59 protein-coding genes, 2 tRNA genes, 1 rRNA gene, 1 other RNA gene and 1 riboswitch (1 of these 64 running past the window's edge) are annotated in these 57671 nt (G+C 51.2%); of the genes, 44 read left to right on the top strand and 19 right to left on the bottom strand.

Translation table 11 applies throughout. The annotated features are described in order from the left end of the window. Positions 1 to 178: 178 nt before the first annotated feature. From rrf to CFI03_RS25180, 17 genes are all read left to right on the top strand, one after another. A 5S ribosomal RNA gene (gene rrf / locus CFI03_RS25100) occupies positions 179 to 295 on the top strand. 126 nt (positions 296 to 421) lie between these two features. Then, positions 422 to 1603 (top strand): GNAT family N-acetyltransferase, encoded by a 1182-nt coding sequence (locus tag CFI03_RS25105; RefSeq protein WP_248760606.1) that lies wholly within the window; start codon positions 422 to 424, stop codon positions 1601 to 1603. Between the two features lie 166 nt (positions 1604 to 1769). Further along, a complete protein-coding gene (gene guaB, locus CFI03_RS25110; protein ID WP_127497762.1) occupies positions 1770 to 3227 on the top strand; it encodes an IMP dehydrogenase in 1458 nt (485 codons plus the stop codon). A 285-nt stretch (positions 3228 to 3512) separates the two neighbouring features. Then, positions 3513 to 4799, top strand: a complete 1287-nt coding sequence (locus CFI03_RS25115; protein ID WP_248760607.1) for a D-alanyl-D-alanine carboxypeptidase family protein — start codon at positions 3513 to 3515, stop codon at positions 4797 to 4799. A gap of 177 nt (positions 4800 to 4976) precedes the next feature. Next, positions 4977 to 5858 carry a pyridoxal 5'-phosphate synthase lyase subunit PdxS gene (gene pdxS, locus CFI03_RS25120; protein ID WP_127497766.1) on the top strand — a complete coding sequence of 294 codons (882 nt, stop codon included), beginning with the start codon at positions 4977 to 4979 and terminating at the stop codon, positions 5856 to 5858. A 38-nt stretch (positions 5859 to 5896) separates the two neighbouring features. Next, positions 5897 to 6484, top strand: a complete 588-nt coding sequence (gene pdxT / locus CFI03_RS25125; RefSeq protein ID WP_201008890.1) for a pyridoxal 5'-phosphate synthase glutaminase subunit PdxT — start codon at positions 5897 to 5899, stop codon at positions 6482 to 6484. Between the two features lie 36 nt (positions 6485 to 6520). Beyond that, complete coding sequence (serS, locus tag CFI03_RS25130) at positions 6521 to 7804, top strand: serine--tRNA ligase (protein WP_127497770.1); 1284 nt, start codon at positions 6521 to 6523, stop codon at positions 7802 to 7804. 79 nt (positions 7805 to 7883) lie between these two features. Beyond that, a tRNA-Ser gene (locus tag CFI03_RS25135) sits at positions 7884 to 7972 on the top strand. 257 nt (positions 7973 to 8229) lie between these two features. Beyond that, entirely contained in the window at positions 8230 to 8574 is a 345-nt protein-coding gene (locus CFI03_RS25140; protein ID WP_127497772.1) for a hypothetical protein, read from the top strand. Positions 8575 to 8586: 12 nt separating this feature from the next. Next, positions 8587 to 8763: a hypothetical protein gene (locus CFI03_RS25145; protein ID WP_012772097.1), complete on the top strand. Its 177-nt coding sequence runs from the start codon at positions 8587 to 8589 to the stop codon at positions 8761 to 8763. 23 nt (positions 8764 to 8786) lie between these two features. Further along, positions 8787 to 8939, top strand: a complete 153-nt coding sequence (locus CFI03_RS25150) for a small acid-soluble spore protein P (protein ID WP_127497774.1) — start codon at positions 8787 to 8789, stop codon at positions 8937 to 8939. A 129-nt stretch (positions 8940 to 9068) separates the two neighbouring features. Beyond that, positions 9069 to 10127: a hypothetical protein gene (locus tag CFI03_RS25155; protein WP_248760608.1), complete on the top strand. Its 1059-nt coding sequence runs from the start codon at positions 9069 to 9071 to the stop codon at positions 10125 to 10127. A 23-nt stretch (positions 10128 to 10150) separates the two neighbouring features. Further along, on the top strand, positions 10151 to 10876 hold the full coding sequence (locus CFI03_RS25160; protein ID WP_248760609.1) for a DsbA family oxidoreductase: 726 nt from the start codon (positions 10151 to 10153) through the stop codon (positions 10874 to 10876). A gap of 42 nt (positions 10877 to 10918) precedes the next feature. Then, a complete protein-coding gene (locus CFI03_RS25165) occupies positions 10919 to 11344 on the top strand; it encodes a NucA/NucB deoxyribonuclease domain-containing protein (RefSeq protein WP_248760610.1) in 426 nt (141 codons plus the stop codon). Between the two features lie 235 nt (positions 11345 to 11579). Next, positions 11580 to 12347 carry a glycosyltransferase family 2 protein gene (locus CFI03_RS25170; protein WP_248760612.1) on the top strand — a complete coding sequence of 256 codons (768 nt, stop codon included), beginning with the start codon at positions 11580 to 11582 and terminating at the stop codon, positions 12345 to 12347. A gap of 103 nt (positions 12348 to 12450) precedes the next feature. Then, the gene (locus CFI03_RS25175; RefSeq protein ID WP_248760615.1) at positions 12451 to 13233 is read left to right on the top strand and encodes a methionine ABC transporter ATP-binding protein; all 783 of its coding nucleotides are present in this window, start codon (positions 12451 to 12453) and stop codon (positions 13231 to 13233) included. After that, entirely contained in the window at positions 13226 to 13888 is a 663-nt protein-coding gene (locus CFI03_RS25180) for a methionine ABC transporter permease (protein ID WP_248760617.1), read from the top strand. Before CFI03_RS25175 ends, CFI03_RS25180 begins: the two co-directional genes overlap by 8 nt. On the opposite strand, the gene CFI03_RS25185 is transcribed toward CFI03_RS25180, so the two are convergent. The 3 genes from CFI03_RS25185 to CFI03_RS25195 all read right to left on the bottom strand — a co-directional run bounded on the left by CFI03_RS25185 (position 13889) and on the right by CFI03_RS25195 (position 15317). Next, positions 13889 to 14407 carry a DinB family protein gene (locus CFI03_RS25185; RefSeq protein WP_248760619.1) on the bottom strand — a complete coding sequence of 173 codons (519 nt, stop codon included), beginning with the start codon at positions 14405 to 14407 and terminating at the stop codon, positions 13889 to 13891. 374 nt (positions 14408 to 14781) lie between these two features. After that, positions 14782 to 15048, bottom strand: a complete 267-nt coding sequence (locus CFI03_RS25190) for a hypothetical protein (protein ID WP_248760622.1) — start codon at positions 15046 to 15048, stop codon at positions 14782 to 14784. 107 nt (positions 15049 to 15155) lie between these two features. Beyond that, positions 15156 to 15317: a hypothetical protein gene (locus CFI03_RS25195; RefSeq protein WP_349292497.1), complete on the bottom strand. Its 162-nt coding sequence runs from the start codon at positions 15315 to 15317 to the stop codon at positions 15156 to 15158. 89 nt (positions 15318 to 15406) lie between these two features. Here CFI03_RS25195 and CFI03_RS25200 point away from each other — a divergent pair, with 89 nt between their 5' ends. Continuing rightward, a complete protein-coding gene (locus CFI03_RS25200) occupies positions 15407 to 16132 on the top strand; it encodes an MBL fold metallo-hydrolase (RefSeq protein ID WP_248760624.1) in 726 nt (241 codons plus the stop codon). A 117-nt stretch (positions 16133 to 16249) separates the two neighbouring features. Here the strand turns inward: CFI03_RS25200 and CFI03_RS25205 are convergent. Beyond that, positions 16250 to 16327 (bottom strand) — tRNA-Arg (locus CFI03_RS25205). Between the two features lie 283 nt (positions 16328 to 16610). Between CFI03_RS25205 and CFI03_RS25210 the strand changes: the two genes are divergently transcribed. After that, complete coding sequence (locus CFI03_RS25210) at positions 16611 to 16802, top strand: aspartyl-phosphate phosphatase Spo0E family protein (RefSeq protein WP_091190862.1); 192 nt, start codon at positions 16611 to 16613, stop codon at positions 16800 to 16802. 2 nt (positions 16803 to 16804) lie between these two features. Here CFI03_RS25210 and tadA read toward each other — a convergent pair whose 3' ends face one another. Next, complete coding sequence (gene tadA, locus CFI03_RS25215) at positions 16805 to 17275, bottom strand: tRNA adenosine(34) deaminase TadA (protein ID WP_127497795.1); 471 nt, start codon at positions 17273 to 17275, stop codon at positions 16805 to 16807. Positions 17276 to 17488: 213 nt separating this feature from the next. Between tadA and CFI03_RS25220 the strand changes: the two genes are divergently transcribed. From CFI03_RS25220 to rluF, 3 genes are read left to right on the top strand one after another with little or no spacing between them, the layout of a single operon-like run. Continuing rightward, positions 17489 to 19363, top strand: coding sequence for an ATP-binding protein (locus CFI03_RS25220; protein ID WP_201008898.1), 1875 nt, complete (start codon positions 17489 to 17491; stop codon positions 19361 to 19363). A 17-nt stretch (positions 19364 to 19380) separates the two neighbouring features. Continuing rightward, entirely contained in the window at positions 19381 to 20127 is a 747-nt protein-coding gene (locus tag CFI03_RS25225) for an NAD-dependent epimerase/dehydratase family protein (RefSeq protein WP_248760625.1), read from the top strand. A gap of 6 nt (positions 20128 to 20133) precedes the next feature. Next, positions 20134 to 20835, top strand: a complete 702-nt coding sequence (gene rluF / locus CFI03_RS25230) for a 23S rRNA pseudouridine(2604) synthase RluF (protein ID WP_127497801.1) — start codon at positions 20134 to 20136, stop codon at positions 20833 to 20835. Between the two features lie 64 nt (positions 20836 to 20899). Here rluF and motB read toward each other — a convergent pair whose 3' ends face one another. Continuing rightward, the gene (motB, locus tag CFI03_RS25235; RefSeq protein WP_127497803.1) at positions 20900 to 21718 is read right to left on the bottom strand and encodes a flagellar motor protein MotB; all 819 of its coding nucleotides are present in this window, start codon (positions 21716 to 21718) and stop codon (positions 20900 to 20902) included. Beyond that, the gene (gene motA, locus CFI03_RS25240; protein WP_132312498.1) at positions 21705 to 22502 is read right to left on the bottom strand and encodes a flagellar motor stator protein MotA; all 798 of its coding nucleotides are present in this window, start codon (positions 22500 to 22502) and stop codon (positions 21705 to 21707) included. Before motA ends, motB begins: the two co-directional genes overlap by 14 nt. Positions 22503 to 22671: 169 nt before the next feature. Here motA and CFI03_RS25245 point away from each other — a divergent pair, with 169 nt between their 5' ends. After that, positions 22672 to 22965: a hypothetical protein gene (locus CFI03_RS25245; RefSeq protein WP_248760626.1), complete on the top strand. Its 294-nt coding sequence runs from the start codon at positions 22672 to 22674 to the stop codon at positions 22963 to 22965. Positions 22966 to 22989: 24 nt separating this feature from the next. Beyond that, positions 22990 to 24228: an EAL domain-containing protein gene (locus tag CFI03_RS25250; protein ID WP_248760627.1), complete on the top strand. Its 1239-nt coding sequence runs from the start codon at positions 22990 to 22992 to the stop codon at positions 24226 to 24228. A 5-nt stretch (positions 24229 to 24233) separates the two neighbouring features. Here the strand turns inward: CFI03_RS25250 and CFI03_RS25255 are convergent, their stop codons facing one another. Beyond that, complete coding sequence (locus tag CFI03_RS25255; RefSeq protein WP_248760628.1) at positions 24234 to 24752, bottom strand: GNAT family N-acetyltransferase; 519 nt, start codon at positions 24750 to 24752, stop codon at positions 24234 to 24236. Between the two features lie 106 nt (positions 24753 to 24858). On the opposite strand from CFI03_RS25255, the gene CFI03_RS25260 reads away from it, so the two are divergent. Then, complete coding sequence (locus tag CFI03_RS25260; protein ID WP_248760629.1) at positions 24859 to 26076, top strand: MFS transporter; 1218 nt, start codon at positions 24859 to 24861, stop codon at positions 26074 to 26076. A gap of 114 nt (positions 26077 to 26190) precedes the next feature. On the opposite strand, the gene CFI03_RS25265 is transcribed toward CFI03_RS25260, so the two are convergent. The 3 genes from CFI03_RS25265 to CFI03_RS25275 form a co-directional block, all read right to left on the bottom strand. Next, a complete protein-coding gene (locus tag CFI03_RS25265) occupies positions 26191 to 26658 on the bottom strand; it encodes a C40 family peptidase (RefSeq protein WP_012772118.1) in 468 nt (155 codons plus the stop codon). A 5-nt stretch (positions 26659 to 26663) separates the two neighbouring features. Next, positions 26664 to 26820, bottom strand: a riboswitch (cyclic di-AMP (ydaO/yuaA leader). A gap of 310 nt (positions 26821 to 27130) precedes the next feature. Next, positions 27131 to 27952 carry a hypothetical protein gene (locus CFI03_RS25270; RefSeq protein ID WP_127497815.1) on the bottom strand — a complete coding sequence of 274 codons (822 nt, stop codon included), beginning with the start codon at positions 27950 to 27952 and terminating at the stop codon, positions 27131 to 27133. A 149-nt stretch (positions 27953 to 28101) separates the two neighbouring features. Continuing rightward, positions 28102 to 30114, bottom strand: a complete 2013-nt coding sequence (locus tag CFI03_RS25275) for a M1 family metallopeptidase (RefSeq protein WP_248760630.1) — start codon at positions 30112 to 30114, stop codon at positions 28102 to 28104. Between the two features lie 103 nt (positions 30115 to 30217). On the opposite strand from CFI03_RS25275, the gene CFI03_RS25280 reads away from it, so the two are divergent. From CFI03_RS25280 to CFI03_RS25300, 5 genes are all read left to right on the top strand, one after another. Next, on the top strand, positions 30218 to 30739 hold the full coding sequence (locus CFI03_RS25280) for a YwhD family protein (RefSeq protein WP_127497819.1): 522 nt from the start codon (positions 30218 to 30220) through the stop codon (positions 30737 to 30739). 83 nt (positions 30740 to 30822) lie between these two features. Then, complete coding sequence (locus CFI03_RS25285; protein WP_248760631.1) at positions 30823 to 31437, top strand: RNA polymerase sigma factor; 615 nt, start codon at positions 30823 to 30825, stop codon at positions 31435 to 31437. Next, positions 31434 to 31991, top strand: a complete 558-nt coding sequence (locus CFI03_RS25290) for a zf-HC2 domain-containing protein (protein ID WP_248760632.1) — start codon at positions 31434 to 31436, stop codon at positions 31989 to 31991. The genes CFI03_RS25285 and CFI03_RS25290 overlap by 4 nt, the downstream gene beginning before the upstream one ends. A gap of 33 nt (positions 31992 to 32024) precedes the next feature. Next, positions 32025 to 33173, top strand: coding sequence for a hypothetical protein (locus CFI03_RS25295; RefSeq protein ID WP_127497825.1), 1149 nt, complete (start codon positions 32025 to 32027; stop codon positions 33171 to 33173). Continuing rightward, positions 33170 to 33802 (top strand): hypothetical protein, encoded by a 633-nt coding sequence (locus CFI03_RS25300; RefSeq protein WP_127497827.1) that lies wholly within the window; start codon positions 33170 to 33172, stop codon positions 33800 to 33802. Before CFI03_RS25295 ends, CFI03_RS25300 begins: the two co-directional genes overlap by 4 nt. Positions 33803 to 33852: 50 nt before the next feature. Here the strand turns inward: CFI03_RS25300 and CFI03_RS25305 are convergent, their stop codons facing one another. The 7 genes from CFI03_RS25305 to CFI03_RS25335 all read right to left on the bottom strand — a co-directional run bounded on the left by CFI03_RS25305 (position 33853) and on the right by CFI03_RS25335 (position 41359). Then, positions 33853 to 34575 carry a peptidylprolyl isomerase gene (locus CFI03_RS25305; RefSeq protein WP_248760633.1) on the bottom strand — a complete coding sequence of 241 codons (723 nt, stop codon included), beginning with the start codon at positions 34573 to 34575 and terminating at the stop codon, positions 33853 to 33855. 119 nt (positions 34576 to 34694) lie between these two features. Next, positions 34695 to 35027 carry a cytochrome o ubiquinol oxidase subunit IV gene (gene cyoD, locus CFI03_RS25310; protein ID WP_127497831.1) on the bottom strand — a complete coding sequence of 111 codons (333 nt, stop codon included), beginning with the start codon at positions 35025 to 35027 and terminating at the stop codon, positions 34695 to 34697. 1 nt (position 35028) lies between these two features. Continuing rightward, entirely contained in the window at positions 35029 to 35655 is a 627-nt protein-coding gene (gene cyoC / locus CFI03_RS25315; RefSeq protein ID WP_127497833.1) for a cytochrome o ubiquinol oxidase subunit III, read from the bottom strand. Continuing rightward, on the bottom strand, positions 35656 to 37632 hold the full coding sequence (locus CFI03_RS25320) for a cbb3-type cytochrome c oxidase subunit I (protein ID WP_127497835.1): 1977 nt from the start codon (positions 37630 to 37632) through the stop codon (positions 35656 to 35658). It abuts the gene before it with no gap. A gap of 21 nt (positions 37633 to 37653) precedes the next feature. Beyond that, the gene (gene cyoA, locus CFI03_RS25325) at positions 37654 to 38607 is read right to left on the bottom strand and encodes a ubiquinol oxidase subunit II (protein ID WP_127497837.1); all 954 of its coding nucleotides are present in this window, start codon (positions 38605 to 38607) and stop codon (positions 37654 to 37656) included. A gap of 222 nt (positions 38608 to 38829) precedes the next feature. Further along, positions 38830 to 39138, bottom strand: a complete 309-nt coding sequence (locus CFI03_RS25330) for a hypothetical protein (RefSeq protein ID WP_174806602.1) — start codon at positions 39136 to 39138, stop codon at positions 38830 to 38832. Between the two features lie 127 nt (positions 39139 to 39265). Beyond that, on the bottom strand, positions 39266 to 41359 hold the full coding sequence (locus CFI03_RS25335) for a transglycosylase domain-containing protein (RefSeq protein ID WP_248760635.1): 2094 nt from the start codon (positions 41357 to 41359) through the stop codon (positions 39266 to 39268). Between the two features lie 151 nt (positions 41360 to 41510). Between CFI03_RS25335 and speE the strand changes: the two genes are divergently transcribed. The 4 genes from speE to argS all read left to right on the top strand — a co-directional run bounded on the left by speE (position 41511) and on the right by argS (position 45228). Continuing rightward, positions 41511 to 42338 (top strand): polyamine aminopropyltransferase, encoded by an 828-nt coding sequence (gene speE / locus CFI03_RS25340; protein ID WP_127497841.1) that lies wholly within the window; start codon positions 41511 to 41513, stop codon positions 42336 to 42338. Between the two features lie 154 nt (positions 42339 to 42492). After that, entirely contained in the window at positions 42493 to 43026 is a 534-nt protein-coding gene (locus tag CFI03_RS25345) for a DNA-deoxyinosine glycosylase (protein WP_127497843.1), read from the top strand. 79 nt (positions 43027 to 43105) lie between these two features. Continuing rightward, positions 43106 to 43552 carry a YwiB family protein gene (locus tag CFI03_RS25350; protein WP_248760640.1) on the top strand — a complete coding sequence of 149 codons (447 nt, stop codon included), beginning with the start codon at positions 43106 to 43108 and terminating at the stop codon, positions 43550 to 43552. Then, the gene (gene argS, locus CFI03_RS25355; protein WP_248760641.1) at positions 43549 to 45228 is read left to right on the top strand and encodes an arginine--tRNA ligase; all 1680 of its coding nucleotides are present in this window, start codon (positions 43549 to 43551) and stop codon (positions 45226 to 45228) included. The genes CFI03_RS25350 and argS overlap by 4 nt, the downstream gene beginning before the upstream one ends. A gap of 703 nt (positions 45229 to 45931) precedes the next feature. Here argS and CFI03_RS25360 read toward each other — a convergent pair. After that, a complete protein-coding gene (locus CFI03_RS25360; protein WP_248760642.1) occupies positions 45932 to 47062 on the bottom strand; it encodes a S8 family peptidase in 1131 nt (376 codons plus the stop codon). Between the two features lie 419 nt (positions 47063 to 47481). Here CFI03_RS25360 and rpoE point away from each other — a divergent pair, with 419 nt between their 5' ends. From rpoE to dnaX, 10 genes are all read left to right on the top strand, one after another. Then, positions 47482 to 48015, top strand: a complete 534-nt coding sequence (gene rpoE, locus CFI03_RS25365) for a DNA-directed RNA polymerase subunit delta (RefSeq protein ID WP_248760647.1) — start codon at positions 47482 to 47484, stop codon at positions 48013 to 48015. 385 nt (positions 48016 to 48400) lie between these two features. Further along, positions 48401 to 50005 (top strand): CTP synthase, encoded by a 1605-nt coding sequence (locus tag CFI03_RS25370; RefSeq protein WP_127497853.1) that lies wholly within the window; start codon positions 48401 to 48403, stop codon positions 50003 to 50005. Between the two features lie 134 nt (positions 50006 to 50139). Further along, positions 50140 to 50538 carry a response regulator gene (locus CFI03_RS25375; protein ID WP_012772140.1) on the top strand — a complete coding sequence of 133 codons (399 nt, stop codon included), beginning with the start codon at positions 50140 to 50142 and terminating at the stop codon, positions 50536 to 50538. Between the two features lie 330 nt (positions 50539 to 50868). Beyond that, a complete protein-coding gene (locus tag CFI03_RS25380; RefSeq protein ID WP_127497855.1) occupies positions 50869 to 52122 on the top strand; it encodes a UDP-N-acetylglucosamine 1-carboxyvinyltransferase in 1254 nt (417 codons plus the stop codon). 119 nt (positions 52123 to 52241) lie between these two features. Next, complete coding sequence (gene rho, locus CFI03_RS25385) at positions 52242 to 53606, top strand: transcription termination factor Rho (protein ID WP_248760643.1); 1365 nt, start codon at positions 52242 to 52244, stop codon at positions 53604 to 53606. Positions 53607 to 53630: 24 nt separating this feature from the next. Further along, positions 53631 to 54884: a radical SAM family protein gene (locus tag CFI03_RS25390; RefSeq protein ID WP_248760644.1), complete on the top strand. Its 1254-nt coding sequence runs from the start codon at positions 53631 to 53633 to the stop codon at positions 54882 to 54884. A gap of 109 nt (positions 54885 to 54993) precedes the next feature. Then, positions 54994 to 55191 (top strand): 50S ribosomal protein L31, encoded by a 198-nt coding sequence (rpmE, locus tag CFI03_RS25395; RefSeq protein ID WP_012772144.1) that lies wholly within the window; start codon positions 54994 to 54996, stop codon positions 55189 to 55191. Positions 55192 to 55263: 72 nt separating this feature from the next. Then, the gene (locus tag CFI03_RS25400; RefSeq protein WP_201008913.1) at positions 55264 to 55698 is read left to right on the top strand and encodes a hypothetical protein; all 435 of its coding nucleotides are present in this window, start codon (positions 55264 to 55266) and stop codon (positions 55696 to 55698) included. 60 nt (positions 55699 to 55758) lie between these two features. Next, positions 55759 to 56026: signal recognition particle sRNA large type (gene ffs / locus CFI03_RS25405), an RNA gene on the top strand. A gap of 155 nt (positions 56027 to 56181) precedes the next feature. After that, a protein-coding gene (dnaX, locus tag CFI03_RS25410) for a DNA polymerase III subunit gamma/tau (RefSeq protein WP_248760645.1) crosses the window boundary here: on the top strand, positions 56182 to 57671 show its 5' portion. 283 nt of this gene lie beyond the right edge of the window; the window shows 1490 of its 1773 coding nt (coding positions 1–1490); the start codon lies at positions 56182 to 56184; its stop codon lies beyond the right edge, outside the window.

Consider the following 57671-nt stretch of genomic DNA (forward strand, 5'->3'; position numbering starts at 1 on the left):
GAATACTAATCGGTCGAGGGCTTATCCTAAAAGATACCCCACAAAGTGAAGCAAACGCTTCGGAGTTAAATCCGAGTACTTTGCGGGGGCCCCGGTGTGAAACCGGAAAACTTAAGGAATTCAAACTTTCGCATCCAGTTTTCAAGGTGCAAACCCTTGAATAAGCCAAGAGCTTACGTTTGGTGGCGATGGCGGAGGGGAACCACGCGTTCCCATACCGAACACGACCGTTAAGCCCTCCAGCGCCGATGGTACTTGGACCGCAGGGTCCTGGGAGAGTAGGACGTCGCCAAGCAATGAAAGAGCCTGTCGCATTTACGCGGCAGGTTTTTTTGTGTTTATCGTTTTCTAACATTGCCCTGTCTCCTTCCACTGTGCCATAATGTGAATGTTTACAGGCCAATTTGAGAGGAGTCTGGTTATGACCAAGGAAACACGATTGCTTACGATGGATCAATTCGACGATATGATTGAGTTAAGTCAGTTTGCATTTCAATATGAAATTCCGGCTGTTAAGCTGGCAGAATCACGGGAGCGTTTTGAACGGGAGGAAACGGATCGCTGGGGGATCTACATAGATGGCAAGCTTGCAGCTCAACTGGCCATCCTAGATTTATTTACCTATATTGGCGATAAGCGATTTGCCATGGGCGGTATTGCAGGCGTATCGACTTGGCCTGAGTTTAGACGTCAGGGATTGGTTGCCGAATTGCTTCATCACTCTCTTGAGAAGATGAAAGAGAAGGGGCAAACTTTATCTTTTCTACATCCGTTCTCGATTTGCTTTTACCGCAAATTCGGCTGGGAGGTATATACGGATCTTAAAACTTACCGGATCGATGTAAACCAGCTGCCCGCAAGAGCGCCATACAACGGAACGATCAAACGGGTGGAGCAGAGCTACGAGCTGTTGAATCCGATCTATAACACCTATGCCAAGCAAGTGAATGGCGCGTTGGACCGTTCGGTAGCCTGGTGGAATTACAGGATTGCCTCACGCAAGAAGGGACAGACCTGCGTCTTTTTTGACAGTGCCGGAGAAGCGCAAGGTTATGTCATCTACGAGGTGAAGAACAGAGAGCTGTTCGTTCATGAGTTGATTGATTTAACGGAAGAGGCTCGCCGTGCTCTATGGTCGTTCCTTGGTCAGCACGATTCTATGATTGACCGGCTGGAAATTAAAGTAGCGACAGACGACGGTCTTGCTTATCTGCTTAATAACCCTCGGATCAAGCAGGAGATTGAACCGTATTTTATGGCCCGGATTGTGGATGCGGAAGCATTCCTTAACGAATATCCGTTTGAGGCCGGCAAAGAAGAGACCCTCCTTCTCGACATTCAGGATGAGCATGCGGCTTGGAACAATGGACGGTTTGCGGTTCGTATTGCCGCTGACGGCACTGCGAATGCAGAACGCATATCGGGAGAAACTAACAAGGAGTCCATTCGGACGGGAATCGGATCCTTGGCAGCTGTTCTGACCGGCTATAAACGTCCGACCGAGCTGCTTCGTTACGGTCTCATTCAAGGCGACAGCCGGCAGGTGGAGCAGCTGGAGAGAAGAATTCCGGTACGTACAACGTTCCTGCCCGACTTTTTCTAAAGCGCTATCAACGAGATTGCCTATAACTGGGTGTAAAAAGGCTTACTTTCCTGCATAAGGGAACCGTTCCACTCATAAACCTAACATCCTTGACAGCCCCTACCCCCTCTGATAATATTGCAATAATATGCGTGAGAGGTATCTAAATTAAGGGAGGAACTTACTCGTGTGGGAAACGAAATTCGCCAAAGAAGGCCTGACATTCGATGATGTACTGCTCGTACCGCGGAAATCTGTTGTGTTGCCTCGTGAATCGGACGTATCTACAAAACTTAGCGAAGGCATCAAGCTGAACATTCCGTTGATCAGCGCAGGGATGGACACTGTTACGGAGTCGGCTTTGGCGATTGCTATAGCTCGTGAGGGCGGAGTCGGCATTATTCATAAAAATATGTCGGTTGCTCAGCAGGCAGAAGAAGTTGATCGAGTTAAACGTTCGGAGAGCGGCGTTATTACGAATCCATTCTCGTTGACACCGGATCATCACGTTTACGACGCTGAAGAACTGATGGGCAAATACCGTATTTCCGGTGTTCCGATCGTAGACAACGAACAGAAGCTGGTTGGTATTTTGACAAACCGCGACTTGCGTTTTGTTCATGATTATTCGATTAAAATCAACGAAGTGATGACTCGTACGGATCTTGTAACGGCACCTGTCGGAACGACTTTGCAAGAGGCGGAAGGCCTTCTTCAAAAGCATAAGATCGAGAAGCTTCCTCTCGTGGATGAGAACAATATCCTTAAAGGGCTCATTACCATTAAAGATATTGAAAAAGCCATTCAATTCCCTAATGCGGCGAAAGACAAGCATGGTCGTCTGCTCTGCGGCGCTGCGGTTGGTATCGGCAAAGACACGGCTGACCGCGCGGATGCGCTTGTACAAGCAGGTATCGACGTATTGGTCGTTGACTCGGCGCATGGTCATCATATTAATATTATCGAAGCGGTTCGCAAACTGCGTGCTAAGTATCCGGATCTTACGATCATCGCGGGTAACGTAGCAACGGGTGAAGCCACACGCGACCTGATTGAAGCAGGCGCATCGGTCGTTAAAGTGGGTATCGGTCCTGGTTCGATCTGTACGACGCGCGTTATCGCGGGTATCGGCGTACCACAAATTACCGCTATCTACGATTGCGCAACCGTAGCTCGCGAATACAATGTTCCAGTCATTGCGGACGGCGGCATCAAGTATTCCGGCGATATTACAAAAGCAATCGCCGCAGGCGCAAGCGCGATTATGATCGGCAGCTTGTTCGCGGGTACGGCTGAAAGCCCTGGCGAAACGGAAATTTTCCAAGGCCGCAGCTTTAAAGTATACCGCGGCATGGGCTCGCTTGGCGCTATGAAGGAAGGCAGTAAAGACCGTTACTTCCAAGAGAACGAGAGCAAGCTTGTTCCGGAAGGTATTGAAGGACGCGTTCCGTTCAAAGGTCCTCTTGCCGATACCGTTCATCAGCTGCTTGGCGGACTTCGTTCCGGTATGGGCTATTGCGGCACTAAAAACCTTGATGAACTGCGCAACGATACGCAATTCATCCGGATTACAGGCTCGGGTCTTCGCGAGAGCCATCCGCATGACGTTCAAATTACAAAAGAAGCTCCAAACTACTCGCTGTAATAACCCGACCACGGGAAAAAGCAGACAAGGACTTAGCGACTATTCGTCTAGGTCTCTTGTCTGCTTTTTTGATATGGCGGCTTACGCTAATAGATAAGATTTTTTTAATCTGCCTCCTGAAAAATACATAACTGCCATTCGGAAATGCGTTCCCACCGCTAGCAGACTGAGAAAACCGCTCTATTTATGCCAGAAAGTAGAATCGCCCCACATTGGTTTAACTCTACCTATCCCATGTGTTACAATGAAATTCAAACGACTTAGGGATGAAAAGGGGAGAAAACGTTGAAAGTATTGCCGGTAAGATTACGGTCACTAGTAGTAGCATTCGTTGCAGGTTTAGTAGCATTATCATTAGGGACGTCCTCCGTGAATGCGGCAGGTACGGCGGGCGGCGAATGGGTGGAAAACTCCCTTGGCCTTGAGTTAAGTTCAGCCATCTTGATCGACGCCGACACAGGCCAGGTTGTATATGAAGTAAATGCGGACGAGCCCCGTCCTCCTGCAAGTATGACCAAGATGATGACCGAATACATCGTTCTTGAGCAAATCAAGAGCAAAGCGCTTAATTGGGATGAAATGATCACGGTTAGCGATGAAGCAGCAAACACGCCGAAAGACGGGTCACAGGTTTATCTGGCTCAAGGCGAGCAATATAAAGTGAAGGATCTTTATATGGCCATGGCCGTAGGCTCCGCGAATGACGCGACAATCGCTTTGGCTTCCGCGATCGGCGGCAGCGAGCAAGGTTTTGTGGAAAAAATGAATGAAACGGCTCAAAAACTCGGACTTTCTTCCGCTCATTATACAAGCGCAACCGGTTTGGCTGATACGACTGTGATTTCTGCAAGAGACCAGGCGAAACTGGCTCAAATCATTATTAAGAATGATCCGGATTTCCTGGAGTACGCGTCGACGACCGAATACAAATTCCGTCCTCGCGATGACAAACCAATCGTGAATATTAACTGGATGCTTGCTTCCAATAAGAGCAACACTTATCTAAAGGCTTTTGCTTATGACGGTGTGGACGGTATGAAAACAGGCTATATCTCCGCTGCGGGTTATACGTTTACGGGTACAGTAAAACGCGGCGACCAGCGTTATATCAGCGTTGTTATGAACACGAAGTCGAAGGAAGCGCGTTTTAACGAAACAGCGAAGCTGTACAACTACGCTTTTAACTCCCTCGAGAAGAAAACGGTTATTCCGGCAAAATCCGTGGTAGAAAAAGCAGAATCGGTTAAAATTAAAAAAGGTGTGAAAAAATCGGTTCCGATCATTACAGAATCCGATATTTCGCTTATTGTGAAAAAAGGTACGGAGCCGAAGGTCGAGCTTACCGGCTATGAGCTTAAAAAACCGGAGGAGCTTGTTGCTCCGATTAAAGCCGGTCAAGTCGTAGGTACGGCAACGTACAAATATACCGATGAGCAAGGCAAAGCATTGGAGAAAACGGTCAACCTGATTGCCAGCAAAGATGTGAAAAAGGCAAGCTGGTTCGCCTTGATGTTCCGCGGAATCGGAGGCTTCTTCTCCGGTCTGTTTAACGGTATCGTCGATTTGTTCTAATCTAGCGCCGGACATACTCTAAGCATGACAGGTAAGGCAAATCAAGGGTTGTCGATTAATGGCCCATCCTGTAAAATAAATGGTTAGAGTAAGCGGCGAGCTTCAACCTAAATAAGCGATTAAGCGCTTAGCCCCCTTCGCGGGGGCTGCGCTCCATTTTAAGGAGGATTTCTAAGCATGGAAACAGGTACTTCGCGCGTAAAACGCGGTATGGCAGAAATGCAAAAAGGCGGCGTCATCATGGACGTTATGAACGCCGAGCAAGCGAAAATTGCGGAAGCAGCAGGCGCAACTGCCGTTATGGCATTGGAACGCGTACCTTCTGACATTCGTGCAGCAGGCGGCGTAGCCCGTATGGCTGACCCGACAATCGTAGAAGAAGTTATGAAAGTGGTATCGATTCCGGTTATGGCGAAAGCCCGTATCGGTCATATCGTGGAAGCACGCGTTCTCGAATCGATGGGCGTTGACTACATCGACGAATCCGAAGTACTGACTCCTGCGGACGAAGTATTCCATATCAGCAAGAACGAATTCACTGTACCTTTCGTATGCGGCGCTAAGGATCTGGGTGAGGCTCTTCGCCGTATCCAAGAAGGCGCAGCTATGCTTCGTACAAAAGGCGAGCCGGGAACAGGCAACATCGTTGAAGCTGTTCGTCACCTTCGCTTGATCAACGGTCAAATCCGCAAAGTACAAAACCTGTCCAAGGACGAGCTGTACAACGAAGCAAAAGTTCTGGGCGTTCCTTACGATCTGCTTTTGCAAGTTCATGAGAGCGGCAAACTGCCGGTCGTTAACTTTGCGGCAGGCGGCGTTGCAACTCCATCCGACGCAGCACTCATGATGGAACTGGGCGCTGACGGTGTATTCGTAGGCTCCGGTATTTTCAAATCGGACAGCCCGGAGAAATTCGCTCGTGCAATCGTTGAAGCTACAACGCATTACAAAGACTACAAATTGATCGCGGAAGTATCCAAAAACCTGGGCACTCCGATGAAAGGCATTGAAATTTCGAAGCTGCAAGCAGCTGAGCGTATGCAAGACCGCGGTCTGTAAGAAGCGGAAGCGGTATCTATAGAAAGGCGTGTAGGCTTATGAAAATTGGTGTACTGGCGCTTCAAGGCGCGGTAGCAGAGCATATACGCAGTTTGGAGGCGGCGGGCGCGGAAGCGGTCGCCGTTAAACGAATTGAAGAGCTTGCTGAGCTCGACGGTATCGTTATTCCAGGCGGCGAAAGCACAACAATCGGCAAGCTGATCCGCAAGTACGACTTCCTCGAGGCTCTTAAGGAGTTCTCGAAGCAAGGCAAGCCGTTATTCGGAACCTGTGCCGGTCTTATTATTTTGGCAAGCGAAATCGAAGGTCAAGAGGATGCGCATCTGCAGCTGATGGATATGGTTGTAGCCCGTAACGCCTTTGGCCGCCAGCGTGAAAGCTTCGAGACGGATCTTCCGATCAAAGGAATCGATGAACCGATCCGTGCGGTGTTCATCCGTGCTCCTCTCATTAAAGAAGTTGGCAGCAGCGTTGAAGTATTGTCCGTATACAACGATGAGATTGTAGCCGCAAGACAAGGGCATCTGCTCGCTTGCTCCTTCCATCCGGAGCTCACGGACGATTACCGTCTGCATGCTTATTTTGTCGACATGGTGAAAGAAGCGGCTAAAACAACGACGAAGTAAAATACTTCGTATAGCATTAGAGAGGGGTCAACTGTCGTGTTGGACGTGAAATGGCTACGTAACGAATATGAGCAGGTGGAGAAGGCGCTGAAGAACCGTAGCGCTTCGCTCGACCTTATTTCCGGTTTTCCGGAGCTGGACGTTAAGCGCCGCGCTCTGCTCGTTGAAACAGATAATTTGAAGACTCGCCGCAATACGGTATCGCAGGAAGTGGCGAAGCTGAAGAAATCCGGCGGCGACGCTGAAGCGCTCATTATCGAAATGCGCGAAGTGGGTGACCGGATTAAAGAACTGGACGAGGAGATTCGCACGGTTGAGGCTCAAGTGGAAGAGTTGATGCTGGCTATCCCGAACCTGCCTCATGAGAGTGTGCCGGTGGGTTCTTCGGAAGAAGACAATGTCGAGATTCGTCGTATCGGCGAGCAAACGACGTTTGATTTCGAACCGAAGGCTCACTGGGACCTTGCGCAGGATCTGGGTATCCTCGACTTCGAGCGCGCAGGCAAAGTAACAGGCTCGCGCTTTACCTTCTACCGCGGTCTTGGCGCTCGTCTGGAGCGTGCATTGATTAGCTTTATGATGGATCTGCACAGCGACCAGCACGGCTACGAAGAAGTGCTGCCGCCTTACCTTGTTAATCGCGACAGCTTGATCGGTACAGGCCAGCTGCCGAAGTTCGAAGAGGATCTGTTTAAGATCAGCGATTCGGACTATTTCCTTATTCCAACGGCTGAAGTTCCGGTAACGAACCTTCACCGGGAAGAAATTTTGTCGGTTGAAGAGCTGCCGAAGCATTTTGTCGCCTACAGCTCGTGTTTCCGTTCGGAGGCAGGTGCGGCCGGCCGCGATACGCGTGGTCTGATCCGTCAGCATCAGTTCAACAAAGTCGAGCTGATTAAGCTGGCGAAGCCGGAAGAGTCTTATGATGAGCTGGAGAAAATGACGGCGAATGCAGAGAAAGTGCTGCAGCTGCTTGGTCTCCCATACCGTGTTCTGACGCTTTGCACGGGCGATATGGGCTTTACGGCGGCTAAGACTTACGATCTTGAAGTATGGCTCCCTAGCGCAGGCACTTACCGTGAGATTTCGTCCTGCTCCAATGTAGAGGACTTCCAGGCACGTCGCGCAGGCATTCGCTTCCGCCGCGATGCGAAGAGCAAGCCGGAGTTCGTGCATACGCTGAACGGCTCGGGTCTGGCGGTAGGCCGTACGTTTGCCGCTATTCTGGAGAATTACCAGCAAGCAGACGGAACGATTGTAGTACCGGAAGTACTACGCCCCTATATGGGTGGTCTGGAAAAAATCAGCCCGCGTGCTTAAATAATTTGCCATGGGCCAAAAATGCAGTTGATTCTGGTTTTTGGCCTGTGGTACAATAACTTTTGTCAGTTCTTTATATGGAGAGGTACCGAAGCGGTCATAACGGGGCGGTCTTGAAAACCGTTAGGGTGCAAGCCCACGTGGGTTCGAGTCCCACCCTCTCCGCCAGTTTTGATCTACAGTATACATAACACGTCCGAGACGATGGTCTCGGGCGTTTTTTGTTGTTTTTGATTAAGTGAATTGGGGATAACCTGTTCTGCGCCAATGGCCTGCCTGTGAATAAACCCTTGCTGCACCTTATACACAGCGTTGTGAATAAAGGGGAGAATATGTGGATAAGTCTGTGGATAACGTGAATGGCCGCAGCCGAATAATTCGAATCGCATTGCCGCATCTTATAGGTTGTGGAGGTGCTTTTACAAATGGCTAATGATAAGCTTCAAATTGATCAGAATCAGCTTGTAGCCGCATGGCAGCGTACCTTGCCGGAATGGATCAAGGATGCGGATAATTGCGAGGTTTTCGCCGATGAGTCGGATCCTAACGCACTCCGCGTTACCATTCATACCGCAGGACACCAAGCGTACTCCTTTGACTTCAAGGTATGTTATGTGGATAGCCGTGAAGTGAAGGTCGAAGTGATTGATGTGGATAAAAATAAAGTCTCCATTGATGAACGTACCGATCCGATGCAGCAATTAATTCAGGATTACACCCGTCACCTGCATGAATGCGCGCAAGCCCTTCATCAGCTGACACACGCGTAGGAGGGACCGTCCATGACGAAGGCAAAAGGCTCGCTCGACAAAAACCTGTCGAACGTAATTGACGATCTGGCTCAAACGCCGGTGAACAGCCATCAGGCTCAGCAGCTCAATCAGGATGCGAATGACCGGCGCCATCAAGATGCGCTTAATCATGACCAGCCGACAGATTTGCATCATCAGCGCAGTTAACCTTCTATAGGAGGCGTTAAACCATGAGCAAACCCGATTCTTATCCCGTCCCTGAAGCACAAGAAAATGGCGGCAGACAGCGTCAAAGCCATGGCCGTCAGCAGGAGCCATTGTCCGGCTCCAAAAAGGTGAAGCAAAGAAACCATGTTCGGCATAATAACCCCGAGGGTTCATGAACTTTATAAATCCGATTAGACGAAATCCCGTTCCAGTCCGCTGGAACGGGATTTTGCTGCATTTATCTTCTAAATGTCCCGGTGTTGTTATAGAATGAAGGTATTGTTTAAAAAGGGGGACGAACGGATTTGAAAACGGTACAGCGGTTGGCTTATGTTGCACTTATTGCTGTTCTACTCGTAATAGCAGGCTGCAGCTCCGGCGATGCACCGCCTAAGCAGGCTCTTCAGGATGCCATGCAAAATATGGAAAAACTAGACAGCTACTCCGCTGAAATGTCTCTTGGCATAGATAATATCGAATTACCTGCAAGCGAGGCGCAAAACGGAATCGATATGACGACGGTTATTGCCGGTATGATGAAGGGCGCTAAGCTGGATATTAAGATGGTCTATGCGAAGGAACCGAAGCGTACGGATATGGAGCTTAATCTCCTGTTATCGGGAACAACGATTACCATTCCGATGATTATGACGGCTGACAAGTTGTATATGAAGCTGCCGGCTTTGCCGATGCTTCAGCTTCCGGAATCGGCTGCCGGTAAATTCGTTGAGCTGGATTTGAAGGCGCTGGCGGAGCAGCAAGGCGCGGCCGCAACAACGCTGGATGCCGCAGTCCAGCAGCAATTGGTGCAAGAGCTTGGCGCGGTCGTACTTAAGCATTTTGACGAGAAAACCTATTTCAAGAGCGTGAAGGTCAAGGATGCCGGCATACCCGATGATGTAAAGGCTGATCAAGTGATCCAGTTCAAGATGGATGAGAGCAATTACAAGCAATCTGTCCAGACCATTGTCAATGAGATGGTTCCGGAGCTTCTGACGGTAATCGCTTCGAACGACTCTTATTTGCAGGCCATTCAGAAGTCCAAGGAAGATGTAGAGAAAATGAAAACGGACTGGGAAGCAGATAAGGCAGCCAAGATCGATTATCTGAACCAGAATGTGAAGGTCAATGAGCTGACTTTTACTGGAGCCATCAATAAGGATAAGATGCTGTCGTATCAGGCGGGGAAGGTTAACGTTGAACTGACGGATAAGGATACCGGTGGTACAACCAAGGTAAATGTCCATTACGACATGACATACGGCGACTTGAACGGAAGTCCGAAGTTCCTCTACGAGGTGCCGACGGACGCCGTGAAATTCGAGGATTTGATGAAGCAAATGCAGCTTCCGCTGGGACTGTAATTAAACAAAGGATGGTGTTCGTTATGAAAATAGAAGTATGGTCCGATTTTGCTTGCCCGTTTTGTTATATCGGCAAACGCCGCTTGGAGCAGGCGCTTGGCGAATTCGAGCATGGTGATCAGGTTGAGGTGGAGTTCAGAAGCTTTGAGCTTGATCCAAATGCTCCTATCGAGATCGGTCATGATGTATACGATTATTTGTCGAACAAATACGGCATGTCCCGCCAGCAGGCGATTTCCAATAACGTTCAATTGACGCAGCAGGCAAAAGCGCTTGGCCTGGATTATCATTTCGATACGATAATTCTGACCAATACGTTCGACGCGCATCAGCTAACTCATTTTGCAGCCAAGTACGGCAAGCGTGAAGAGATGGCTGAGCGTCTGTTCAAAGCTTATTTCACCGATTCCAAGCATCTGGGACGCAAAGAAATATTGGCTGATCTAGCCGCCGAAATCGGGCTTGACCGCGAGGAAGCGCTAAAGGCTCTTGAGGAAGGCACTTACAAGCAGGAGGTTCGCGCAAACGAGCAGGAAGCAGGACAGCTTGGCGTGCGCGGCGTACCGTTCTTCGTCATTGACCGCAAATACGCGGTTTCCGGCGCTCAGCCTAGCGAGGTATTCCTGCAGGCGGTATCGAAGGCTTGGGAGGAAAACAAGCCGCTTACCGTTATTGGCGGAGACAGCGGGACAGACGGAGCAGACGATGCCTGCGTTGATGGAGTTTGCGCTCCTAAATCCGATAAGTAACGGAATCAGGCTTGTCTAATTGCAGCAGGAGGTCACTTCGCTTTGAAGAAACTACTCGCCATTTTATTTGTGGCTATTATGATCTATGTCGTACCTCGTCTAGACGATTGGCAGGAACATCCAGGAACGGAGCCTGCTTCATTAAGCAGCTATACCTTGGAGTTCCCGGCTGACCGATATCCGGAGACGGCAAAGCATATCCGTGAAGCCATGGCTTCAGGGGAGTCCAAGATCTGTACGATTGACCGGGAGAATGCCGAGGAGAACCGCAAGGAATCGCTGAAGGATATCCCGACCAAAAAGGGCTATGATCGCGATGAATGGCCGATGGCCATGTGCAAGGAAGGCGGAGACGGAGCGGATATCGCTTATATCGCTCCCTCCGACAATCGCGGAGCGGGTGCTTGGGTAAGCAACCAGCTGGATACGTTCCCGGACGGGACCCGGGTGGAATTTATAGTGAAGTAAGCATAGGCCTTTGCAAGCGCGTCCGACCGCGTCTGCAAAGGCCTATTTCATCGGAATGATAATCAGGCTGTTGTCCGACGATAATGGGATAGGTACGCATATAATAACGGTATCGGCGCAATAACGCGATCATATTTCACTTAAAATTGAAAAGCTGTTAGAGATGGCACGACATGAGCCCGAATGCCATGTCATGACCATTTTCACAACATTAATATAGGAGGTTGCGAAAGCAATGAGCGCTGCAGACGCAAGAGGCGTCACGATCATTACATCTACCATGCGCCCCCAGCTTATCAATCAATTATTCCGGAACTATGCCCGGCAGGATTGGGAGAACAAAGAGCTTATCATTATTGTCAATAAAGATAGGGCTGGGCTCCAGCAATATCAGAATAAGGCTAAATCTTTCCCGAATGTGCGGGTATACCGGATGCCGGAGAGCTCAAATCTTGGTGCCTGTCTCAATTACGCGGCTTCGCTGGCGAAGTACGACTATATCGCCAAATTCGACGACGATGATTATTATGGACCCAATTATATCTCTGAGGCTATGGTGATGTTCCAGACAAGTAAAGCGGATATTGTCGGAAAGCTGGACATCTATTATTTTTTCCCGCATCGTTCAACCTTAATGCTGCGAAGAAGGGGGGCATCCTGGTACTCCCCGGTAAGCAAGGTTGCCGGGGCGACCATTATGTTCCATAAGGGGGTGCTTGAGAAGGTGTCCTTTAACACCAAAGTCCGCCAAGGCTCGGACGCGCGGTTTATTAAGGGAGCGTTGAACAGTAAGTTCCGTGTTTACACGACGTCGCCTTATAACTTTGCGGCCTTGCGAAGAGCGGACCGCAGCTCTCACACGTGGAGAATTACGGATAATAATTTGCTTGGTTCTAAGGGAGCGGTCATAATCAGAACCAACAGCTACCGAAAGCGCGTAAACCGCAGCCTGCAGCAGCTGCATGAAATGGGGCTGCATAGGCCGAATTCCAACGCTCAATAAGGGCGATGGACAGCTAAGCTTCTCGGATGAGAGGCTTAGCTTGCCCTTGTCTATGGATGTTTGCTACCATAAGGGCAAGTTCACGAGATAAGTAGGAGAAACGATGATCACGTTTAAAGAAGTCAGCAAACGATACAAAGCCGGCAGGCAGTGGGTGGAAGCGGTCAAGCCTACCTCTTTACATATAGAAAAAGGGCAGATTCAAGGGATAATCGGTTTCAGCGGAGCGGGCAAATCGACCTTGCTTCGTATGGCCAATCTGCTCGAAACGCCAACTACCGGAGAGGTTTATATAGATGGACAAGAGCTTACGGGGCTGAGCGCAGGAGAATTGCGGGAAGCGAGACGATCGATCGGAATGATTTTTCAGCATTATAACTTGCTAAGCAACGAGACTTGCGCGGCCAATGTGGAATTCGTACTGAGAGCGGCAGGACTGCCTTCCAGAGAGCGGAAGAGAAGAGTGGAAGAGTGCCTTGAGATCGTAGGGCTGGCGGATAAAGCGAAGCAGTATCCGGCGCAGCTGAGCGGCGGACAGAAGCAGCGGGTGGCAATCGCCAGGGCTCTTGCGAACGATCCTAAGGTGCTGCTGTGCGATGAGCCGACTTCGGCGCTTGATCCGGTTACGACCCTGTCGATTCTGGAATTTCTGGAGAAAATCAACCGCGAGTTCCAGGTGACGATCATGCTGGTGACGCATGAGATTCAGGTGGCTAAGCGGTTATGCAATAAGATTGCCGTTATGGAGAACGGGCAGATCACCGAGCAGCTCGATAGGAATCTTCCCGGTGTTAAGCCGGTAACGCCGCTAGGGCAGTTTTTGTTCGACACCGCCGATGGTTCTTCCTCTTCCATGTGGTACAGAGGGGAGGATTACCGTGGATAGTGTTCTGGCATTAAAATCAGAGATGATAAAAGCGATCGAGCAGACTTTCACGATGGTCTCCATCTCGGTCTCGGCAGCTGTCATTATCGGCTTGCCAATCGGCATACTCCTATTCCTCACGGCACCTGGCCATCTAAGGGCTAACCGTCCGTTATACGGCGTTGTTAGCTACGCGGTGAATCTGGTTCGTTCTTTTCCGTTCCTTATCCTGCTCGTAGCTTTAATTCCATTCTCCCGAATGATTGTAGGAACCGCGATTGGCCCCCTTGCAGCTTCCGTATCGTTGTCAGTGGCGGCTATTCCGTTCTATGCGCGGCTGGTGGAGCAAAGCCTGCGGGATGTGCCTAATGGGGTTATAGAGGCTGCGGTAGCCTCGGGAGCGCCGATGAAGCATATCATATGGGGGGTACTGTTGTCCGAAGCCCGCCCGGGACTGGTATCCGGCCTTACGGTAACGATTATTAGCTTTATTTCGTATTCCGCGGCGGCAGGTACCGTCGGGGGCGGAGGGATCGGCGATTTAGCCATCCGTTACGGCTATCAGCGGTTTGATACCGAAGTAATGGCGGCGTGCATCGTGATTCTGGTAGTTCTCGTTCAGCTTGTCCAATGGACAGGCAGCTTCGCTGCCTCCCGGCTGGATAAACGCAAATAATTAACTGTTCAAGTAACGCTCTTGGATAATCGTGAGATGATTCCGTTCATGCCCGTAGATAATGCAAGCTAGCGCGCGGGCGCTAAGCGGTAACTGATTCGAAATGCCAAGCCGGGTGAATGCTTCTTTAGGCAACTGCTTCAGCAGAACGATCGTCGCTTGGCGAACGGCATTATAGTTCTCGAGCAAGTCGGAAACAGAGAGACCGTCGAACGGATTGCCCTCCATATAAGCGTCCTGGTCAAAGCCGGGAAGCGGGGTGGAGTCGCCTCTTGCGATGCGAAGCAGACGGTAGCTCATAATACGTTCGGTGTCCGTGACATGACCCAAAACCTCTTTCAGCGACCACTTGCCCTCCGCATAACGATACTCCGCTTTCTCGTTCGATAATCCGGAGTAAATACGGTTCGTTTCCGCTTGCTGCTCAGCTAATAATGCAATCAAATCTCCTTCCGGGACAAGGTTGATATATCCGGTTACAAATCCTTGATATTCGCCTTCTTGCGGACGTTCGAGCATGAATGGCACCTCCTTAGAATTAATTGGAGTATACCTCCTGCGGTGGTTGTTTTCAATAGAAAAGAGGAGCCCTTTTACAGGCCCCTCTTCCGACGGTGTGTTGTTTGAATGAGACTTTACATATCACACTTCACGTATTGATCACTCGGGCGCGTCTTACTCACGAACCGTTAGGGCGGAACGTGTTAAGCTCGCGGTTGGATGTACTCTGCGGCACAACCCCTCGCTTCCATCGTTATAAGTGGCTAGTTAAGATCCCTCAGCAGTTCTTGCACTATAAAGTCCAATGGAACCACACCTCACTTACACCGTCACAAGTATTATGGTCCGGCTTCTCATTTGTTATGCACGATTCGTAAAGAAATTGTAAATCGCTAATCCGAATCCCTTAATGCCAATCCGCAATTGGCGCATACCTTATCTGACTGATGGACGAGGTGTCCGCAGCCCGGGCAATTCTCGTGGTCTTCATCGTTTGCTGTTTGTGGAGGTTCGGGGCTTTTGCCGACCAGATGATCCCGGATTTCCTGAATGTTTCTTGCCATTGTTGAATTGTCGATGGCGCTTTGGATAACTTCATGCAGAATCCAGTAAGCAAAGAAGATAATTAATAATCCGAATATAATCAATACGACAATCATGATGAACCTCCATGGCAGAATGGATTTGGATGAAATTTACAATCAGTATACCATGGAGAAGAGGAAGGGTTAATCCGGAACTTCGATATAATCCGATACCGTGCTTTTCAACAGATCGATAAGCTCCTCGTCCAGTCCATAAAGCCGTATTCATCGGGAATCCCGAGACAAATAACCTGCTTGCCGATTAATTCGGAGGAGAATCCGGCCTGCAGTCTAGCCCAGCCGACATGCCCGGCGGTTTTTACTGCGAAATCCAGCTTTGACAACGGAGAATGCGGACGATTTGACGCGCGGCTATGGAGAGATCTATACTCTACTCGTATGTTACAGGTTTAATTGAAACGGAGGCAGCGCTATGCGGATTGCAGATGGTATTGAGATGTTGGAGCTTGATTTGGGGCCGATGACAATCTGTCCGACGGTCTTGTTCGACAAGGATGAATGGGTGCTGGTCGACACGGGCATGCCGGGTTCGGACTCAACAATTATAGAGCTTGCCAAGCAGGCGGACATTGGTGAACGGAAATTGAATACGATTCTTCTGACCCATCAGGATCTCGATCACATTGGAGGGCTTCCGGGCTTCAAAGCGGACAATCCGGAGCTTGTCGTCTACGCGCATGAGGATGACCGTGCCGTTATCGATGGCAAGAAGCCAATGCTTAAGGCATCGCCCGAAAGAATAGCTACTTTGCTCGGGGCGCTGCCGGAGGCAGCCCGCAGCCAGTTCGAGGCGACTTTCATTCACCCTACAGGCGCAAACGTAAATCGGACATTGGCAGACGGAGAAAATCTGCCGTTCGCAGGCGGGATTACGGTTATTCATACCCCTGGCCATACGCCGGGCCATGTGAGTCTCTACCATCAGCCAAGCAAGACGTTAATTGCGGGCGATGCGATGGTAGTGGATAATGGAGAGCTTAAAGGCCCTAGGGAGGCTGTAACGCCCGACATGGCAACGGCGCTTCAGTCGCTGAAGAAGCTTAAGGATTTCGATATTGAAACCGTAATCTGTTATCATGGCGGAGTGTTTAAAGGCGATGTGCAAAGCCGTATCGCTGCGATAACGGAAGGCATATAAAAGGTAGCTCAATGATAAACGCGCAAATTCCTTAGGGTAATTTGCGCGCTTTTTTTTATATATGTTTGCGTGCAACAAAAAAACCGCACAAGGTGCGGTTCGGAAATGCGATTAATATGGCGCGCCACGGCGGGATTCGAACCCGCGACGCACAGTTTAGGAAACTGTCGCTCTATCCTGCTGAGCTACGGGCGCGCAGTATGGTTTATTTTAGCACGGGTGGCTTGGAACTTGCAACGTCCCTGTTTTATCTCTAATATGTAACATTTCTTATCAACAAATATATGAACGAGTATGAAACATCTAGACGACTCCCACAAAAGATGGTAATTTAGTACTGTTGGTCCAATTCGTGTCGAATCGTGCCTGAAAATTGTGTTTTCTTGTCGACAGGTTTTTACAAACAGTAAAATGAAGAAAGCGTATAATAATTTTATACCTACATCAATGAATATAAGGAGCGTGCCCCAAAGCGATTATGGACAAAACAGATCTGCTTATACAATTGCAATCGCTGCGGCTGAAGCTTCATGAAGTAGCGGAGGCACGCGGTAGCCTGACCGACCCCGATGTCCTTGCGATCAGCGAAGAAGCTGATCAATTGATTGTTGCCCTGCAATATATCCAGCGTAACGAAGTGGCTTGTTCTTCCGCGCGCAGAAGCGAGTAGCGTTACTTCCGCTTGTTTCTCAGGTTTCTGAAGAAATTCGTCAACAGCTCGGCGCATTCTTGCTGAAGAATGCCGCTTGTTAATTCTGTTTCATGATTGAAACGGGGTTCCTGGAGCAAGTTCATTAACGTGCCCGCACAGCCTGCTTTAGGATCGCCCGTTCCGTATACAACCCGTTTCACCCTGGACTGGACTATGGCGCCTGCGCACATCGGACAAGGCTCAAGTGTGACGTACAGCGTACAGTCCAAGAGCCGCCAAGCACCAAGCCGCTCACAAGCTTCTCGAATAGCGACCATTTCGGCATGCGCAGTCGGATCATGGTTAGTCTCCCGCAAGTTATAACCCCTTCCGACAACTTCCCCATTTTTCACTAGGATGGCACCGATCGGTACTTCGCCTATTTGTTCGGCTTTTTTGGCTTCTTCTATGGCGAGCTGCATCCAGGCCTGATCTTCTTGTTCTCGAATCATATTACCCTCCAACTTACGATAAAATCGAACAAATTCGCATTTATTCATCGAACAGATATTCTGTTGTTAACATGTAGTGGATAAAATTGTGGATAACTATCATGGTGTCCACAAAACTACACACAAACTATTCTATGGGCATGTGGATTAGTTGTTGATAATGTCAATAACTTGTGGATAACTAATGCCCAATTTAAAGGATGTGCATAGCCAGTGTCTTTTAAAGCCAAGTTCTCCATCTACATATTTATGATTGTTCTGGCGATGTTTATCCTTATCGTTATTTTGGACCAATATGCCGCGCTTCGCAATATGAATCAGGATATGGAGGAAGTGATGGAGCAGGCTTCGGCCAAGCTCTCGGACTCATTTGACCAGCATCCGGGCTGGACCTCGGACGTAGCCGCTTTAAGAGACGATCCGGAGTTCGAACCCAATGAAATGCAGGACTTATTAAAAAAGCTTTACCCCGATCTGGAGGAAGTAACCGTGTTCCGTCCGGATTCTACCGGAATAATGTCCGAGGATAAGGTGTTGTTCGGCACTTACACCTTCAAGGACGAAGCCAAAGATATGGCTTACGCCGCGCAGGTTGCCGAGAAGGGCTTCCAGGTCCGCGAGGTGAATTGGAACGGCAAGGAGTATATCAAGAGCTATTACAGCGACGCGAGCCTTGCGCCTTACGTGATTGGCATGGTGTACGACTGCGAGGAATATAACCAGATTATGAGCATGAAACGGATGGATGCGATGACCTATGCCGGCGTTATCCTGCTGTTCGTGCTTATTAGCAGTTATTTGCTTGCCGGATTTATGCTGAGGCCGCTAAACGCGATTTTGTGGAAGGTAAACGAAGTATCGCTCGGGCGCTTCCAGACGGCTATAAAAGTCAGAGGCAAGGATGAGTTCGGCCTGCTGGCGCTGAAGATAAACGCGATGTCCCAGAACCTAAGCATTTATATGGAGAAGCTCCGCCAGGCCTTTGAGGATAACCGGCAGATGAAGGAATATTTGCAGTCTTTTATCGACCATACAAGCGATGCGATTCATGTCGTGGATTTACAGGGGAAATTCATTCAAGTGAACAAAGCCTTCGAGCAGTTGTTCGGTTACACCTCCGAGGAGGTGTTTGGCGCGGAGATCGAGCTGGTACCGGACACGCATAGGGGAGAAATGCGCCTGATTATCAATTCTCTGCAGGAGGGCAAGGTGCTGCCTGCCCAGGAGACGATCCGGATGACCAAAAGCGGCGAGATCATTCCCGTCAGCGTTACCATATCCCCTATAAGGGACACGGAGGGCGTCATTCAGGCTTTCGCAAGCATTACCCGCGATATGAGAAGCCGTAACCGGATGGAAGAGCTGCTGCGCCGTTCTGAGAAGCTTACGACGGTCGGGCAGCTGGCAGCCGGAGTGGCGCACGAGATCCGCAATCCGTTGACTACCCTGCGCGGCTTCCTGCAGCTTCAGCAGCATACGGGCAAGATGAATCTGGAGCATACCGGACTGATGCTGTCGGAGCTTGACCGGATCAACCTGATTGTCGGAGAATTTCTGATTCTGGCAAAGCCGCAGGCAACCAGATTCGCGACAAGAGACGTCAGGGACGTTTTCCGAAGCGTTTTGTCGCTGATCGACAGCGAAGGGCATTTGCATAACGTGACCTTTACGACATCTTTTACCGAAGCGCCATGCCTTGTGTCCTGTGAAGAGAATCAACTGAAGCAGGTTTTCATTAATCTGCTCAAGAACGGAATCGAGGCCATGCCGTCCGGAGGAAGAATACATACCCATATCGCTTCAAAAAACGACCAGATTACGATTTCCATTACGGATGAAGGAATCGGAATACCGGATGACATGATCCCGAAGATCGGCAACCCGTTCTTCACCGGCAAGGAAAGCGGCACGGGGCTTGGCATGATGATCAGCCAGCGGATTATCCACAGTCATCAGGGGCTGATGGAGATCAAGAGCCAGGTGAACGTCGGAACAACGATTATCATTACGCTCCCTGCTTTGAAAGAAGGGAACGCGAACGGTATACTAGTTGAAGGATTGGATAAACATAGCGCAAATGTCGGCTGAGGAGGAGTAATCCGTCAATGGACAACATTGCAGGTACCAGTACTTACAGCTGCTTGATTGCGGGAGCTACGGGACTTGTCGGATCGGCGCTGCTGGAGCAGCTTCTGAACGATCCGGCCTGTCATTCCATTACGGTATTAGCCAGGCGGCCGATCGGCCGCATAGAGATGGAGCCGGAAGCGAGGTCCAAGCTGCACGTCATTATCGCGGATTTCGACCGGATGTGGGAAGCGCTGGATGACGTGACGGTTGATCTTGTGTACTGTACGCTGGGGACTACGATAAAGACGGCGGGATCCCAGGAAGAGTTCCGCAAGGTGGATTATGACTACCCGCTTGCCTTGGCAGAGTGGGGACAGCATACGGGAGCGCGGCATTTTCTGGTCATAACGGCAATGGGAGCGTCGTCTTCCTCTGCCTTTTTCTATAATCGGGTAAAAGGCGAGCTTGAAGAGCAGCTAGCCCTGATTCCGCTGGAATCGGTCCGGATCTTCAGGCCGTCGCTGCTGCTTGGCCCGCGTCAGTCGTTCCGACTTGGAGAAACGATTGGCGCGGCCGTGTCGAAGGCAGTACAATGGGGTATGGTAGGCTCGCTTCGGCCATACCGTCCGATCGCGGGCGAGGCTGTCGCCAAAGCGATGCGGATAGCAGCGAAGCAAGCCATGACGGAGCAAGCATGGGATAGGCAGGCGGAAGGACAGCCATCTATTCATACGTATTCCTCCGATCGCATAGCGGAAATGGCAGCACAGATTACGGGGTGAACTTTTGTGCGTATTAATAAGTTTATAAGCGAGACAGGATATTGCTCCCGTCGTGAGGCGGATAAGCTGGTCGACAGCGGACGCGTCACGATTAACGGAGCCAAGGCTGAGCTCGGAAGCCAAGCGGAGCTTGGCGATGATGTACGAATAGACGGGAAACGGATTGGCGAGCAGAAGCATCATGTTTATATCGCTCTGAACAAGCCGGTGGGCATTACGAGCACGACCGAGCTGCATATCCGCGGCAATATCGTCGATTTTGTCGGCCATCAAGAGCGGATCTTTCCGATCGGCCGGCTGGACAAGGATTCCGAGGGGCTGATTCTGCTCACGAATGACGGCGACGTGGTTAATCCGATTCTCCGCTCGGAAGGCAAGCACGAGAAGGAGTATATCGTTACGGTTGACCGTCCGGTTACGGCGGAGTTTGTCAAAGGAATGTCGAGCGGAGTTCGCATCCTGGGCAGCATGACGCTGCCCTGCCAGGTGACCAGAGTAGGGGATCGTGTCTTCCGGATTGTTCTGACCGAAGGGAAGAACCGGCAGATTCGCCGGATGTGCGAGGCATTTGGTTACCATGTGCGGAAGCTGCAGCGCATCCGCATTATGAATATTCATCTCGGACAATTGCCAACGGGCAAATGGCGGGACTTGACGGAAGCGGAAAAAGCGGAGCTGTTCGGTTCCTTGAATTACCGCCCGTCGTAAGGCAGGTTAAAACAGAAACTCCCCTGATTCTAGGAATCGGGGGAGTTTTCTTTAAAGACGTTTCTCACTGCTTAGGCGTTGCAGGAATTTGCTGCACCTTGCTCGAATCGACATATTTACGAATGATCGATACTTCAACCCGGCGGTTCTTCGCCCGTCCGGCCGTTGTATCATTGGAAGCTACCGGACGGTATTCGCCGTAACCGATGGCGCTGAAGCGTTCCGGCTTCAGCTTGTTATTCTCCAGAAGCACGTCCATAAACCGGATCGCCCTGGAAGAGCTCAGATCCCAGTTGGATTTGAAGTTCTGCGTCCGGATCGGCTGATCGTCGGTATGTCCGGATACGACAATCTCATAGCCGGTATAAGGCTCCAGCATCTTGGAAATATTGGCTGCCAGCTCCTTCGATTCCGTCTTGAGAGCATCGCTGCCGGAAGCAAATAACGCATTGTCGCTGATCGTAATCATCAGCTGAGACTGATTAAGCTTCGTTTCCAGCTCAGAGGACAAGCCATTTTTCTTTATATATTGGTCCAACTGCTTCTTCAGCTTTTCCAAATCTTCCTGTTCCTTTTTGATCAGCTCTTGAAGATTGGACTCCGTATCCTCATGCTGGTCCTTGCTGGTCTTCTTCCCGTCATCGATTTGCTGCTGCGGCTGCTCGCCCGACTTGATAACCGACGGATTGTCCATGATACCGGCCCCGGAATTGAATGCAGCGCTGAACGCCTCGCTCATCCGTTCGAACTTTCTCGCATCCGTGGAACTCGCCGCATACAATACGATAAACAGCGCGAGAAGCAGCGTCAGCAGATCGGCATAAGGGATAAGCCATGATTCGTCGATATGTTCATCGTGATCGTCGTGCTTACGCTTTTTCACCGGCGCCAGCCTCCTTCTCCCTCATAGCCGCCCGTTCCGTTGGGGTGAGGAATACAGACAGCTTCTGGTTAATCGCGATCGTGGATACGCCGGATTGAATCGACAGCAGGCCTTCTACCATCATCAGGCGAAGCTGCACTTCTTTCTTGGACAAACGCTTCAGTTTATTCGCAAGCGGATGCCACAGGACGTAACCGGTAAAGATACCGAGCAGGGTTGCGATAAAGGCGCCGGCAATGGAGTGGGCAAGAGTTTCCATATCGTCCATGTGGCCAAGCGCGCCGATCAGACCAACTACGGCACCGAGTACGCCAAGCGTTGGAGCGTAAGTACCGGCCTGCGTGAAGATCAAGGCACCGGCTTTATGGCGGTCTTCCGTTGCGGAAATATCCTCGAGCAGGACATCACGGACGAAATCCTGGTCATTCCCGTCAATAATCATGCGCATGCCGTTGCGGAGGAAAGTATCTTCAATATCCTCGACCTTGGCTTCCAGGGCAAGAAGACCTTCGCGGCGGGTAATCGAAGCCCATTCCATAAAGCTCTCGATCAGCTGCTCGCGGGGCATCAGCGGTTGTTCCTTGAAGGCGATCTTGAACAGCTTGCCGACCTTGGAAAGCTCCGACATCGGGAAGGCGATCATAACCGAAGCGATGGTCCCGAGGACGATAATCATATAAGCGGCGGGATTTAACAGATTGCTAAGAGCGGCACCCTTCAGCGTCATACCGACCAGTACCGCTACGAGTCCTAATATAATACCGATAATTGTAGAATTTTTCATCATGCACCCCGTCCAGTACGTTTTCGACAAATCTCTAGTACTTATATCGACAAGTTATCGTACGGAAATTAGACTTTCAGAAATGATTTAAGAGAGAGAGCGTTAATTTTCGTGAAAATGCGGTAAAATGAGTATAGAAGATAATTATGGTAAAGGTGGTTGACCTATAGTGGGAGTTAGACATGCAAGAGAGTATGCAGATATATTGAAAGAACTGACGGAAGCGGTTAGCGAAGTAGAAGGAAGCTACACGTTTTTCGAGATGGAAGAGGAAGAGTGGGCGGCGCTTGGGGCGGACGACCGGCATGAAGTTATGGAGGCGCTTGCCGACGATGTGTTCTTCGGGCTTGGCGAGCAGCCGGTAATCGAGGTAGGCAAAGGATCGATTACGTACCATCCGAAGCATCATGTCATTGAAGTGTCGCATGGAGACAACGTGACCCGGATGATTCGGTTGACATAAAGGCAACAAAGGGAGAGCGTGAGCGTGACGAACGATTGCTTATCAAATACGACGTTACCGCAGACGCTGCAGCTGGATGGCGAGCAGCTGTCTGCTTTCTATCAGCCGATCATTGCTCTTGATACGAGAAAAGTGGTTGGTTACGAGGTGCTGGGGAGAGCCTGCAAGGACGATGCCGTCCGCAGTCTGGGGCCGTTTTTCTGCGACGCCTCCGTACCTGTCGAAGATCATATCGCGGTTGACCGGATTTTGCGTGAACAGGCTTTTCGGAAAATAGGCGAAATTCCGCAGCCTCCGATGCTGTTTATTAATTTGAAGCCGAACTGGATGCACCGGGGCGTGCAGTCTGGGGAGATTTACACCTTATCTCTGCTGGATAAATATCGGATTGATCCCCGCAGAGTCGTGATAGAGATTACGGAAGAAAGCTTTAACGGCGAGATCGAGGAGCTACGAGAAATTATCGATTTATACCGCTCCAAGGGCTGTCTGATTGCGATTGACGATGTTGGCAGCGGCTTTAGCGGGATGGACCGGATTGCCCTGATTCAGCCGAACATTCTGAAAATCGACATTCATATGCTGAAACGGAGTGCGAGTCACGACGGCTATCTGGGTACGCTTCGTTCCCTCTCCGCGCTGGCTGACCAGCTTGGGGCTTCGCTGCTTGCCGAAGGCGTGGAGACCAAGCAGGATTTGGCGAGAGCGATCCAAGCGGGAGTCCGGTACGTACAGGGCTTTCTGTTCGCGAAGGCCGAGCCGGAGTTCGACGAGCCGTCCCGTTTTTCGGCCCTGCTGGAAGAAGAACTGGAGGCGCACCGGCAGCTGCAGCTCTATTCGGAGAACTACTGGAGCTATTTGTCGGACAGGCTGTCCGGCAAGATCGACCGGATTGGTCATCTGGAGGAGCTGGAGGACGAAGATAATGAATGGATCGTCCGGCTGCTGCAGGAGTTGGAGAACAACAGCATCCGAGTCTATCTTTGCAGCGAAGACGGCATTCAGATCTCCTCCAACTATTCGAGAAGAGAAGACGGAAGCTGGCGGCGGGAGGACGAATACTGCGGGGCCAACTGGAGCTGGCGGCCGTATTTTGTTCCGAATGTCGTGCAATTAAACGAGAACCGCCGCTCCATGGTTTCCCGCGCCTATACCGATCTGGATTCAAGGGCATGGATTCGGACGGTATCGGTGCTGGTGAAGCCCGGCATTATTTTGTTCGTTGATATGAAAGATCCCGAGCCTGATTATTACCGGCTATAGGGATATTAAAGAGTAGACTGGTACACCATACAATGGAACTCGGCTGGCCCTTGCGGCGTTGGCCTTACATACGTATCTTCAATGGCAAAGCCGGCCCGTTCGTAAGCGCGAATGGCCCGCGTGTTCCAGGTCAGCACCTCTAGGTCAATGCTGTTCTGAGGGGCTCGGCGAAGAGCTTCGCGGATCAGCAGCCGCAGAAAGCCGGGGCCGATGCCTCTTCCGCATAAAGCGGGATGAAGGCCGAGACCTAGGCGGGTAACGCCAACAATGGGAAAGAATTGGGCAAACCCGATCAGTTCCCGGTCGCGATTCACGACAGCCGCATATTGCATGCGTCGCAGGACGGGGTCGCCGAATTCGATCTCGTCCTTTTGCATCGTATCCCATGCCGGCCAATGGTAAAGATCGTAAGGCGATTCGTATTGCCATTCGCAGATTTGCCGAGCATGATCGATTTCCATCGGCTGGATAGTCATGTCCTCCAGTGATGGTTTATAATGTACCTCATCAGTAAAATTAGTCATGGATCTACCCTCATTAATAAGAATCTATAAGTTTCTTTCCATTATAACATTTCGGTAATCGACTTCATGAGGATTTGGCGAAGGACAACGAAGGAGAACTTTTACGATGCGGAAATTAATAGCGCTTGGCTGTTTGTCTTATCTCGTAATTGGATTAGCTCATGTTGTGGGCGGGTCGGTAATGGAGCAGATGCTCGATAAATACGGTTTGTCTTATGACGACGGCGGGCAATGGATGATGAATCAGTTTTTTGGTTTTTTGGTGGGCGTATTGCTGTCCCCGTTTATTACGTCCAAGCTGGGCAAAAGAGGGGGAGTGCTTCTCTCGCTTGGTCTCCTGACGCTTGGCGAAGCGGCTTACAGCCTTACTCCCCACTCCTGGGGACTGATGCTGTTCATCGCCTTGTTTGCCGGGTTCGGCTTTGGCATGACGGAATCCGTCATTGGAGCCATGGTCATTGATCTGGCGGAAGAAAGCGGCAAGGCCAATGCGATGACGAAGCTGGAAACGTTCTTTGGAATCGGCGCTTTCCTGATGCCAACGATGGCAAGCATATTGATCCGATACGATGTATGGCAATTATCTTTCCCGATACTCTCGGCACTAGCCGGCATTACCTTTATCTTATGGATGACGATCTCGTTTGGGCCAATCGACGATAAGATCGGTTTTCATGCCAGAGGGAAGAAGGCGTCGGCGGAGCGGGAAGCTGGCGAACTGCGTCCAAAAGGGTGGTTCGGTTATAAGAGAGCTTCGATTCCGTTCCTGCTGCTGTCGGCGTTATTTTTCGTCCTCTATGTTGGCGTGGAAATGAGCTTCTCCAATTATCTGCCTTCCATTATGATCGAACGCTCCGGCATGTCGGAGGCGAATGCCCCTTCCTCGCTTAGCCTGTTCTGGGGCACGATGATCCTGGGGCGTCTGTTCGCCGGACGGCTGGCGGATCGTGTCGGATACATCCGCTATCTGTTTGTTGCGATTGCCGGAGCCTGCGTCGTTATTCTTGCGATGGGGGCCGTTGGGCAGTTAAGCGGCATGATGGTTCTTGTCGGACTAAGCGGATTGTTCTTCTCCGGCGTATTCGGGATTGCTCTCGTATTCGCGAACGGATTAATTCCGGGGATGACCGAGCGGACAACCAGTCTGCTTGTCGCTTGCGGAGGCGTAGGCGGGGCGATCTTCCCGAAATTAACGGGATGGATGATGGACAACTATGGTGCGGACCGCACGGTCTGGATTCTTGGAGCTTTTCTAATTGCGATGTTTGTCGTATTGCTTGCGATGCTGGCGCTCGGCCGGAAGCAGCAGACGGCAGCTGCCTGAATAGAGTAGCGGGAAACAATAAAGCCGCATGCGGTTTGTCCGGTGGGACAAGCTGCATGCGGCTTTATTGTAGGAATCCTGCCAATCCGCCCCGATGGAAGCGGCTGCTTGATTCTATTGTTCGTCGGCATATTTATCAAAAGTGCTAGGGTCCATGACACGTCGAGCAGTCACATACCGGTTGACATAATAAGAGTCACTAAGGTTGCTTATCGTAACGCCCTTGCTGGACGATGCATGAGCAAACTTGCCGTCTCCTACATAAATGCCGACATGAGATACACCACGACCGTTCGTGTTGAAGAACACGAGATCTCCGGCCACTAGATCGCTTTTTGCGATCTTCTTACCTGTTTCAGATTGCGAAGTGGAAGTACGAGGAAGATCGATGCCCATTTTGTCGAAAACGTAAGAAGTAAATCCGGAGCAATCGAATCCTTTCGTGGATGTTCCACCTGCAACGTACGGCGTGCCAATCAAGTTGCTGACAATGCCGTCCATTTTGGAGTCTGCGAAAACGCTTCCAGCCTGAAAAGCCAGCATTAGCGCAAGTCCAAGGAGTAGTGCTGTAACCTTTTTCAAAGCGGTAAAGCTCCTTCCAATGCCGACGAGGTTAGCTGTGGGGTTCGGTTGAAGGATCCCTATGACTTCTCGGGCGCCGATAGAATCATTCGGACGTCGAAGTCAATTCACCCAGAGGTGGTTCCCCCGTTTCCAGTACAAGGAATTAGGCAGTTTGTTTTATGTACTTGGTAACTATTCGGTAATTTTCGTTTATCTCCTCCTCTATACGGCAATTTCTAATAATTCTCATGCAACCTTTTGACTAATGGAAGCGGAAAAGCTTGTATCCTGCGGTTAATAGTCTTCATGTAGGGCGCGCAGACTAGCAGAGAAGCCCTATAAAGATTTACTAACTCTTTACTATGTGGTTTTGCTAGCCGATATGTTGATTTATTTGGAGAATGGCGGACAAGCGAGCCCGAAAAAACGCGAAAAACCCGCGCTGCGACTAGGTCGCAGGGCGGGCTGCTTCTATAATTATGAGAGAATTTTAAACTTCCTTTGATCTTAAAATGTCGTATTGGGAGGCTAGAGTCCATACTTTCATAAGGGTACGGACAAGATGATAGCCTTGGTGGACAAGAAGGGCGATAAAGCCGGCCCATACGAGGGAGAAGCCGCTGACAAACAATCCGATTCCCGAGCCGATCGCCCACATGAGAAGCGATAACCCGGCAAAAGGCAGAAGATGCTTGACTGCTGTGCCAAGAGATTGGAAAATGCCGCCGGTCTTGCCGCTCGTTGCCCCGAGCTGCATGGCCAGGAACAGCAGATGGAGCAGGATGCCCCATAACAGCCAGCCACCTACGGCAGGAAGGGTCTGCTGCAGCAAGGCTCCGATCGAGCGGCTGTGAAGCAGCGCTTCAAGCCCCTTTGGCGCCAGCCACCATGCGGGAGCGAGAGCAAGAATCGTCTCGATCCAGTAGAGAAGGGTAACCGGCTTCCATGCCCGGCGGATACCTTGCAGGAACTGCGTTCCTCCCGCATCGGTCGCATGCTGCAGGGAGTAGAGGAGCCCCGCGTTAAACAGCGGAGAGAGCAGCATTCTTGCGGCGAATAAGCCGCCAAGCAGCCACAGGTACGGAGTAAGCAGGTCCGTCTTCATAATCTGGAACTGCGCTTCGCTCAAAAATAGCTGGACGGCCGCTTTGGACGGGGAGTGATCCGGGAACCGCCGCAGCAGCGGCGCAACTACCGAATCGATAAACCGGTACAGGAAGAATCCCCATAGCAGCTGGTACAGGAATAGCAGAATAACGATATAGAAGTGCTTGATCGTAAGCCGCCAGCCTTGCCTCATATGATTTTTCATGGCTAATCCTCCTAAAATTGCGAAGCAATTCTTAGCTACCACATAAGAATGTATAAGTTTCGAGCAAGCCGGGAGAACAAATTCTTATTGCGATAAAACCTAGCTCTAGACGCGGTCGCTCTTCTTCGAATTCTTCGATAGAGGTTTTCTCACCAGCCCAGTAATCCGAGCAGACCTTGAATGACGTTGGAAGCCCCAAGACTCCAACGGGTACGCGTGACCTCGGATAAGTCGGCCTTCATATAGTCGTTGATATGCTTATTGTCGAGCACGTTTGTATGCTGCGGATCGACAGCTACCCATTCTAGCGGGGAGCTATGGACAACTTTGTACTGAACTTGAGCCTCCGTCGGATCCCAGGACTTCGGAACAATGGTGCCGTCCTTGAACTTCAGGACAACCGGAACCGTACCGTTATAGCCGCCGTTGCGCTGAAGAGAGATAACCGATTCATACATCCGCGCTCCATCCTGCTCGACAGGATGGACAGTAATGGACTCTACGGATACGTCCGCCATCTGATTGCCGTAGACATATTGGTCGAAGTAATTGGTCCACTTTTGTTTGGTAACCTGCTCGACAACGCGCTGGAAGTCGGTGGTGGTTGGATGCTTGAACTTATATTTCTGGAAGTAGGTTCGCATAATCTTCTGCATCATTTTCTCGCCGACCTGCTTCTCGATGCCAATTAGCACAAGCTTTGCCCGCATGTACACATTTTCAGCATAGACGTTATTGCTCGGATATGCCCAGGATGGCTGCTTGAGCGGAGCGGGGGCCGTCATATAGCTCGCTTCCAGCGGAAGGTTGGCTTCGATGCCGTATTCGCTGGCCATAACCTTGTCTTCCGCATAGCTTGTAAAGCCTTCGTCGAGCCAGGCTTCTTCGAATTCATTAGAGGCTACCATGCCGTACCAGTATTGATGCCCGACCTCATGCACAACGGTCCTCTCGAGACTGTAGCCCGGATTGTCCGTCTCGGCGGCGAAAGCCGTGACGAGTGTCGGATACTCCATTCCGCCGGAGCCGTTAGCTCCTTTGGGAGGGACTACAACCGATAAGGTCGAGTACGGATACTCGCCATACCATTGCCCGTACTTGGAGAGCGCGGATTTGGCGGCATGCATATACCGGTCCTTCAATTCCTCATGCGCGGGATCCAGATACAGCTTTATGCGCACACCCGGAATGCCGGGGCCGGATAACGTGTCTTCATAATAGATAAAGTCCGGAGATGCGGCCCAGGCGAAGTCATGCACGTCATCGGCGTAGAACTGATAGAATGCCCGGTTGCCCTTTTTCTCTACTGCCTTCGTCTGAAAGCCCGTTGCTGCAACGGTATAGGATTCCGGCACTTGAATGCGGACGGAATAAATGCCGAAGTCGCTGTAAAACTCGGAGTTGCCGTGGTACTGATGCGTGTTCCAGCCTTCTGTGGTACGGCCTCTTGTCCCCGCTGTCTCGTACACGGCCAGCTTAGGGAACCATTGGCCCGCCATCACGTAATTGCCGGAGTAGCCCATGCGCGCGAATACTTCGGGCAGCTTCACCTCAAAGCCCATCTCGAGGGTAACCGACTTGCCGGGGGCAACCGGTTCGGGCAGTTTTAGCTTGGCCAGCGTAAAGTCATTCGGATTGTTGTCATCGGGCTGAACATAATGCAGCCGCGGAAGCAGGCTTTCTCCTTCCGTCGTCTCCAGCGTAAGCAGCTTCATGTAGCCCTGGCTTGCTTCGGTTGCTTTATCCGAGCGCAGCTTTCCGCCGGATTCCTTCATAAACGTGGTTTTGTCCGACATGAAGGCGTTCGGATAGAGGTGGAAATAAAGCTCGGACACCGTCTTTTTGCCGGGGTTCGTCCAGGTGACGGTCTGCTGGCCGTCGAGATACCGGATATCGTCGCGAAGCGATACGTTGATATGGTACTCGGTGATCCGCTTGCTAAGCGCCTGCGGTTTAGGAGCCACATTGTCAGCGTCAGGTTGGGACGAGGCAGGCGGCTTGGCCGATTTTGGCGCAGAATCGGTCGCTGCTTTGGCGGCAGGGGCGAGAGCATAGGTATATTGGGATTGCCAAGCGCGGCCGAAGCCCTGCTGGATGGAGAGGCCGAGCAGGACGGCGGTAAGCGTAAACAGCAACAATCGTTTGACGTAGCGTGGAGACATGATACAATTCCCTCCCGTGACAAGCATCTACAGCATGTATATGTTTGCTTTTCGCGGATTATTAGCTAAAATGGAATTATTGTACGGGGAAGGTGGAAGAGCGATGACGGAACAGCAAGGACAGCCGGCAGAGCCGGAAAAAAAAGAGAAGAAGTCCCTCTCTCTTAACGTAGTCAGCAACAAACAACATAAAGGCTTTGGAGCCGGAACGATAGATTTAAGTGCAGTATCCTGCGTTATTATTGATAATGGCGTAGCCTATATCGATGACGGGGCGATGCATGCGAAGAGCAAGGTGGAGCGGGGCATCAAGTTCAGTCCGAATAAAGAAGACTGCCCGAACGGCCGCAAATGCTGGATCGTATGGACTGCCGTTGAACGGGGCGAAACAGGTTCATATTATGCTGGGGCTACGGCCTGCGAGATGTGGATCGATACCGAAGCGCGCCGCGGCTGGAAAATTCTCGCCGATCATGTGAACAAGCTGGATGCCGCGATTAAACGCAAGTACAAGCTTGAAGAGCTGGATGCGGAAGAGAAAGCGGCTTACCGCAAGCTTCTGGCCGAACATAATGAAGAATGGTGGAATAATTCGCCGGAAGAGCTTAAGGAAGCTTTGGCGTAAGCAATGAATTCAATAACCGGGGATCGTAAGGCGGATGGCCGCGCGATCCCCGGTTTTTTTCTTGAAAACTTTTTTTTGAAGATGTGCAGGGGTGGAGAGCGCAGCTCTCGTCTATTATAGCGGGAAGGGAGGAGAGCGAGATACAAGACGAACAATGGATCACGGCCATCAAGAACGGCGGTCCTGCGGCGTTTCAGATTTTTGTAGACGAATATGGGCCTTATATCTATCGAACCGTGTTTGCTGTCATCCGTTCGCCGCATGATGCGGAGGACGTGACGCAGGAAGCGCTGCTGCAAATCTATCGCTCCCTCCCGGAGTTCCGAATGGACGGCTTCAAGACGTGGATTACCCGCATAGCCGTCAATAAGGCGATTGATTGGAAGAGAAGCCGGATGCGCAAGCCCGAGGAGCTGGTGGAGAGCTTGACGGGGCTTGAGGCGGAAGGGATGATTACGGAACGCGGGCTGGCCGTTGAGACGGCGGTTATAGACCGCGAAGAGCAGCGGCAGGTGCGCGAGCAGGTGGAGCAGCTGCCGGACAATTATCGGGAAGTCGTGACCGCTTATTATATGGAGAACAAATCGTACGAGGAGATCGCGGTTCAGACCGGACTTGAGAAAAAAAGCGTTGAGTCGAGGCTCTACCGGGCACGTAACTGGATCAAGCGGCATTGGCGGAAGGAGGACTTCGAATGAATGAGCAGGAGTGGAAGGAACATGTGACGGCGGCAGACCTGACCGCTTATATCCATGATGAACTCGCTGAACCTGAGAGGGAGGAGATCGAGCTGCATATCGCGGCATGCGAGCCGTGTATGGTGCTTTTTATGAATGCGATAGAGGCATCGGAGGCTCGGGAATCGGATCCGGCATCCGATGGAACGGCTGAGGCAAGGGCCGTCATTCCGGATATGAAAAAGATGGGGAAGCGGGTTGTTGGTATTCTGCTCGCCGAGTCGGCGAGAAAGAATCCGGTTATGCGGGCGGAGCCTGCCCGCCGCCAGTCTTTCCTTCAGCGTCCCGTTGTTCACTTTACCGCCGCAGCGGCCATTACGCTGCTGCTGCTTGGCACAGGGACGTTTAGCGGGCTTTCGGCTAAGCTGGGGGAGATGGACTCCCATTCCGCCAATACAGAGCAAACCATCGAGAAGGACGCCGAACAACCGCCGCAAGGTCCAACGTGGTCCGACCGGATGGTCACGCGTACCTCCTCCTGGTTCGATAAGCTGGAGAATGACCGTTTTAAATAAGGAAGAATGATGATAGGGGAGAGGGAAGACGAAATGTCAAAAAATCCGATAGTCGCTTTATTGCTATCCTTTATTCCGGGCGTCGGGCATGCCTATCTGGGGCGTCCGTTTCGCTGCCTGCTGTATGGAGGAGGGTTCTTTGGCTCCTTAATGCTTTTATTTATTGCTGTGCAATCCGGGGACGGGGGAGATATTGGCCTATTCTTCTTATTCACGGCCGCGCTTAGCTGGCTTATTAATATGATCGATATGGTCGTGACGCTGCTGTCTCCAAAGCCGCCTGCGGCGCCTTACAGCGAGCGGGGAGATATCCCGTTTGATCCGGGCTACATGGCTTACGAGCAGCAACGGGAAAAGACAAGCACCGTCATGCTCTCGCTTATACCGGGTCTTGGCCATATGTCGCTTGGCCTCATGCAGCGCGGCATTACATTCCTGGTTGCTTTCCTTGGCCTGTTCGCGGTTGTGGTATTTATCGGTGTCGTGACGAATACCGCCGCTTTTCTGGTATTTCTGCTGGGGCTGCCGGTGATCTGGATTTACAGCATCTTTGATGCGATTCAGCAGCTTCACAGGAAGCAGCGCGGAGAGGAGCTTAGCGACCGTCCGCTGTTCGAGGAGATCGAGAACCATATGGGAACCGGCCGGAAAAATAAAGTGCTTGCCGCAATCCTGTCGCTTTTCCCGGGAGCGGGGCATCTGTATTTGGGCTTGCAGAAACGGGGCCTTCAGCTGATGGGCGGTTTTCTTATCGCCATCTATTTGATGGATTCTCTGCGGCTGTCGATTTTCTTGTTCCTGATGCCGCTGCTCTGGTTCTATGCCTTCTTCGATTCCATGCAGCAGATGTCGCGATACGAAAGAGGCGAGCTTCATGACGAAGCGGTAGTCGCTCAACTTGCTCCTTATCAGAAGTGGATCGGGATTGGCCTTTTGCTGCTCGGCATTTATTATTTGGGTGACCGGGTAATGGGCGGCTATATCTCGCAGACATGGCCGGGAATCTATGCGGAGTATGTAAAATTGAAATATAATCTGCCAACCGCCATTGTCGCTTTCCTGATGATTGCTCTCGGCTTCCGGCTAGTGTTTGGCAGCGGCAGCAGAAAATCCTACTCGGCACCGGCTCCTCTTCCGCCTCATCCCGCGGAGATGATGAGAGAAGAGGAGGGAGACCGATGAGAGAATGGCGGGTAGGTTCGCTGTCTATGGGCATTACGCTGCTCCTAATCGGCGTTTCCATTGCCATATCGATTTGGAGCGGTACAGATGCGCTGAATACGCTGCTATGGGTAGCGCCCGTCGTATTTATCCTGCTTGGAGCGGAGCTTCTCCTTCACCTCAAGCTGTCGGGGAAGGAACGGCCGGTTATGCGTTACGACTGGATGAGTATGTTCTACGTGGCGGTTATCGGGGCGGGCAGCCTGCTTATGGCGTCTTTTACTTCGACGGGATTGCTTGGGGAAGTACGGGACCAGCTGCAAATGACGGAGCGTACGGCTATCGTGCAATCGGATCCGGTAAAGGTACCGGACGGTATCAAGAAGATCGTTGTGCAGTCGCTACGTCCGATCCAGCTCGACCAAGGAGAGGTTCGCGCCGTGCAGCTTCTCGGGCAAGTGCAGTACTGGGCGCCCAAGCCGCTCAAGCAGCCGGAGAGGATGGTTGCCACTAGCACAGTAGGCAGCACCATGTACGTACTTATTAATAGCTTCGAGCATAAGGATGGATCTATTGGTTCGGAGAACATCAATCAGGAGCTGACGCTTGTTCTGCCGCAGGAGATAGAGGTAGAGAAGCGGGGTTTCTAATACGGTTGAAAAAAGGCAGTTCCTCATTTGTTGCGAGGAACTGCCTTCTATCATTTATTCACCTTTTCAGGCTCGGCAAAGGTCATGCCTTTTGTATCGACAGTCGCTTTCTTAATCGCCATCGGCTTAACCGGACGGGAGCCTTCGCCCGTCTTCTCGGTTTCCTGGTTGACGATCTCATCCACCGTGTCCATGCCTTCGGTTACTTTGCCAAATGCCGCGTAATCGCCGTCGAGCGACGGTGCATCGGCAACCATGACGAAGAACTGGGAGCCTGCGGAATCGGGATCTCCGGAGCGTGCCATGGAAATGACGCCGCGCGTATGGAGCAGATCGTTCTGGAAGCCGTTGCTCATGAACTCGCCCTTAATGCCGTAGCCAGGGCCTCCCATGCCCGTGCCTTCGGGATCGCCGCCCTGAATCATAAAGCCGGGGATGACGCGATGAAAGATCGTGCCGTCATAGAAGCCTTTTTTCACAAGCGAAACGAAGTTGTTGACGGTATTTGGAGCAATCTCCGGGTACAGCTCAACCTTGAAGGTCTTTCCGTTATCCATCTCGATTGTTACGACCGGATGCTTGTCGGAGCCAAGCAGCTTGTCCGGCTGAGGCGGCTCTGTTGCTTCCGGCGTTGCCGTTGCGTTAGCGGCCCCGGAGCCGCTTGTGCCGTTATTGTTGGAGCTGGTCTTGCTGCCGCCGCAGCCGGCAATGACGAGCAGCAGCGCTGCCGTAAGCAGTACAAGCACAGGCAGACGCATATTGCGTTTAAACATCGTAAGAATGCCTCCTCTGAGGGTGTTGTCCTATCGTTCTACACGTAATCATACCATAGCGTTCGGAATGAAAAAAAGCCCGGCGCTTCTCGAAGGAGAAGACCCGGGCTTCTTGCTTTTTAACCTACGGTGTTGTAAGCCATAATCCAGATCGAGCCTGCAATGATCGTGACCAGGATGACAAGACCGAAGATAAGCGCCATAACGTTGTAGCGCGGTTTCTTCTCTTCGCGAAGATGCATGAAGAAGAAGAGCTGAACGACGAACTGCAATACCGCCATGATCAGAATAAAGATCAAAGTTGGCGTTTTGTCCATCAAATCGTTCAATACGACAACAAGCGGCAGAATCGTAAGCACAATGGAGATAACAAAACCGATGACATAGGATTTCATCGAGCCATGGGATTCATGCTCGTCATGCCCGTGTCCATGCGTGTTATGGTTGGCCATCCTACATCACCCCCATCAAGTAAACGACCGTGAGGACGAAGATCCACACAACGTCAAGAAAGTGCCAGTACAAGCTTACAATGGTAACTTTGCGTTTGGTAACCGAATTGATACCGTGTTTGCCGATCTGAATCATCAGGCCGACCATCCAGCAAAGACCAACCGAAACGTGAAGTCCGTGAGTTCCTACCAGGGTGAAGAATGCGGACCAGTAACCGCTTGTACCGATCGTAACGCCTTCGTCCACCATTTTGATAAACTCGGATACTTCAAGGAAAATAAACGATGCGCCGAGAAGCGCCGTAATGATCAGCCAGCCGATCAGGCCTTTTTTGTTGCCCTTGTGCATTTGAAGAACAGCGATACCGCTGGTGAAGCTTGATGTTAACAAGATAAACGTTTCGGCGATTACGCCAGGCATTTCGAACATCTCATGCGGCGTAGGACCGCCGTTTGTGCTGTTGTGCAGGACGGAGAACGTCGCGAACAGCGTACCGAACAAGATAACGTCGGTTATAAGAAACATCCAGAAGCCAAGAACCTTAATCGATTCATGATCGTGATGATCATCATGGTGGCCGTGATCGTTATGACCATGGCCGCCATGAGGCGTCACTGTGTGTGCCATTTACCGTACCCCCTTTAATGCTGCTTCCGTACGTTCAATCTCGTCAACCGGAATGTAATAATCCGGGTCGTAATCGAAGGAACGGGCGAACAGGCAGCAAGCAACGCCGATCAGGCCAGGAACGATCATCCAAGTCCAGTGCCATACAAAGCCAAAGCCGGCGATGAAGAAGAACACAGACATAATGAACGGAATACCCGAGTTTTTCGGCATATGAATCGGTTCCAGCGGACCAGGCGCTTTAGGCTGAATACCTTTCGCACGGCGCTGTTTCTCTTCCCACCATTCATCCGAGCTTGTAACCTCGGGAAGATGCGCGAAGTTGTACATTGGAGCCGGCGATGGAATCGACCATTCGAGCGTACGGCCTTCGCCCCATGCGTCTCCGGATTTTTCTTTCTTCAGGAACTTGATGCTGTGCGCAATTTGCCACACTTGGAAAATAAAGCCGAGACCCATGATGAAGGCGCCCACCGTCGAAACGATGTTAAGCGGCTGCCAGCCAAGGTCGAAGTTGTATTCGTTGAAACGACGCGTCATACCCATCAGACCAAGCGCGTACTGCGGCATGAAGCAGACATAGAAGCCGATATTCCAAAGCCAGAACGCCCATTTGCCAAGGCCGTCGTGCAGCTTGAAGCCGAACATTTTTGGCCACCAGTAGTACAGGCCTGCGAAGTAACCAAATACAACGCCGCCGATGAGCACTTGGTGGAAGTGCGCAATCAAGAAGTAACTGTTATGGAACTGGAAGTCAGCAGGCGCAACCGAGAGCATAACCCCCGTCATACCGCCGACGACGAAACACGGTATAAAGGCAATGGTCCAGAGCATGGGCTGGCTGAAGGTGATCCTTCCTCGGAACATCGTAAACAGCCAGTTGAACACTTTTACACCGGTCGGTATCGCTATGAGCATCGTCGTAACCGCGAAGAACGCGTTGACGTCGGCGCCGGAGCCCATGGTGAAGAAGTGGTGAAGCCAAGTAAAGAACGAGAAGAAGCTGATCGACATAAGAGCGAATACCATGGATTTGTAGCCGAACAGTTTTTTCTTCGAGAAGGTGGATACGACATCCGAGAATACCCCGAAGGCCGGCAAAATAACGATATATACTTCCGGGTGACCCCACATCCATATCAAGTTGACGTACATCATCGGGTTGCCCCCGCCGTCAAGCGTGAAGAAGTGAGCGCCCAAGTAACGGTCGATAAACAGAAGGAACAGCGTAACCGTCAGAATCGGGAATGCGAACATGATTGTAATGGAAGATGACAATACGGACCAGGTGAACATCGGCATTTGCATCAGCTTCATGCCCGGCGCACGCATCTTCAGGATTGTGACAACGAAGTTGATACCGGACGCGAGGGAACCGATACCGGAGATCTGAATACCCCAAATATAGAAGTCTTGGCCGAGACCAGGACTGCCGGAAAGCTCGGACAGCGGCGGATAAGCCAGCCAGCCCGCATCAGGCGAACCCCCGATAACGAATGATACGTTAAACAGCATGGCGCCGAAGAAGAAGAGCCAGAAGCTGAGGGAGTTCAGGTAAGGGAACGCTACGTCGCGCGCGCCTATCTGGAGCGGCACAACGATATTGAACAAACCGAACATAAGAGGCATCGCCATGAACAAGATCATGATAACGCCGTGGGTTGTAAAGATCGCATTATAGTGACCTGCATGCAGGAACTCTAATTGCGGTACGGCAAGCTGAGTACGGATCAGAAGGGCGTCGACGCCCCCGCGGAATAGCATGAGAAGCGCTGCGATAACGTACATAATACCGATTTTTTTATGATCGACGGTTGTCAGCCATTCGGTCCACAACCAGCGCCATTTTTTAAAGTAAGTCAGAGCAATGACGATCGCTACCATGGAAAGACCAATGGAAACCTGGGCACCCAGGATGAGCGGATCGCCGGTGATGAAAAAGTCATTCATCAGGAAATCCCAAAATTCTTTAAACATAGTGCATCTCCTTTCCTTACATTATGATTTAGCTTCATCAGTAGTGGTAGGCGACTGCGTGTCATGCCCACCCTCTGCATCATGAACAGGTCCTGATTTCTTTCCGGAGTTCGGAGCGTCAATACCGTTCGGGCCAACATATTGCATAACGACTTGATCGAACAGGCCTTTAGGGAATGCCGAGAAGGTTTGTTGCTCGGACGAACCCGGCAGCTTCAACTCTTTGAAGCCTTCTTCGGTAAGAGCAGGCGAAGTTTGTTTCACGCTGTCTACCCAAGCACGGTAATCCGCATCGGAAGTCGATTTGACGTTAAACGTCATTTTCGCGAATTGCTCGCCCGTGAAGTTTGCGCCCATTCCAAGGAAGTCGCCAACCTCGTCAGCTTGCAAATACAAGGTCATAGCCATGCCGCTCATCGCGTAAATCTGGCCGCCGAGCTGCGGAATCCAGAAGGAGTTCATCGCTTGGTCAGCCGTTACGCGGAAGCGAATCGGCGTATCCTCCGGAATTTGAAGGTAGTTAACGGTGGAAATGCCCTCATCCGGATAAGTGAAAAGCCATTTCCAGTCAAGCGATGTTGCTTCGATTGTAATCGGCTGTTTAGCCGACTCAAGCGGTTTGCTTGGTTCAAGATCATACGTGTATTTGATCGTCACCGTCGCCAGAATAGCGATAATGATGATAGGGATCGCCCACCAAATGGTCTCCAGCTTTGTGCTGTGCTCCCAGTTAGGCTGGTAGCCGGCTTTGTTATCTTTCTTATCGCGGTAACGCCATACGATAATCGCAGTCAGGATCAGGACCGGAACGAGAATGATCGCACACAGCCAGACAGTGATCCAGATAAGATCTTTTTGCGATTCGCCGATTGGCCCCTTAGGATCGAGGACAACGTATTGGTCGCTGCAGCCGGACAGCATAACGGCTATCAGCATAATCATCAACGGAACCAGAAAGCGAATGTACTTTCTCATGATTTGTTTCAACTCCTCAATATTGCTTCTTGTCATTAAGATTAGCAGAAGTCGCTCAAAATAACTGCTGGCTTAACAATTACGACAACAATTCGTCTTTTTTCTGTAAAAGAAAGTTCACTATATTGACAACTGTACCTTTTTTCCTTGGAAATAAAACACAAAAAAACCGCCTCCCGTCAATATTGACGGAAAGGCGGCTTTTTAAAAGCGAATTTGGCTTCACAAAATCGGATTGGATGGATCATCGTTTTGTTCGTCTTCTTTTGCCTGATGGATTCTTGCATGGACCAGACCGATAGCTGTGCCGATCGTATAAATAAATACGCTGCCAACAAGGCAACCTACGCCAATCATCAGAGTTGTATTCTTATCGCTAAAGTGGCTGATTTTGATTAGGCATAACAAAACGCCTACTGTCAAACATGTCCATGCAAATATAGTCATTAGAGTAACAAGACGTTTCACGCTAGCAGCTGTTACTTCCGAATCCGACTTTACATTGCTTACCGTTGCAGTTTTCGTAGCCATCTGAAACACTCCCATAAAGTTTGTAAGTGCTTACTTCTTGGTTCTACTATACCACAGTATATGACGTTTGTTCAAAGAAATTTCACTTTTTGATCATATTTCGGACAAATTTGTATTCCAGGACATGCTAATTCTTCCACCAGCGCTTCAAATCATTCCACCAGGTTCGGCTGTTATCCTTGGTCGCGTTGTCCGCAGGGGCATCTTTCGCCGCAGGTCCGCCGCAAACCTCGGTAGGCTCCGTGCCCGCCACAAAGGACTCAAGCCGTTTGCTCGCGCAGGTGGCTGCTGCTAGTTTGCCGCTCGCCGGATCGACGTATACGTTAACAACGCCGTCCGGAATCGGAAAGATCTTAGGCGGTATGGCAGATAGCGCCTGCTCGGTAAACTGGGCGAAGATTGGAGCAGCGCGGTGCGCTTCGGTCACGGTTAGCTTGCGGTTCTTGTCATACCCTACCCAAACGGCGGTCGCCAGCTCCGGGGTATAGCCGACCAGCCAAGCATCCGTTGAGGTGGTTCCCGTCTTGCCGGCAACCGGTCTTTTAATAATGGAAGAAACCCGGTTAGCCGTGCCGCCTCCTTCGAACACGCTCTCCATTAGACTAGTCATCACGTAAGCTTCGGCCGGATTAATAACCTGCTCTTCGTGATGCTCCGCTTCATATATAATGTGTCCGTTCTTATCGGTGATGCGCAGAATCGCAACAGGCTCTACCTTTACGCCGCCGTTTGCGATAACGGAGAATGCGGAGGCCATCTCAAGCGGACTAACCGGGAAGGTGCCAAGCGCCAGGGAAGGAACCGGGTTCATCGGGCTTGTAATGCCCAGCTTGCGTGCCGTCTCGATTACGCGGTCGGCGCCCACCGTCATAATGGTGTTCACGGCGTAGATGTTATCCGAGCTCGCAATCGCCGTGCGCATATCAATGAAGTCGTTAAAGTATTTGTCGTTATAGTTATGCGGCTCATACTTTTTTCGTCCTTCATCGTAGGTAAAGACGGTTGGCTCGCTCTTGAACCGGGTGACCGGCGTCATAAAGCCGCTGTGCAGCGCCGTCAAATACAGCACCGGCTTGAACGAGGATCCGGGCTGTCGGGTTTCGGCAAGCGCCCGGTTGAACTGATTCGTCTTATAGTCGCGTCCGCCGACCATTGCTTTTATATACCCGTTGCGCGGGTCAATAGAAACAAGCGCCGCCTGCTGCTCTTCGCTGCCGGCAAGGCCATTCTTGACGGCATCCTCAGCGGCGCGCTGCGCGGCAGAGTCCAGCGTGGTATAGATCGTAACGCCGCCTTCATTAAATAGCTGCTCATTGATGCCCAGCTTGTCGACGGCTATGTAACGGATATAATCGCGGAAATAGGGAGCAAAGCCCGCCTGCTCGCCGGAACCTAGCGGCTGGAAGTTCAGGACTTCCTTATAAGCCGCGTCGGCTTGCTCCTGCGTAATGTCGCCGGATTCGGTCATGGCATGCAGGATGTTCAACTGCCGGTCTTTCGCGTTCTTCATATCCATAAACGGCGAGTAGTATTTGGGTCCCTTCGGAATGCCGGCCAGCATCGCGCTTTCCGCAAGCGATAACTGCGAAGCATGCTTTTTGAAATACAGCTGGGAAGCCGCTTCAATTCCGTAGGCGCCATGACCGTAATAGATCTGATTCAGGTAAAGGCTCAGAATCTCATCCTTGGAGTAATTCATCTCCAGCTGGACCGTATACATGGCTTCCTTCAGCTTGCGCTGCCATGTCTTCTCGTGAGTGAGATACAGGTTGCGGGCAAGCTGCTGCGTCAGGGTACTGGCTCCCTGCTTGGCCGACATGGTCTCCACGTTGACCAGAACGGCACGGGCCATTCCTTTCATATCAAACCCTTTGTGCTCGTAGAAGCGGTGGTCTTCGATCGCCAGCGTCGCCTCCACCAGGTAAGGTGAAATTTCTTTGAGCGGTACGGAGCTGCGATTCTCTCCGGTATGGAACGTATCGATTACCTGCCCCTGCAGATCAAGCATGCGGGAGGATTGGCTAATCGAAGTAACCGGAAGAGATTGAAACTTTAAATAGAGGAGCATGGACACGATGCCAAGCACGACAATAGCGGAAACGGCTGCGGTTAAGCGCAGGCTTTTTTTGAACCTCATAACATGAGGAAGAAAACGTTCGGTTATAATAGGAAAAGCATATTTGCGGCGCGGCTTGCCCGGCCTGATCTGGTGCTTCTTCATGATGGTGCTCCCTTCGCAAGAACGACCTTTTCCTTAGTATGGAAAAACGCGGGGGCCGATATTCATGGAAGCGAGCAGAAAAGGTTGATTTTTCGCCCCGAACTACTATAATACATGGTGAACCATTGACGGAAAGAAGGGATTTATCGAAATGGAATTGTGGTATACGGAAAAACAAACCGAGAACTTCGGCATTACGGCGAAGATTACAAAGACGTATGTAAATGAACAAACTGAGTTTCAACAGCTCGATATGATCGAAACGGAAGAATTCGGCACCATGCTGGTTCTTGACGGTATGGTCATGACTACGGTTAAAGATGAGTTCGTGTATCACGAAATGGTAGCCCATCCGGTACTCTTCACGCATCCGAACCCGGAGCATGTGCTCGTAGTAGGCGGCGGCGACGGCGGCGTAATCCGTGAAATTATGAAGCATCCGAAAGTGAAGAAAGCCGTTCTCGTTGATATCGACGGCAAGGTTATCGAGTATTCGAAGAAATACCTGCCGACTATCGCAGGCGAGCTGGACAACCCTCGCGTTGAAGTGCTCGTAAACGACGGCTTCATGCATATTCATGATCATAAAAATACTTACGATGTCATCATGGTAGACTCCACGGAGCCGGTTGGCCCAGCGGCTAACCTGTTCACGCGCGGCTTCTACCAAGGCATCTACGAAGCGCTGAAGGAAGACGGCATCTTCGTGGCTCAAACCGACAACCCTTGGTTCAAGGCCGACCTGATTCAAAGCGTAAACAAAGACGTGAAGGAAGTATTCCCGATCGTTCGCGTATACGGCGCTAACATTCCGACTTACCCAAGCGGACTGTGGACCTTTACAATGGGCAGCAAGAAGTACGATCCGCTTGAAGTGGACGAAGCTTCCATCGCTGATATCCCAACGAAGTACTATACTCCGCGCCTTCACAAAGCGGCATTTGTTCTGCCTAAATTTGTTGAAGATCTCGTGAAGTAATATTTAATAGTAACGTTTCATGCGAAGAGACGACCTTCTTCCGCGGCTTTCAATAAGCTGCGAATGAGGCGTCTCTTTTTATTTTTAAGGCGCTGCTGGTGTAGAATACGTAGTGAAGATCTTTGATGCAGGAGCTAAAAGGAGTGGACGGTATATGGAGCAGGAGCAAACGGAGCGCATCTATTCATTCCCGCCGGTCATTGACGAGCGGGCTCGCGTATTGGTGCTGGGTACGGCGCCAAGCGTGAAATCGCTGGAGCACCGGCAGTTCTACGGTCATCCACGCAATTATTTTTGGGGAATGGTGTATGGCTTGTTTGGCGCGGGAGCACCGGATGAGGATTACGGGAAGCGTCTTGCTTTTTTGCAGGACCATCATATGGCCGTGTTTGACGTCATCAAGTCCTGCGAACGGCCCGGCAGCCTTGACGTAAACATCAAGAACGAGGAGCCCAATGATCTGCCGGCTTTGGCGGGCAAGTATCCGGGACTGAAATGCTTTGCTTTTAATGGAAGCAAGGCATACGATACGTTCCGTAAATATTTCCGCGATCATCCGGCACTGCAGCATCTTACCCTTTTGAAACTGCCTTCGACAAGTCCCATTCCCACGCAGAAGATGCGCAATCTGGAGGACCGGATCGGAGCTTGGAAAGCAATTGTTCCGTACTTGGAGTTACCGGAATAGCGCGCAATCGTTGAAATTAAGGGGCTTCCTGTATATAGTAGTAACATACGAGAAGACTGGAGATATAGGAGCTTTTGCGATGCAAGACAGAATGGCGGTTAAAATTACGCTGACAAGCACCCAGGATGGGGAGTCCGTCGTACATACGTATTCGGGGGAATGGTTCCGGAAGGAACGGACGGTTTATATCCGGTGCGAAGAGCCGGTGGAGGGAAGTGCTTCTCCCATCAGGACCCTTGTGCGTTACCGGAAGGACGAGCTGTTGATCACGCGCCGGGGCGTCGTGGAATCGGAGCAGCTGTTCGTGCCCGGAGAAATGCGAAGAAGCGGCTACTACCGCTCTCCCTATACATCGTTCCAGATGGAGACGGCAACCGCATTTATTGAACTCAAGGGAGAGGGCGGCGAGAAGCAGGCTTCCGCAGAACCTCCATTCGCGATTGAGTGGCAGTATGAACTATGGATGAATGAACATTTATCGGGCCGGTTTCTGAACCGGCTCCATATACAGGAGGAGAAACAATGAGTACGAACGTGTTGGAGCAAATGTATGAGAAGGTGAAGGAGGCGATTGCGGACGCGGCGGTAACAGGCGGTCTTGCGGCTCGCGAGGAGCTTCCTGCCTTTGTGCTGGAGGTGCCGAAGGATAAAGCGCACGGCGACCTGGCAACAAACGCGGCTATGCAGCTTACCAAGCTGGCGAAGAAAAACCCGCGCCAAATCGCCGAGACGATTATCGCCAACCTGAACGGCGAGAAGTTCGGCATCCAATCGGCCGAGATTGCCGGCCCGGGCTTTATTAATTTCCGCATGGACAAAAGCTATTTATATTCCGTTATCGGCGAGATTACGGCTGCGGGAGTCAACTATGGACGCACCAAAGAAGGAGCCGGCCAACGCGTGGAAGTCGAATTCGTCAGCGCAAATCCGACAGGCAACCTTCACCTTGGCCATGCGCGCGGCGCGGCCGTGGGCGATGCGCTCTGCAACGTGCTCGATTTCGCAGGTTATGAAGTAACCCGCGAGTACTATATTAATGACGCGGGCAACCAGGTCAACAACCTGGCGCGCTCGATTGAAGCGCGTTACCGCCAAGCGCTTGGTCAAGACGCGGAAATGCCGGAAGACGGCTACCATGGCGAAGACATCGTTGGTTTCGGCAAGCTGCTTGCAGAAGAGAAAGGCGATAGTCTTCTATCGCTGTCCGATGAAGAGCGCTTTGCCTACTTCCGTCAATACGGATTGGAAAAAGAACTCGATAAAATCAAACGCGACCTTGGACGCTTCCGCGTCAACTTCGATATCTGGTATAGCGAAACTTCGCTGTATGAGAGCGGCCGAGTGGAAAAGGCGCTTGAGGCGCTTAAGGCCAAAGGACAAGTGTACGAGGAAGAAGGCGCTACGTGGCTGTCGACGATGCCTTACGGCGACGACAAGAACCGCGTGCTTGTGAAAAATGACGGCTCTTACACTTATTTGACGCCGGACATTGCTTACCACCAAGACAAATTCAGCCGCGGCTACGACCGGATGATCAACATCTGGGGCGCCGATCACCACGGCTATATCCCTCGCGTGAAAGCTGCTATGGCAGCGCTTGGCAATGATCCCGACAAGCTGGTCGTATTGATCGCTCAGATGGTAAGCCTGTTCCAGGACGGCGAAAAAGTGAAAATGTCCAAGCGTACCGGCAAAGCCGTTACGATGCAGGATCTGATGGACGAGGTTGGCGTCGACGCCATTCGTTACTTCTTCACGATGCGCAGCATGGACTCGCATCTGGATTTCGATATGGACCTTGCCATCTCGACTTCGAACGAGAACCCTGTCTTCTACGTGCAATATGCGCATGCCCGCATTTGCAGCATCTTCCGCCAGGCGGAGGAGCAAAACGTTGCCCTCCTGCCGATCGGCGACATCGACTTCGGCAAGCTTTCGTCCGAAGCCGAATTCGACCTGCTTCGCAAGCTCGGCGAGCTGCCGCAGGAAGTGTCGGAAGCTGCGGCTCAATACGCGCCGCATCGCTTGATCCGCTACGTGTATGAACTGGCTTCGCAGTTCCACAGCTATTACAAAGCCGAGCGCGTCATTACCGAAGACGCGACTCAGACCCAGGCGCGCATCGCGTTGCTTGGCGCTGTCCGCATCGTTATCGCCAACACGCTCCGCCTCGTTGGCGTATCGGCTCCGGAGCGGATGTAATCCGCTTCCGTCACGCATTCCGCAGCAGGTGGTTGATCGCCTGCTCACAGCAAAGCCGCCAGTTCAAGCTGGCGGCTTTGCTGTGTTTGGTGGTTTTTGGTTCTTGCTGGCGCCGCAGTAGCATCGAATTTCGCTTACGGCCTCGAGGCAAATAACAAATCATGCTTGCTATGCGCGAAGATGGCATCTGATCTTAGATTTCCGAAGTACAGTATCTTTTTTCTGTCAGCATGTACTTCGTTGCCACTGGTTTTCCCGTACATTGTACGGAATACAGTAAATTCAACCCTTTAAGTAAAGAAACACAACTTACATTGCATTTAATGCAGTATATCAACTCTAATGAGGCACTAAACGGCCGTTTCAGCCCAATTGTAATGTATTCGATACAACGTAGTTCTCCACATTTGCCGAATTAAGGCCAATATCCTGCATTTAATACAGCGTAGCAATCGCTATAATCCTACACGAAAGAAACCGTTCCGGGGAAAATCCCAGGAACGGTTTCTTTACGTCCCTCAATAGGACCGATGAGTGCGGGCAAGGACCGTGTATCTCCCGGAGGAGCGCAGCGCTTGCCTTTGACGACTGAGAAATCTCGTTTATAATGAGTACATTCAAATTTCTTAGCGTCAACAGCAACCGGAGGGAGATACATTGTTCGCCGCCAGTCTCCTCACGGCAAGCAAAGTCCTTCCCTCATCTATCGGTCCGCCGCCCCCAACATCTTCATCACGTCAATCTCCCCGGTATACCGGGGAGCCTTTGTGCTTCGAAGCGGCAGGTACGACTTTTTCAGAATCGCTTTAATCTCCGCGGGAGACAATCCCGGCTTATGAGCCAGCAGCAAAGCGATGGCCCCGCTGACATGGGAGGTAGCCATCGATGTTCCGCTCATCTCGTGATACTTGCCGCGGAGCCAAGCGGAAAAAATTTTGTCGCCGGGTGCGTAAATGTCAATAAACGTGCCCCGGTTGCTGAACGGCGCGATGCGCCGCAGCTTGTTTGTTGCCCCGACCGAGATCGTCTGCGGATATCTGGCCGGATAATCGACAGTCCGGCGTTTGCCGTCGTTGCCCGAAGACGCAACAACGATAACGCCGGCATTATAAGCGTTGTTTATCGCATTGAGGAGAGCTTTGCTGCGCGTCTTCATGCCAAAGCTCATGTTAATAATGTTGACCCGGTTGCGGACGCACCAATCGATGCCGAGAATAATGTCGGATACAAAGGCGCTTCCGTTATGGTCGAATGCTTTTACCGGGAGAATTTGCGCCCGCGGCGCAATGCCGATCATGCCTTGCACCTGGTTGGCGGCTGCGATTGTGCCCGCGATGTGCGTGCCGTGACCGTTGTCGTCATGAGGCAGCATGCTGCGGTTGAGCAGGTTAATGCCGCGCGACAGCGATTGGCGGATATCGGGATGGCTAAAGTCTACGCCGGTATCGATGACGCCGATTTTGACGCGGTGTCCGGTCGTCGTGCTCCAGGCAAGCGGGGCTTTGATTTGCTGAACGCCCCAGGGGATGCCTTTTTCCAATGGCATGGTTTTCGCTGCGGTGTGAACGGTAATACGGCGGTCGTCCTCGATCCATACGCCGCCGGAAAAGCCGGATAAAGTTGCTTCGACAGGGAGCTGACAAGATATTGCACGAATGATGCGCATTTGCTTAACCGGCTTCAGTTCCGGGGATGCTGTCGATGCTTCTGACCATTCCTGCAGAAACCGTCGATAGTCACCTTGCTGCTGAAATCGGATAATCCGATTTTTTGTCGTTTGGCCCGTGCAAGCCATCGTGTCCTTCAACCAATGGAGAAAAGCGGTGATGTCCAATTACGCGTCCCCTCCCGACGGACGATGCTGAACTATTGTATGAAACGGGGAGTTCGGCCGCATGAGCAACTTGCCTTTTTTCAGATAATTAGGCATGGAGCCGTGTCAAAACGCCGTGAAGGACATAGGATGATGTAAGAGTTCTAACGACTCTTACGCTCCGGTCCCGCATTACTCGATGCGTGCTCCGGATGGATACAGTCAAAGCGAAGGGACAGCCCTTCGCTTTTTTCTTTTGCAGGGAACATTTGCATAGGCGAGAAGCAGCCGGGAGACAGCTTGCTTTTTTGAATAAAATAGGTTTTACTATACTGTGATATTGGTTATGATTACGAAAGTATGAAGATAGCAAGAGAGGATGTGTCCATGTGAGCAACGGCAATATTGCATTGAAGCTCGATCCTGAACGGTTGAAGGAAATGCCTATGGTGGACCTGGCGTTTGAAGTGCTGAAATCCGCTAATACGCCTTACTACTACCGTGACCTGATGATGGAAATTGCGAAAATTCGCGGATTGTCTGCGGATCAAATCAATCAAGTGATCGCTCAAGTATATACGGAGATTAACATTGACGGCCGTTTCGCCTGCGTCGGCAGCAACATGTGGGGGCTGAAACGCTGGTATCCGGTTGAACGCAATGAAGATCCGATTACAAACGCTAAGCGTCCGCGCATTATTAACGATGACGACGATGACGATGAGGATCTGTTCGCGGACGAGGAAGATGATTCGTACGCAGCCGAAGAAGAGGATTACGATTCTTACGATGAAGACCGCGAATTCGGCGAAGCCGACGCAGAAGAAGAAGTCGATGAAGAGGTTGGCATCGAAGACGAAGAGCTCGAAGATGAAGAAGTTGACGAGGAACTCGACGCTGATGCCGAGCTTGACGACGAAGACTCCGAAGACGAAGATTTTGAAGACGACGAGGAAGAAGAAGACGATAAATAATCTCCCTCCGGCTTGCCGTGTTTAAGCTTGACAGTCCGCATACGGGCAGAGTAAACTATTGCATGGGCTTTAAGATTCGGTTAACGTACCGCATAAGCAGCAATGGCTTACCTTCCCGTTTTTGAGGGATACAAGCCTCTGCGGATTTAGCATTTGCCGCGTTTTACCGGCAAGCTACACGTTATAATAATATGCCAAATGAAAAGTGCCCCGTGAAGACGGGTGTCACTTTTTTTGTTTGTAGAAGCAAGTTAGAAGCAAGTTCAGGAACCTGATTTGTTCATCCATAAACTGGACAGAGGAATAGAGAGTCTGCTAATCCATGTTTATTGTGCAAATGGGATAACCTAAACATAACCAGAGGAGCATGGAGGGTATTAGCAAAGTGACAAAATATATTTTTGTAACCGGGGGCGTCGTTTCATCGCTTGGCAAAGGAATTACCGCTGCATCACTCGGCCGTCTGCTTAAGAACAGAGGGTTGAAAGTAACGATTCAAAAGTTCGATCCTTATATCAACGTTGACCCGGGAACGATGAGCCCGTACCAGCATGGCGAAGTATTCGTAACAGACGACGGTGCGGAAACAGACCTTGACCTTGGGCATTATGAACGGTTTATCGATATTAACCTGACGAAGTACAGCAGCGTTACGACAGGCAAGATTTATTCGAACGTTATCTCCAAGGAACGCCGCGGTGAATATCTGGGCGGAACGGTTCAGGTTATCCCGCACATTACGAACGAAATCAAGGAGCGCGTATACCGCGCTGGCAAAGAAGCCGGCTCCGACGTTGTAATCACCGAAATCGGCGGTACGGTGGGCGACATCGAAAGCTTGCCTTTCCTTGAAGCAATCCGCCAAATCAAAAGCGATATCGGGCGCGACAACGTGATGTACATTCACGTAACGCTTATTCCATACATCAAAGCAGCGGGCGAAGTGAAAACCAAGCCAACGCAGCATAGCGTAAAAGAACTCCGCAGCATCGGCATTCAGCCTAACGTTATCGTATGCCGTACCGAGCATGCGCTGTCGGAAGACCTGAAACGCAAGATCGGCTTGTTCTGCGACATCGACGCTAACGCGGTTGTTGAATGTATCGATGCTTCGACTTTGTATGAAGTACCGCTGATGCTTCGCGAGCAAGGTCTCGACGATATCGTGGTGAACCATCTGAAGCTTACGACGAACCAACCGGACATGACGCAATGGGAAGATCTTGTAAACCGCGTAAAATCGTTGCATAAAACGACGGAAATCGCCATTGTCGGCAAATACGTTGCGCTCCATGACGCTTACCTTTCCATCGTTGAAGCTCTGGGCCATGCGGGTATCGATGCGGACTCCGAAGTGAAGCTTCGCTGGGTGAACGCGGAAGAGATCGACGACGAGAACGTTTCGGAAATGCTGAAAGGCGTACACGGTATTCTTGTGCCTGGCGGCTTTGGCGATCGCGGTATTGAAGGGAAAGTTTCGGCTATCCGTTATGCCCGCGAGCAGCAAATTCCGTTCTTCGGCATTTGCCTTGGCATGCAGGTTGCCGTTATCGAATACGCGCGCAGCGTAGCCGGCCTGTCGGGCGCGAACAGCGCGGAGATCAATCCGTCGACGCCGTATCCGGTTATCGACCTTCTGCCGGACCAGAAAGACATCGAGGACATGGGCGGCACGATGCGTCTTGGCCTTTACCCTTGCAAATTGAAGCCGGGATCGCTTGCGGCTACTGAATATAACGATGAGCTTGTTTATGAGCGTCACCGTCACCGGTATGAATTCAATAACGAGTACCGTGAGCGCATTGAATCGGCGGGTCTTCGCATTTCCGGCACTTCGCCGGACGGCCGTCTGGTGGAAATGGTGGAGCTTCCGGAGCATCCATGGTTCCTCGCGGTTCAATTCCATCCGGAATTCACTTCCCGTCCGAACCGTCCTCAACCGCTCTTCCGCGGCTTTGTGCGTGCGGCTTTGAAATACTCCGGACAGTAAGAACAGCTGTTCTGACATCCGATGTCTCCAATTTTTTTAGTGGAAAAGCAGGATAATGTACCTCTCCGCGCGAATATATTAACGATTATGGAAGAGTTGACCAGTTGTGGGTCGAGTCGCGGGAGGTAAATATCTTGGAGAAGAAGAAGCTATTAATCGTTGATGATCAGAATGGCATCCGTGTGCTTCTGATGGAAGTGTTCAGCAGTGAAGGCTACAATACTTTCCAAGCTTCAAACGGTAGGTTGGCACTGGAAATCGTAAAAGCCGAGAATCCTGACCTCGTTCTGCTTGATATGAAGATTCCGGGGATGGACGGACTTGAAATTTTAAAGCATGTGAAGGCAATTAACCGTGATATCAAAGTCATCATGATGACGGCTTACGGCGAGCTTGACATGATCAAGGAAGCGACCGATCTGGGGGCTGTTATGCATTTCACGAAACCGTTCGATATCGATGAGATGCGGATTGCGGTTAATATGCAGCTTCACGGCGGCAATTCCAATAACCGCTTTGCGGTAGGGTCCTAAGGGACCCTTTTTTTTATGAGAATTCCCTTTTAAAAGGATTAATTCGCACCCCCTATATTAAAGGTTTCTAACCCGTTGCCTACTTCTGTAAGAGAAATACCATTCCCTGTCCCGATATGGTATAATGGCTCAGAATCAACGGTCTAATAGACATGTTAATCTTTTATTAACGATAAAATTTCGCTTCGCAAAGAAGCAAAAACAAGCAAAGTGTACTAAATAGGAGTACGGGATAATGAGCCGCCCATCACGGCGAGCGTGTCAGTATAAGCTCGCGCCATATGGCGGTTTTCCTATGTTTCTTCTTACATTTCGGGAGGACTATATTTGATGGAGAAATTGATGATACGCGGTGGACGTCCGCTGCGGGGCACCGTCCAAATAAGCGGAGCAAAGAACAGTGCCGTCGCTCTGGTTCCGGCTGCCATATTGGCAGAATCAGAAGTGGTATTGGACAATTTGCCCCATTTGAGCGATGTTGTCGTATATAGTGAGATCCTGCAGGACCTCGGTGCTGTCGTAAGCTGGCAGGGCGATGTCATGAAGATTGATCCTTCGCGGCTTGAATCGAAACCGATGCCAAATGGAAAAGTGAAGCTGCTGCGTGCTTCTTATTATTTGATGGGTGCCATGCTTGGACGCTTTGGGGAAGCGATTATCGGATTGCCTGGCGGATGTAATTTCGAGCCAAGACCAATCGATCAGCATATTAAAGGCTTTGAGGCTCTGGGTGCTACCGTTACCAACGAACAAGGCTCGATGCGGATTCATGCCAAAGAGCTGCGCGGAGCGAAAATTTATCTCGACGTTGTCAGCGTTGGCGCGACCATTAATATAATGCTTGCGGCCTCCCGGGCCAAAGGCTCTACGATTATCGAAAATGCGGCAAAAGAGCCTGAGATTATAGATGTGGCAACGCTTCTGAACGCGATGGGCGCAAGGATCAAGGGTGCGGGTACGGAGACGATCCGGATTGAAGGGGTGGACAGCATGCATGGTTGCCGCCATTCGATTATTCCGGACCGGATTCAGGCAGGCACTTACATGATTGCTGCAGCGGCAACGCGCGGAGACGTTACCATCGACAACGTTATTCCGAAGCATATGGAAGCCATGACTGCAAAGCTTGAAGAAATGGGCGTAACCGTTCAGGAAATGGACGAGTCTATCCGTATAATCGGCGCTCCGGAGTATACGGCTGTTGACGTGAAAGCTCTGGTTTATCCAGGTTTTGCAACGGACCTACAGTCTCCGATGACAACGCTGCTTGCCCAGGCCAAGGGCGTCAGCATCCTGAGCGATTATGTCTACAGCAACCGTTTCAAGCATGTGCCGGAACTCAACCGGATGGGCGCGAATATTCGCGTGGAGGGCCGTTCCGCCATTATTGAGGGCGGAGAGTTTTTTGCGGCGAAGGTTAAAGCCGCCGATCTGCGGGCAGGCGCGGCGCTTGTGATCGCCGGTCTTACCGTCAAAGAAGGAATTACGGAGATCACTGGCGTAGAATATATTGACCGCGGTTACGACAATCTCGTTGATAACCTGCGCAGACTTGGTGCGGATGTTTGGCGGGAAACGGAATAATTTTTATTTTTAACGGAGCAAAACACCCGATTTGGCGTTTTTCTGGTAGCCTGAACGAATAGAATTCGTCAAATCGGGTATATAATGATAGCTAAAACTGAATACAAAGTGGTGAGAATATGACAGATCTTCAGATCTCCGATCTCGAAGAAATGAAGCTGACCGAGTTGTACAAATTGGCGAAGCAGTATCAAATACCGTACTACGGCCAGCTGAAGAAGAAGGAATTAATATTTGCGATTTTACGGGCACAAGCGGAAAAAAGCGGCCTCATGTTTATGCAGGGTGTACTTGAAACATTGCCGGAAGGCTTCGGCTTCTTGCGGCCAATCAACTATTTGCCTAGCAAAGAGGATATTTATATCTCTGCTTCCCAGATTCGAAAATTCGACTTGCGTACCGGCGACCTTGTATCGGGCAAATGCCGGCTGCCGAAAGACTCTGAGAAATACTTTGGTCTCCTCCAGGTAAACGCCGTAAACGGCACCGATCCTGCGCAAGCGGCCGAAAGACTTCATTTTCCCGCTCTAACTCCTCTTTATCCACAGAAAAAGCTCGTGCTGGAAACGGCATCTTCCAAACTTTCTACTCGAATTATGGACTTACTTGCGCCTGTTGGCCTTGGTCAACGCGGACTGATTGTAGCTCCGCCAAAAGCGGGTAAAACCTTGCTGCTCAAAGAAATAGCGAACAGTATTTCGACGAATCACCCGGATATCGAGTTGTTTGTGCTGCTTATTGATGAACGCCCCGAGGAAGTAACGGATATGCAGCGTTCCGTGAAGGGTGAAGTTATTGCTTCGACGTTTGATGAAGTGCCTGAGAACCATATAAAAGTAGCCGAGCTTGTGCTTGAACGGGCACTGCGTCTGGTAGAACACAAGAAAGACGTTGTTATTTTGCTCGACAGCATTACCCGTCTTGCCCGTGCTTATAACCTGGTTGTGCCGCCATCCGGACGTACGCTTAGCGGCGGTATCGATCCGGCAGCTTTCCATCGTCCGAAGCGCTTCTTTGGCGCGGCCCGGAATGTGGAAGAGGGCGGCAGCTTGACGATTCTAGCGACGGCGCTTATCGAGACCGGCTCGCGTATGGATGACATCATTTATGAAGAATTTAAAGGTACGGGCAATATGGAGCTGCATCTTGACCGCAAGCTTGCAGAACGCCGTATTTTCCCCGCGCTCGATATCCGCAGATCGGGTACGCGCCGCGAAGAAATGCTTTTATCGAAAGAAGAATTGGATAAATTATGGGTTGTGCGCCGCAATATGACCGATACGCCTGACTTCGTCGACGGCTTCCTGAAGAAGCTCGCCGATTCGAAGACGAATGAGGAATTCCTGATGTCGCTTGACGCATCGGAAGATAAACCTGCCCCGCAGCAGCGGACAAGCGCAGGTACGGGTACTACAGGCGCGGGACTCAAAAGCAGCGCAGCAACCGGAAGGCGACCGGCACCGCGCACGACGCACGGCTCCTAGTGCCGCCGGAAGGAGGACATCAAGATGAATCTCGTATACGCGGATGAGAAAGGCAATGTGTTTGATCATCCTGACTATATAGCGCTTGGGCGCAGCGGCGATATGATCGTCGAATTAATGGAGGACGAGTTGATCCCTCTGCCAAGGGGAGCTACGCTCGTAGGGCTGCCCCATACCCGTCCAGTCTTTATGGATCCGGATACCGGCGAAATGAAAATGCTCTCCGGCAATTACCAGGCTGTAGGCGCGTTGTTGCCGCAGGGTTATACCCGGCTGGCGCTGCCAAGCTATGTGAAGACCGATAAGAATGAGAAGTTTCCGCTCTTTGGCTACACCTCTGTCGTTTGGAAGGACGGCGGTTTTTATGTGGCGGCGGAGCAAAGCGATGATCCGTACAAATGGGATCCGCTTAACTGCGACCGGGGAGATGTCCGCAAAGGAGTAGAACTGCTGACTGCCAAATACCCGGAGAACAGACTGTACAAGCATTTGTCGCATTGCGCCCTTGGCTACGAATGCTTAACATCCTCCAACACGTTCCTTCAGCGCTGGGAGGGCGGGGTACCCGTTTCTTATTCCTGCAACGCGGGATGCTTCGGCTGCATTTCGGAGCAGCCGGATGACAGCGGGTTTGTTGCGCCTCAGACGCGGATGAACTTCAAGCCTACGGTGGATGAGATCGTGGAAGTGATGCTGGAGCACCTGAAAACGCCGGAATCGATCATCAGCTTTGGCCAAGGCTGCGAAGGCGAGCCTTCCACGCAGGCCAAAATCATCGTGGAAGCGATGAAGATCGTTAGAAGCCGGACAAACCAGGGCTATATCAATATCAATACGAATGCCGGACTTACGGACTTCATGCGCGCAATCGTCGACGCGGGTCTTGACCTGATGCGCGTCAGCACGATAAGCGCTATTGACGAGCATTACAATGCTTACTACAAGCCGCGCGCATATACGCTTGCCAATGTGGAGAAATCCTTGAAGTACGCGACGGATAAAGGGGTATACACCTCCATCAACTACTTGATCTTCCCCGGGGTAACCGACCGCGAAGAAGAGATCGAGGCGATGATCGGATTCGCGAAGCGGACCGGACTTAAGCTTATTCAAATGCGCAACCTGAATATCGATCCGGAGAGCTACCTGCAGTTGATTCCTCCTGCCAAAGGCGAGATTTACGGGATGAAGCAGATGCTTGAAATCTTCCGCGAAGAGCTGCCGGATGTCGTTATCGGCTCGTACACGCATCTTCCGCCGGCGGCGGCGCGCAAGTAGCTGGCAAAACATCGGCATTGCATGCTTGTAATGGTCGTGCTATAATCCGAGTTGTGTGATTTATAACTCTGGATCCGCATGTGGTTCAGGGCAGAAAGAGGTGAACGAGATGAAACAAGGTATTCATCCGACATACCACGTATCCAACATCACTTGCGCTTGCGGTAACACGTTCGAGACAGGTTCGATCAAATCGAATCTTCGCGTAGAGGTTTGTTCCGCATGTCACCCGTTCTTCACGGGTAAGCAAAAGTTCTTGGATGCAGGCGGTCGCGTCGATCGTTTCAAAAAGAAATACGGCATCTAATCTCTGCCGCATAAATTGGCAGAATAAGAAAACCTCCCTTAGCCATCCTATGGTTAAAGGGAGGTTTTTTGATTGCTTACCAAAAAGATGCTGCGCCGCAAGCTGCGCTTAATATTTATGGGATTCGCGATACCGGCATTGGTCATCGCTAGTTTGACCGGCTGTGCTGCCGACGGGGTGAACAATGGGCACCGGACGAATGACGGCAAGGTGGAAACCTATGGCCATGACGGATACATGGGTTATTCCAACAGCAACCCGAACCTGCCTAATAACAAGACATTCCTTAATTACGAGACGGACAGGAAGCTTATTAATCAGGTGCTGCAGCCAATCGACGGAATCAAAAGCAGTCGTGTCGCGTTTAATGGCGGGGATCTCACCGTTCATATCAAGGCTGCTTCCAATCTGACGGACGCTCAGCTTGAGGCGCTGCGCGCAAAGACGGAGCAGGCTGTTCAGCTTAACATGCCGCGCTACCATGTCAAAGTGAAAGCATCCCGTTAATCCTAACTACCATTTTCCTACGGTTGCGCTTTGCGTTTGGATGGGCTATACTTAGTTTTGCCGTGCTAGATGGGGAGTTAGCGGTGCCCTGTAACTCGCAATCCGCTTTAGCGAGGTTGAATTCCTGCTTTAGGTTATGTGATGCAGGGTTTGGCGCTTGCAATCAGTGTTGACGGTTGGGTCCTCCGCAATGGACGCTTGTGAACCTGGTCAGGTCCGGAAGGAAGCAGCCATAAGCAAGTTTGTTCATGTGCCGGGGGAGTGCCTGACCCGAGCTGAGACGCAAGAGTGCCGCCTGGATCGCATGTTATCGAGGGCAGGTGCACGGTTCATCATTTTCATAGTTTAAGTGAAGGAACACCAGCGATGGGGATCTGTTTTGAAGAAGCAGATGCCGGAAATGCGGGTGTTTTTGTTTTGCTTATAGACATCATGATGTATAATAGAGAACAAGAATGAGCAAGCCGAAGGGAACGTAAACGCGTGAGTCATATTGCATTATATCGTGCCTGGCGTCCGCAGACGTTCCAGGACATGGTTGGACAACGGCATATTATACAAACGCTGCAAAATGCGATTCGGGAGAATCGGGTTTCGCACGCCTATTTATTTAATGGTCCCCGGGGAACGGGGAAAACAACGGCGGCCAAGGTATTGGCAAAAGCGGTTAACTGTGAACGAGGCCCTGCGGAAGAGCCTTGTAATGAATGCGATGCATGCCGCGGCATAACGGCCGGTCATATTATGGACGTTGTCGAGATTGACGCGGCGTCTAACCGGGGTATTGACGAAATACGGGATATTCGCGATAAAGTCCGTTATGCCCCGTCTGAAGTTCGATATAAAGTGTATATTATTGATGAAGTCCACATGCTGACGTCCGAGGCGTTTAACGCGCTTCTGAAGACGTTAGAGGAACCGCCTGGACATGTTATCTTTATTCTGGCGACCACGGAGCCCCATAAGCTTCCGGCTACGATTATTTCGCGTTGCCAAAGATTCGACTTCCGGCAAGTCTCGTTGGAAGAGCAATCGGAGCGGCTGTTTGAGATTTGCCGGGAAGAAGGCATTGAGGCGGAAGAGGATGCGATCGCTTATATTGCCCGTCTATCTGAAGGCGGGATGCGCGATGCGATAAGCTTGCTTGAGCAGGTTGCGGCTTTTGGCGGATCGAGAATCACCCTTGACGGTGCTGTTGATGTGACGGGAGGTATGGCCGCGGATCAGTTCTATGCGCTGGCAGAAGCGATCCGGGACCGTAATGTCGCCGCTATCATGCCGCTCGTAGAGAGCTTAACGCAAGCCGGGAAAAGCGCGGACAAATGCATGGAGAATCTGATCTTCTATTTCCGCGATCTGCTTGTATTAAAGCTAGCCCCGCAAGGTGCGGTAACGGAGCGGGTGGTTGACGCCGAACGGTTCCGCGGAATGGCCGATGCTTTCAGCTCCGAGCGGTTGTTTAAGATGATTGATACTCTTAATACCTATCAATCCGATATGAAGCATGCTTCGCAGCCGCAGACTTTGTTTGAAGTCGCATTGATGAAAATTTGCACAATAGGTAACGAGAGTGCTGGGGGAGCGGGAAGCGGCGGCGATGCCGCGGCGTCCTCTCCGCCAGCCGCTTCGGCCGAAGTGCAGCGTCTTCGCCAGCAGGTGGAGATCCTTGAGCGCAAGCTGGAGCAGCTTATACAAAACGGAGGAGGCTCCGGTTCCGGAGCGGGTGATGGCGGTGCGGCCAGACAGCCTGCCAGCCCATCCCGCCGTCCCGGCTTTGGCGGAGGCGGTGCTGCGGTCAGCCGGTCTACCGTGAAGCTTGATCCGTTTGTTGCCGCAGCCGGCAGTCCGGGTACGGGGCAAGTTCGGATGAAGTGGAACGAAGTGCTCCACCGGGTGAAGGAAGCAAGAATAACGGTACATGCATGGTTGGTTGACGGAGAGCCGGTAGCCGCAACGGATTCCACGATACTTGT

The sequence above is a fragment of the Paenibacillus sp. ATY16 genome, assembly GCF_003399985.2.
Lineage (GTDB): Bacteria > Bacillota > Bacilli > Paenibacillales > Paenibacillaceae > Pristimantibacillus > Pristimantibacillus glycanilyticus.

Bases quoted from the DNA above. Each gene is read 5' to 3' on its own strand.
- CFI03_RS25105 (WP_248760606.1), top strand. From the start codon at position 422: ATGACCAAGGAAACACGATTGCTTACGATGGATCAATTCGACGATATG.
- pdxS (WP_127497766.1), top strand. From the start codon at position 4,977: ATGGAAACAGGTACTTCGCGCGTAAAACGCGGTATGGCAGAAATGCAA.
- pdxT (WP_201008890.1), top strand. From the start codon at position 5,897: ATGAAAATTGGTGTACTGGCGCTTCAAGGCGCGGTAGCAGAGCATATA.
- CFI03_RS25140 (WP_127497772.1), top strand. From the start codon at position 8,230: ATGGCTAATGATAAGCTTCAAATTGATCAGAATCAGCTTGTAGCCGCA.
- CFI03_RS25145 (WP_012772097.1), top strand. From the start codon at position 8,587: ATGACGAAGGCAAAAGGCTCGCTCGACAAAAACCTGTCGAACGTAATT.
- CFI03_RS25150 (WP_127497774.1), top strand. From the start codon at position 8,787: ATGAGCAAACCCGATTCTTATCCCGTCCCTGAAGCACAAGAAAATGGC.
- CFI03_RS25160 (WP_248760609.1), top strand. From the start codon at position 10,151: ATGAAAATAGAAGTATGGTCCGATTTTGCTTGCCCGTTTTGTTATATC.
- CFI03_RS25170 (WP_248760612.1), top strand. From the start codon at position 11,580: ATGAGCGCTGCAGACGCAAGAGGCGTCACGATCATTACATCTACCATG.
- CFI03_RS25175 (WP_248760615.1), top strand. From the start codon at position 12,451: ATGATCACGTTTAAAGAAGTCAGCAAACGATACAAAGCCGGCAGGCAG.
- CFI03_RS25185 (WP_248760619.1), bottom strand. From the start codon at position 14,407: ATGCTCGAACGTCCGCAAGAAGGCGAATATCAAGGATTTGTAACCGGA.
- CFI03_RS25190 (WP_248760622.1), bottom strand. From the start codon at position 15,048: ATGATTGTCGTATTGATTATATTCGGATTATTAATTATCTTCTTTGCT.
- CFI03_RS25200 (WP_248760624.1), top strand. From the start codon at position 15,407: ATGCGGATTGCAGATGGTATTGAGATGTTGGAGCTTGATTTGGGGCCG.
- CFI03_RS25210 (WP_091190862.1), top strand. From the start codon at position 16,611: ATGGACAAAACAGATCTGCTTATACAATTGCAATCGCTGCGGCTGAAG.
- tadA (WP_127497795.1), bottom strand. From the start codon at position 17,275: ATGATTCGAGAACAAGAAGATCAGGCCTGGATGCAGCTCGCCATAGAA.
- CFI03_RS25225 (WP_248760625.1), top strand. From the start codon at position 19,381: ATGGACAACATTGCAGGTACCAGTACTTACAGCTGCTTGATTGCGGGA.
- motA (WP_132312498.1), bottom strand. From the start codon at position 22,502: ATGAAAAATTCTACAATTATCGGTATTATATTAGGACTCGTAGCGGTA.
- CFI03_RS25255 (WP_248760628.1), bottom strand. From the start codon at position 24,752: ATGACTAATTTTACTGATGAGGTACATTATAAACCATCACTGGAGGAC.
- CFI03_RS25260 (WP_248760629.1), top strand. From the start codon at position 24,859: ATGCGGAAATTAATAGCGCTTGGCTGTTTGTCTTATCTCGTAATTGGA.
- CFI03_RS25270 (WP_127497815.1), bottom strand. From the start codon at position 27,952: ATGAAAAATCATATGAGGCAAGGCTGGCGGCTTACGATCAAGCACTTC.
- CFI03_RS25275 (WP_248760630.1), bottom strand. From the start codon at position 30,114: ATGTCTCCACGCTACGTCAAACGATTGTTGCTGTTTACGCTTACCGCC.
- CFI03_RS25280 (WP_127497819.1), top strand. From the start codon at position 30,218: ATGACGGAACAGCAAGGACAGCCGGCAGAGCCGGAAAAAAAAGAGAAG.
- CFI03_RS25290 (WP_248760632.1), top strand. From the start codon at position 31,434: ATGAATGAGCAGGAGTGGAAGGAACATGTGACGGCGGCAGACCTGACC.
- CFI03_RS25295 (WP_127497825.1), top strand. From the start codon at position 32,025: ATGTCAAAAAATCCGATAGTCGCTTTATTGCTATCCTTTATTCCGGGC.
- CFI03_RS25300 (WP_127497827.1), top strand. From the start codon at position 33,170: ATGAGAGAATGGCGGGTAGGTTCGCTGTCTATGGGCATTACGCTGCTC.
- CFI03_RS25305 (WP_248760633.1), bottom strand. From the start codon at position 34,575: ATGTTTAAACGCAATATGCGTCTGCCTGTGCTTGTACTGCTTACGGCA.
- cyoD (WP_127497831.1), bottom strand. From the start codon at position 35,027: ATGGCCAACCATAACACGCATGGACACGGGCATGACGAGCATGAATCC.
- cyoC (WP_127497833.1), bottom strand. From the start codon at position 35,655: ATGGCACACACAGTGACGCCTCATGGCGGCCATGGTCATAACGATCAC.
- CFI03_RS25320 (WP_127497835.1), bottom strand. From the start codon at position 37,632: ATGTTTAAAGAATTTTGGGATTTCCTGATGAATGACTTTTTCATCACC.
- cyoA (WP_127497837.1), bottom strand. From the start codon at position 38,607: ATGAGAAAGTACATTCGCTTTCTGGTTCCGTTGATGATTATGCTGATA.
- CFI03_RS25330 (WP_174806602.1), bottom strand. From the start codon at position 39,138: ATGGCTACGAAAACTGCAACGGTAAGCAATGTAAAGTCGGATTCGGAA.
- CFI03_RS25335 (WP_248760635.1), bottom strand. From the start codon at position 41,359: ATGAAGAAGCACCAGATCAGGCCGGGCAAGCCGCGCCGCAAATATGCT.
- speE (WP_127497841.1), top strand. From the start codon at position 41,511: ATGGAATTGTGGTATACGGAAAAACAAACCGAGAACTTCGGCATTACG.
- CFI03_RS25345 (WP_127497843.1), top strand. From the start codon at position 42,493: ATGGAGCAGGAGCAAACGGAGCGCATCTATTCATTCCCGCCGGTCATT.
- CFI03_RS25350 (WP_248760640.1), top strand. From the start codon at position 43,106: ATGCAAGACAGAATGGCGGTTAAAATTACGCTGACAAGCACCCAGGAT.
- argS (WP_248760641.1), top strand. From the start codon at position 43,549: ATGAGTACGAACGTGTTGGAGCAAATGTATGAGAAGGTGAAGGAGGCG.
- rpoE (WP_248760647.1), top strand. From the start codon at position 47,482: ATGCCTATGGTGGACCTGGCGTTTGAAGTGCTGAAATCCGCTAATACG.
- CFI03_RS25380 (WP_127497855.1), top strand. From the start codon at position 50,869: ATGGAGAAATTGATGATACGCGGTGGACGTCCGCTGCGGGGCACCGTC.
- rho (WP_248760643.1), top strand. From the start codon at position 52,242: ATGACAGATCTTCAGATCTCCGATCTCGAAGAAATGAAGCTGACCGAG.
- CFI03_RS25390 (WP_248760644.1), top strand. From the start codon at position 53,631: ATGAATCTCGTATACGCGGATGAGAAAGGCAATGTGTTTGATCATCCT.
- rpmE (WP_012772144.1), top strand. From the start codon at position 54,994: ATGAAACAAGGTATTCATCCGACATACCACGTATCCAACATCACTTGC.